General features: G+C 57.4%; 53 protein-coding genes and 5 pseudogenes (2 of these 58 running past the window's edge). 27 read left to right on the forward strand and 31 right to left on the reverse strand.

Features of this window, described 5'->3' with window-relative positions; translation table 11 throughout:
* A protein-coding gene (locus VJ109_RS18290; protein WP_324761203.1) for an extracellular solute-binding protein crosses the window boundary here: on the reverse strand, positions 1-1,179 show its 5' portion. It extends 318 nt beyond the left edge of the window; the window shows 1,179 of its 1,497 coding nt (coding positions 1-1,179); it begins with the start codon at positions 1,177-1,179; its stop codon lies beyond the left edge, outside the window.
* A gap of 96 nt (positions 1,180-1,275) precedes the next feature.
* Between VJ109_RS18290 and VJ109_RS18295 the strand changes: the two genes are divergently transcribed.
* The gene (locus VJ109_RS18295) at positions 1,276-3,294 is read left to right on the forward strand and encodes a DUF7997 domain-containing protein (protein WP_324761204.1); all 2,019 of its coding nucleotides are present in this window, start codon (positions 1,276-1,278) and stop codon (positions 3,292-3,294) included.
* A 67-nt stretch (positions 3,295-3,361) separates the two neighbouring features.
* Positions 3,362-4,417, forward strand: coding sequence for a TrmB family transcriptional regulator (locus tag VJ109_RS18300; protein WP_324761205.1), 1,056 nt, complete (start codon positions 3,362-3,364; stop codon positions 4,415-4,417).
* Between the two features lie 243 nt (positions 4,418-4,660).
* On the opposite strand, the gene VJ109_RS18305 is transcribed toward VJ109_RS18300, so the two are convergent.
* Entirely contained in the window at positions 4,661-4,828 is a 168-nt protein-coding gene (locus tag VJ109_RS18305) for a hypothetical protein (RefSeq protein WP_324761206.1), read from the reverse strand.
* On the opposite strand from VJ109_RS18305, the gene VJ109_RS18310 reads away from it, so the two are divergent.
* On the forward strand, positions 4,809-5,021 hold the full coding sequence (locus VJ109_RS18310; RefSeq protein WP_324761207.1) for a hypothetical protein: 213 nt from the start codon (positions 4,809-4,811) through the stop codon (positions 5,019-5,021). The two genes, VJ109_RS18305 and VJ109_RS18310, sit on opposite strands and share 20 nt — an antisense overlap.
* Before the next feature lie 106 nt (positions 5,022-5,127).
* Here the strand turns inward: VJ109_RS18310 and VJ109_RS18315 are convergent, their stop codons facing one another.
* From VJ109_RS18315 to VJ109_RS18325, 3 genes are all read right to left on the reverse strand, one after another.
* Positions 5,128-5,892 carry an Lrp/AsnC family transcriptional regulator gene (locus tag VJ109_RS18315; protein ID WP_324761208.1) on the reverse strand — a complete coding sequence of 255 codons (765 nt, stop codon included), beginning with the start codon at positions 5,890-5,892 and terminating at the stop codon, positions 5,128-5,130.
* 71 nt (positions 5,893-5,963) lie between these two features.
* The gene (locus tag VJ109_RS18320; protein ID WP_324761209.1) at positions 5,964-8,294 is read right to left on the reverse strand and encodes an amino acid permease; all 2,331 of its coding nucleotides are present in this window, start codon (positions 8,292-8,294) and stop codon (positions 5,964-5,966) included.
* Positions 8,287-8,718, reverse strand: coding sequence for a universal stress protein (locus VJ109_RS18325; RefSeq protein WP_324761210.1), 432 nt, complete (start codon positions 8,716-8,718; stop codon positions 8,287-8,289). The genes VJ109_RS18320 and VJ109_RS18325 overlap by 8 nt, the downstream gene beginning before the upstream one ends.
* 210 nt (positions 8,719-8,928) lie before the next feature.
* Here VJ109_RS18325 and VJ109_RS18330 point away from each other — a divergent pair, with 210 nt between their 5' ends.
* From VJ109_RS18330 to VJ109_RS18360, 7 genes are all read left to right on the forward strand, one after another.
* The gene (locus VJ109_RS18330; RefSeq protein ID WP_324761211.1) at positions 8,929-9,801 is read left to right on the forward strand and encodes a universal stress protein; all 873 of its coding nucleotides are present in this window, start codon (positions 8,929-8,931) and stop codon (positions 9,799-9,801) included.
* A 284-nt stretch (positions 9,802-10,085) separates the two neighbouring features.
* Positions 10,086-10,220 (forward strand): hypothetical protein, encoded by a 135-nt coding sequence (locus VJ109_RS18335; RefSeq protein ID WP_324761212.1) that lies wholly within the window; start codon positions 10,086-10,088, stop codon positions 10,218-10,220.
* Between the two features lie 535 nt (positions 10,221-10,755).
* Positions 10,756-11,001 carry a UPF0175 family protein gene (locus VJ109_RS18340; protein WP_324761245.1) on the forward strand — a complete coding sequence of 82 codons (246 nt, stop codon included), beginning with the start codon at positions 10,756-10,758 and terminating at the stop codon, positions 10,999-11,001.
* Positions 10,991-11,479, forward strand: coding sequence for a PIN domain-containing protein (locus VJ109_RS18345; protein ID WP_324761213.1), 489 nt, complete (start codon positions 10,991-10,993; stop codon positions 11,477-11,479). Before VJ109_RS18340 ends, VJ109_RS18345 begins: the two co-directional genes overlap by 11 nt.
* A gap of 985 nt (positions 11,480-12,464) precedes the next feature.
* Positions 12,465-12,587, forward strand: a complete 123-nt coding sequence (locus VJ109_RS18350; RefSeq protein WP_284011697.1) for a hypothetical protein — start codon at positions 12,465-12,467, stop codon at positions 12,585-12,587.
* Between the two features lie 156 nt (positions 12,588-12,743).
* The gene (locus tag VJ109_RS18355; RefSeq protein ID WP_324761214.1) at positions 12,744-13,262 is read left to right on the forward strand and encodes a hypothetical protein; all 519 of its coding nucleotides are present in this window, start codon (positions 12,744-12,746) and stop codon (positions 13,260-13,262) included.
* A gap of 702 nt (positions 13,263-13,964) precedes the next feature.
* Positions 13,965-14,492 carry a winged helix-turn-helix domain-containing protein gene (locus tag VJ109_RS18360; protein WP_324761215.1) on the forward strand — a complete coding sequence of 176 codons (528 nt, stop codon included), beginning with the start codon at positions 13,965-13,967 and terminating at the stop codon, positions 14,490-14,492.
* A gap of 28 nt (positions 14,493-14,520) precedes the next feature.
* On the opposite strand, the gene VJ109_RS18365 is transcribed toward VJ109_RS18360, so the two are convergent.
* The 6 genes and pseudogenes from VJ109_RS18365 to VJ109_RS18390 form a co-directional block, all read right to left on the reverse strand.
* Positions 14,521-16,155, reverse strand: a complete 1,635-nt coding sequence (locus VJ109_RS18365; protein ID WP_324761246.1) for a long-chain fatty acid--CoA ligase — start codon at positions 16,153-16,155, stop codon at positions 14,521-14,523.
* 2 nt (positions 16,156-16,157) lie between these two features.
* The gene (locus VJ109_RS18370; protein ID WP_324761216.1) at positions 16,158-16,679 is read right to left on the reverse strand and encodes a Zn-ribbon domain-containing OB-fold protein; all 522 of its coding nucleotides are present in this window, start codon (positions 16,677-16,679) and stop codon (positions 16,158-16,160) included.
* Positions 16,676-17,869, reverse strand: a complete 1,194-nt coding sequence (locus VJ109_RS18375) for a thiolase C-terminal domain-containing protein (protein ID WP_324761217.1) — start codon at positions 17,867-17,869, stop codon at positions 16,676-16,678. The genes VJ109_RS18370 and VJ109_RS18375 overlap by 4 nt, the downstream gene beginning before the upstream one ends.
* Positions 17,869-19,809 carry a 3-hydroxyacyl-CoA dehydrogenase/enoyl-CoA hydratase family protein gene (locus VJ109_RS18380; RefSeq protein ID WP_324761218.1) on the reverse strand — a complete coding sequence of 647 codons (1,941 nt, stop codon included), beginning with the start codon at positions 19,807-19,809 and terminating at the stop codon, positions 17,869-17,871. Before VJ109_RS18380 ends, VJ109_RS18375 begins: the two co-directional genes overlap by 1 nt.
* Before the next feature lie 264 nt (positions 19,810-20,073).
* Positions 20,074-21,300 (reverse strand): substrate-binding domain-containing protein, encoded by a 1,227-nt coding sequence (locus VJ109_RS18385; RefSeq protein WP_324761219.1) that lies wholly within the window; start codon positions 21,298-21,300, stop codon positions 20,074-20,076.
* Between the two features lie 414 nt (positions 21,301-21,714).
* Positions 21,715-22,095 (reverse strand): annotated as a pseudogene (locus VJ109_RS18390) (transposase domain-containing protein); the annotation flags it as partial.
* Between the two features lie 330 nt (positions 22,096-22,425).
* On the opposite strand from VJ109_RS18390, the gene VJ109_RS18395 reads away from it, so the two are divergent.
* The 4 genes and pseudogenes from VJ109_RS18395 to VJ109_RS19665 form a co-directional block, all read left to right on the forward strand.
* A complete protein-coding gene (locus VJ109_RS18395; protein WP_324761220.1) occupies positions 22,426-22,581 on the forward strand; it encodes a hypothetical protein in 156 nt (51 codons plus the stop codon).
* Positions 22,582-22,724: 143 nt separating this feature from the next.
* Entirely contained in the window at positions 22,725-23,390 is a 666-nt protein-coding gene (locus VJ109_RS18400) for an RNA polymerase subunit sigma-70 (RefSeq protein ID WP_324761221.1), read from the forward strand.
* A 591-nt stretch (positions 23,391-23,981) separates the two neighbouring features.
* On the forward strand, positions 23,982-24,521 hold the full coding sequence (locus VJ109_RS18405) for a hypothetical protein (protein ID WP_324761223.1): 540 nt from the start codon (positions 23,982-23,984) through the stop codon (positions 24,519-24,521).
* Between the two features lie 35 nt (positions 24,522-24,556).
* Positions 24,557-24,634: pseudogene (locus tag VJ109_RS19665) on the forward strand (HVO_A0114 family putative DNA-binding protein); the annotation flags it as partial.
* 2 nt (positions 24,635-24,636) lie between these two features.
* Here the strand turns inward: VJ109_RS19665 and VJ109_RS18410 are convergent.
* The 5 genes from VJ109_RS18410 to VJ109_RS18430 all read right to left on the reverse strand — a co-directional run bounded on the left by VJ109_RS18410 (position 24,637) and on the right by VJ109_RS18430 (position 28,240).
* Complete coding sequence (locus VJ109_RS18410) at positions 24,637-25,116, reverse strand: toxin-antitoxin system TumE family protein (protein ID WP_324761224.1); 480 nt, start codon at positions 25,114-25,116, stop codon at positions 24,637-24,639.
* Positions 25,116-25,688 (reverse strand): winged helix-turn-helix domain-containing protein, encoded by a 573-nt coding sequence (locus VJ109_RS18415; RefSeq protein WP_324761225.1) that lies wholly within the window; start codon positions 25,686-25,688, stop codon positions 25,116-25,118. The genes VJ109_RS18410 and VJ109_RS18415 overlap by 1 nt, the downstream gene beginning before the upstream one ends.
* A 95-nt stretch (positions 25,689-25,783) precedes the next feature.
* Positions 25,784-26,623, reverse strand: coding sequence for a hypothetical protein (locus VJ109_RS18420; RefSeq protein WP_324761226.1), 840 nt, complete (start codon positions 26,621-26,623; stop codon positions 25,784-25,786).
* Positions 26,624-26,742: 119 nt separating this feature from the next.
* Positions 26,743-27,531, reverse strand: coding sequence for a hypothetical protein (locus VJ109_RS18425; RefSeq protein ID WP_324761227.1), 789 nt, complete (start codon positions 27,529-27,531; stop codon positions 26,743-26,745).
* Complete coding sequence (locus VJ109_RS18430; protein WP_324761229.1) at positions 27,518-28,240, reverse strand: AN1-type zinc finger protein; 723 nt, start codon at positions 28,238-28,240, stop codon at positions 27,518-27,520. Before VJ109_RS18430 ends, VJ109_RS18425 begins: the two co-directional genes overlap by 14 nt.
* 627 nt (positions 28,241-28,867) lie before the next feature.
* On the opposite strand from VJ109_RS18430, the pseudogene VJ109_RS18435 reads away from it, so the two are divergent.
* Positions 28,868-29,044, forward strand: a pseudogene (locus VJ109_RS18435) (transposase); the annotation flags it as partial.
* Between the two features lie 85 nt (positions 29,045-29,129).
* On the opposite strand, the pseudogene VJ109_RS18440 reads toward VJ109_RS18435, so the two are convergent.
* A pseudogene (locus tag VJ109_RS18440) lies at positions 29,130-29,402 on the reverse strand (site-specific integrase); the annotation flags it as partial.
* A 133-nt stretch (positions 29,403-29,535) separates the two neighbouring features.
* On the opposite strand from VJ109_RS18440, the gene VJ109_RS18445 reads away from it, so the two are divergent.
* On the forward strand, positions 29,536-30,717 hold the full coding sequence (locus VJ109_RS18445; protein ID WP_324761230.1) for an ABC transporter substrate-binding protein: 1,182 nt from the start codon (positions 29,536-29,538) through the stop codon (positions 30,715-30,717).
* A 66-nt stretch (positions 30,718-30,783) separates the two neighbouring features.
* Here the strand turns inward: VJ109_RS18445 and VJ109_RS18450 are convergent, their stop codons facing one another.
* The 3 genes from VJ109_RS18450 to VJ109_RS19670 all read right to left on the reverse strand — a co-directional run bounded on the left by VJ109_RS18450 (position 30,784) and on the right by VJ109_RS19670 (position 32,306).
* A complete protein-coding gene (locus VJ109_RS18450; protein ID WP_324761231.1) occupies positions 30,784-31,311 on the reverse strand; it encodes a PIN domain-containing protein in 528 nt (175 codons plus the stop codon).
* Positions 31,308-31,844 (reverse strand): DUF7437 domain-containing protein, encoded by a 537-nt coding sequence (locus VJ109_RS18455; protein ID WP_324761232.1) that lies wholly within the window; start codon positions 31,842-31,844, stop codon positions 31,308-31,310. The genes VJ109_RS18450 and VJ109_RS18455 overlap by 4 nt, the downstream gene beginning before the upstream one ends.
* A 234-nt stretch (positions 31,845-32,078) precedes the next feature.
* Complete coding sequence (locus VJ109_RS19670; protein WP_491745824.1) at positions 32,079-32,306, reverse strand: DUF8154 family protein; 228 nt, start codon at positions 32,304-32,306, stop codon at positions 32,079-32,081.
* A gap of 705 nt (positions 32,307-33,011) precedes the next feature.
* Here VJ109_RS19670 and VJ109_RS18460 point away from each other — a divergent pair.
* A complete protein-coding gene (locus VJ109_RS18460) occupies positions 33,012-33,773 on the forward strand; it encodes an IclR family transcriptional regulator (RefSeq protein ID WP_324761233.1) in 762 nt (253 codons plus the stop codon).
* Positions 33,774-33,819: 46 nt separating this feature from the next.
* Here VJ109_RS18460 and VJ109_RS18465 read toward each other — a convergent pair whose 3' ends face one another.
* Entirely contained in the window at positions 33,820-34,584 is a 765-nt protein-coding gene (locus VJ109_RS18465) for a cyclase family protein (RefSeq protein WP_324761234.1), read from the reverse strand.
* Positions 34,585-34,683: 99 nt separating this feature from the next.
* Between VJ109_RS18465 and VJ109_RS18470 the strand changes: the two genes are divergently transcribed.
* The 4 genes from VJ109_RS18470 (at position 34,684) to VJ109_RS18485 (ending at position 39,274) form a co-directional block, all read left to right on the forward strand.
* Positions 34,684-35,646, forward strand: a complete 963-nt coding sequence (locus VJ109_RS18470; protein WP_324761235.1) for an amidohydrolase family protein — start codon at positions 34,684-34,686, stop codon at positions 35,644-35,646.
* Between the two features lie 75 nt (positions 35,647-35,721).
* On the forward strand, positions 35,722-37,227 hold the full coding sequence (locus VJ109_RS18475) for an aldehyde dehydrogenase family protein (RefSeq protein ID WP_324761236.1): 1,506 nt from the start codon (positions 35,722-35,724) through the stop codon (positions 37,225-37,227).
* 96 nt (positions 37,228-37,323) lie between these two features.
* Entirely contained in the window at positions 37,324-38,265 is a 942-nt protein-coding gene (locus tag VJ109_RS18480; RefSeq protein ID WP_324761237.1) for an amidohydrolase family protein, read from the forward strand.
* A gap of 49 nt (positions 38,266-38,314) precedes the next feature.
* A complete protein-coding gene (locus VJ109_RS18485) occupies positions 38,315-39,274 on the forward strand; it encodes a quinone oxidoreductase family protein (RefSeq protein WP_324761238.1) in 960 nt (319 codons plus the stop codon).
* 72 nt (positions 39,275-39,346) lie between these two features.
* Here the strand turns inward: VJ109_RS18485 and VJ109_RS18490 are convergent, their stop codons facing one another.
* The 4 genes from VJ109_RS18490 to VJ109_RS18505 all read right to left on the reverse strand — a co-directional run bounded on the left by VJ109_RS18490 (position 39,347) and on the right by VJ109_RS18505 (position 43,556).
* Positions 39,347-40,180, reverse strand: a complete 834-nt coding sequence (locus tag VJ109_RS18490) for an ABC transporter ATP-binding protein (protein ID WP_324761239.1) — start codon at positions 40,178-40,180, stop codon at positions 39,347-39,349.
* A 6-nt stretch (positions 40,181-40,186) separates the two neighbouring features.
* Positions 40,187-41,017 (reverse strand): ABC transporter permease, encoded by an 831-nt coding sequence (locus tag VJ109_RS18495; RefSeq protein ID WP_324760861.1) that lies wholly within the window; start codon positions 41,015-41,017, stop codon positions 40,187-40,189.
* Entirely contained in the window at positions 41,017-42,168 is a 1,152-nt protein-coding gene (locus tag VJ109_RS18500; protein WP_324760862.1) for an ABC transporter substrate-binding protein, read from the reverse strand. The genes VJ109_RS18495 and VJ109_RS18500 overlap by 1 nt, the downstream gene beginning before the upstream one ends.
* Before the next feature lie 107 nt (positions 42,169-42,275).
* Complete coding sequence (locus VJ109_RS18505) at positions 42,276-43,556, reverse strand: alpha/beta hydrolase family protein (protein ID WP_324760863.1); 1,281 nt, start codon at positions 43,554-43,556, stop codon at positions 42,276-42,278.
* A gap of 230 nt (positions 43,557-43,786) precedes the next feature.
* Between VJ109_RS18505 and VJ109_RS18510 the strand changes: the two genes are divergently transcribed.
* Together VJ109_RS18510 and VJ109_RS18515 are read left to right on the forward strand one after the other, a co-directional pair.
* Complete coding sequence (locus VJ109_RS18510; RefSeq protein WP_324760864.1) at positions 43,787-45,013, forward strand: M24 family metallopeptidase; 1,227 nt, start codon at positions 43,787-43,789, stop codon at positions 45,011-45,013.
* Positions 45,014-45,424: 411 nt separating this feature from the next.
* Positions 45,425-46,567, forward strand: coding sequence for an amidohydrolase family protein (locus VJ109_RS18515; protein ID WP_324760865.1), 1,143 nt, complete (start codon positions 45,425-45,427; stop codon positions 46,565-46,567).
* A gap of 51 nt (positions 46,568-46,618) precedes the next feature.
* Here the strand turns inward: VJ109_RS18515 and VJ109_RS18520 are convergent, their stop codons facing one another.
* Positions 46,619-47,449, reverse strand: a complete 831-nt coding sequence (locus VJ109_RS18520; protein ID WP_324760866.1) for an aspartate dehydrogenase — start codon at positions 47,447-47,449, stop codon at positions 46,619-46,621.
* 111 nt (positions 47,450-47,560) lie between these two features.
* Between VJ109_RS18520 and VJ109_RS18525 the strand changes: the two genes are divergently transcribed.
* Complete coding sequence (locus tag VJ109_RS18525) at positions 47,561-48,535, forward strand: substrate-binding domain-containing protein (RefSeq protein WP_324760867.1); 975 nt, start codon at positions 47,561-47,563, stop codon at positions 48,533-48,535.
* Positions 48,536-48,628: 93 nt separating this feature from the next.
* The gene (locus VJ109_RS18530) at positions 48,629-49,876 is read left to right on the forward strand and encodes an amidohydrolase family protein (protein WP_324760868.1); all 1,248 of its coding nucleotides are present in this window, start codon (positions 48,629-48,631) and stop codon (positions 49,874-49,876) included.
* 674 nt (positions 49,877-50,550) lie between these two features.
* On the opposite strand, the pseudogene VJ109_RS18535 reads toward VJ109_RS18530, so the two are convergent.
* The 3 genes and pseudogenes from VJ109_RS18535 to VJ109_RS18545 all read right to left on the reverse strand — a co-directional run.
* A pseudogene (locus VJ109_RS18535) lies at positions 50,551-51,657 on the reverse strand (transposase); the annotation flags it as partial.
* Positions 51,658-51,849: 192 nt separating this feature from the next.
* Positions 51,850-53,016 carry an ISH3 family transposase gene (locus VJ109_RS18540; protein ID WP_324760869.1) on the reverse strand — a complete coding sequence of 389 codons (1,167 nt, stop codon included), beginning with the start codon at positions 53,014-53,016 and terminating at the stop codon, positions 51,850-51,852.
* A 92-nt stretch (positions 53,017-53,108) separates the two neighbouring features.
* The gene (locus tag VJ109_RS18545; RefSeq protein WP_324760870.1) at positions 53,109-53,549 is read right to left on the reverse strand and encodes a hypothetical protein; all 441 of its coding nucleotides are present in this window, start codon (positions 53,547-53,549) and stop codon (positions 53,109-53,111) included.
* A 366-nt stretch (positions 53,550-53,915) separates the two neighbouring features.
* Here VJ109_RS18545 and VJ109_RS18550 point away from each other — a divergent pair, with 366 nt between their 5' ends.
* Both VJ109_RS18550 and VJ109_RS18555 read left to right on the forward strand, forming a co-directional pair.
* Positions 53,916-55,097, forward strand: coding sequence for an ISH3 family transposase (locus tag VJ109_RS18550; protein WP_324760871.1), 1,182 nt, complete (start codon positions 53,916-53,918; stop codon positions 55,095-55,097).
* A 349-nt stretch (positions 55,098-55,446) separates the two neighbouring features.
* Complete coding sequence (locus tag VJ109_RS18555; RefSeq protein ID WP_324760872.1) at positions 55,447-56,097, forward strand: class I SAM-dependent methyltransferase; 651 nt, start codon at positions 55,447-55,449, stop codon at positions 56,095-56,097.
* A 4-nt stretch (positions 56,098-56,101) separates the two neighbouring features.
* On the opposite strand, the gene VJ109_RS18560 is transcribed toward VJ109_RS18555, so the two are convergent.
* Positions 56,102-56,662 carry a class I SAM-dependent methyltransferase gene (locus VJ109_RS18560; RefSeq protein ID WP_324760873.1) on the reverse strand — a complete coding sequence of 187 codons (561 nt, stop codon included), beginning with the start codon at positions 56,660-56,662 and terminating at the stop codon, positions 56,102-56,104.
* Positions 56,662-56,762 carry the final stretch of a DUF302 domain-containing protein gene (locus tag VJ109_RS18565; protein ID WP_324760874.1) on the reverse strand. The gene runs 340 nt beyond the window's last position, so 101 of the gene's 441 nt are visible here — the last part of the coding sequence; its start codon lies beyond the right edge, outside the window — the gene reads right to left on this strand; its stop codon occupies positions 56,662-56,664. Before VJ109_RS18565 ends, VJ109_RS18560 begins: the two co-directional genes overlap by 1 nt.

Here is a 56,762-nt window from a genome sequence, read left to right on the forward strand (position 1 = left end):
ATCGAGCTTCTCGCTGTAAGGGTTGACAGTAATGTGCCAACCACCCAGTGCGGACGTCGTCCCTCCAGTACCCGGCAACTCCGCGTTGCTTTCCGAGACCGCGTAGGGAATCGGCATCGTTCCAAGGTCGTCGCCGAACTCCGAGGCGGCCTGATTGATGGCGTATGGCCAGTTCCGGTGGAAGAGCGCGTTCCCGTCGAGGAACGGGGCAAGCGATCCGTCCTCGATCCACCCGAGGATCTCCGTCGGGGTGAACCCGCCGCCGTACCCTTGGAGTTTGTCGAAGTCCTCGTCGTGAACGAACTTCCGCATCATGTTCAGCGAGTCGATGACCGGCTGGGAATCGACGGTGACGGGCCGGTCGCCGACCGGGCCAAAGAGGTTCTCGCGACCGCCGAAGTAGGCGCCACCCCATGAAGACAGGACTTCGTTGAACGTACAGCAGGCAGTTCCCTCGTAGATATCCCACTGGGTCGTAAAGCCGTACTCGACATCCGTCGCGTCAACCGTGTCCGCCGCGACGTTCGACCACTCCTTCCAGGTCATCGGCTCTGTGGCCCAATTCTCCGACTCGGGGCTGTAGCCCGCTTGCTCGACGAGGTCCTTTCGGTACAGCATCGTCGGGTAATCAGGGTAGAGTGGCACCCCGAAGAGGTCGCCACTCGACGGGTCAATAGCTGTCTCGGTGAAGCCACTGAAATACTCCTCGTCGATCGTCGAGAGCATCTCCTCGGTCAGGAGCTCCGAGAGGTTGGCAAGTTGGCCCCGCTGGATGAAGATGTTCACCCACCCGTTGTCCATCATGAACAGGTCTGGTTTGGTCTCCTGTGAGCTCAGAAGCCGGTTGTAGTTGGCCCGCCGCTTGCCGCTATCGGGTTGGCCCTGTTCGAACTCGATTTGGATATCGTCTGAAAGCCCACCCTCGTCATGAAGTGCGTCACGAACCTGATCAGCGTGGTCTTGGACCACCGTCGCGTCGAACCCCCACGTGACGGTCGTTGATCCGCTGCTCCCGGCATCACCGGCCTGTGTTCCGTTGTCGTTCGCGTTGCCATCACCATCGTTCGAGGAACTCGCACAGCCTGCGAGACCAGCAATCCCCGAGACGCCAACTCCCGTGACGAACCGTCGCCGCGAGATGCTGCTTCGCTTTCCATCCGTCTTCGAGTATTCTGACATTGTCCGCTTTGTCAATCAAAATACGCACACTTATAGTTTAGGGAATTGAGTTGAGATATCAAAAGAATTTTATCTGCAGTCCGCCGCACCTCTGGTATGGGACTCCGACGGTCACTTGATGACTACAAGCAAAACAGAGACACAGAGGACCGATTTCCTGGTGAGCGGCGCACGCAATTGGGACAGTTTACTGGATCGGAACAGCGACTCGTCCACGTTAGTCCGGATGGGTCACTGCGAGACTATTCGTATCCGCTCTCCGGGCTCCACGGAATCTCTGCATCCCGGTTCGGTGTTCAGGTCGACGGGAGAGTCACATGGTTTGATGCCAACGACGGAGCAACACAGACAGCCGAAGGAGCTTCGTTCGTCGAGACGACTCATAGTTTCGAGCGGTTTGATATCGTACAGCGTGATTTCACCGACACCCTCTCACACGTAACCGTATTCGAACTCCGAGGTGAGGCCCCTGATCGACTCGAAATCGTCGGATTCGTCGAATTCACCCCGGAGGGACAGGAAGGGCGAATCGGACAGTTGATTCACGACGGCGAGACTGTGGAACTGTATCATAACAGAGAACACGACTATCTCGGCGCGTCGACGGAACTGGAAGTTACACCACAGGTGTTAGAGACGTTCGACGAGATTCTGGCCGACGAACCACAGTCGTTCCCACGAGAGGGTGCTGCCGAGAGCTACGAGGGAAGCCGTCTTACCGGGGGTGTGAGTTTCCGTGCCGAACTCGAAAACGGACGGACGACCATCGTCACGACACTGTCGGATGTCGAAGCACAACCACGGTCGGCCGGCCTCGAACAGGTCGGTAACCAGATACAGCATTATAGCTCCTCGAATTCGTTTACTGCCAAACAACGATCAGAACCGCTTACCGATGATACGAACCGGCTTGTCGAAACGGATCTAACTGTCCTCGACCTCCTTTCGGCGCCGACGGGTGCTCGGATAGCAGGTCCCGATTTCGATCCACATTACCAGTACTCCGGCGGGTACGGGTACACCTGGTTTCGGGACGACGGAGAGATCTCGACGTTCCTGTTGGAGGCTGGCGAGAGACTTGGCCTCGATCTGGCGGAACGACACCGGAAGAGCGCCCAGTTGTATCTCCGGACGCAACTGGCTGATGGGCGGTGGCCCCACCGTGTGTGGCCAATGAATGGCCGCCTGGCACCTGGATGGGCAAACGGCCACCTCGAGGGATCTGAAACGCAATATCAAGCTGACCAGACAGCGAGTGTCCTTATCTTCCTCGCGAACTACCTCTCTTCACACCACGGGTCACTCCCTGAAGACACGATTCGAGATATCGAAACGGCCTTGGAGTTGGGGATAGAAGGGATGGACCTCTCGCTGGAGGCGGATGGGTTACCGACTGAATGCGAAAACGCATGGGAGAATATGAACGGTCGGTTTACTCATACAGCTGCGAAATTTCTGCATGCCTACAGCGCAATTGCGACCACACCACTGAATACGTCGGTTCGAGACCACGCTACGACGCAGGCTAAACACATTTATAATGCCCTCGAAACGATGTGGTGTCCCGGTCGGGGCATCTACGGGCTTCGACTGGATGAAGGCGAACTGGACGTACGAGTCGACAGTACCACGTTCTCGTTGATCGACGCACATCTAGCCTACGAAGACGTAGATGATGTCAGTGAGGAGCGACGCCGTCGGCTTGGCACTCACCTCGGAACAGCGTTTGACTGTCTTTGGACGGAGACAGATAGCATTCAGGGATTAGTGCGGTTCGAAGACGATACGTGGCGGCGACGCGATCAGTCGAGTGAGAAAGTGTGGACCGTCTCGACTGGTTGGGGCGCGTATGCCGCTGAAAAGGCTATCCGACTGGGAATCTCGGATCACAGATTTGACCCTACTGTGTGGTCAGACAGACTGTTCACTGAGATCGACCTCTCTGGGTCGCTTTGTCTCCGCTCTGGATACCTGCCCGAACAGTTCTTTGACTCTGGTGAGCCAGACAGCGCAACGCCACTTGGCTGGTCTCACGCGATCCGCCTCGCAACGTATGCGGCACGGAGTACCCGGGAAGCGAAAGCCGAATCGGGGCACACGTCAAGTAACCACTGACGAGTCATTAGCGCCACAGCCGTGTCGATACTAACCTTTATCTCCGGTATCTGCCCAACGATTGGATATGGTGGAGGACGACATTGTCGACGAACTCACTCGCTTCGGTCTCTCGGAGAAGGAAGCACTCGCTTACGTCGCAGTCCTCCAGAACGGCTCGACAACGATGCGTGTGGTCTCTGAAGAGACGGATATCTCGAAGAGTTACGCGTACGATATCGTCGGAAAACTAGAGGACCGTGACCTCATCGAAATCGACGATCACGTCCAACCGACACAGCTACGGGCGATCCCGCCCTCGGAAGGTATTGAAAACCTTGTTTCGCAGTTGCACAGCATCGAGACACAATTAGAGGACCTTTTCGATTCAGAGAGCTACGAACAACAAAAGTTCAGTATCATCAAATCACGTCGAACGATACTCACGCAACTCGTCGATCTAATCGATTCCGCGACCGACGAAATCGTGCTCGCCCTTCCGGCCTCGGTGCTCTGTCGGGTTGAGGACTCCCTTCGGGACGCACAGGAACGTGGCGTCTTCTGTATGCTGTTGGTGACTGAATATGATGAGGAGGTCGAAATTAGCGATTCGATAGCAAACGTGGTACAGACGTGGGACGCACCTGCACCAGTCACTCTCACTATCGACCGATCAGATGGCATCGTCTCGTCAGCCGATGCCGTATTGAACTCGAACTCGGACGAGTACGCGATATACCATGCGGAAGAACAGATCGTCTCCTCGTTGTTCGACTCGTTTATCGCGAACTACTGGCTGATGGGAGAGCAGCGACACGCTGCACAGAAGGGATCGCTGCCGGCAACGTTCACCAGTTTCCGTCCTGCGGTGTTCGAAGCGGCGCTGTACTTGACGGATGAACAGCCACTTACTGCTGAAATAGAGGTTCGGCCGACACAAAGTGACGACTCCTTCGAGATAGTTGAGGGAACCATCGTGGAGGTGAAACAGAGCATCGTGCGGCCATTCTCGAACGAGTTCCCGACACAGGAATCGTTCGTCGTCGAAACGCCGGACGGTACGTTCACCGTTGGGGGTGCCAAGGCGTTTATCGAGGACTTCGAAGCACGGAACATCACGTTGAAACGAGAGCCTGATAGGTGAGTATTCCGGCACCAACGAACTGAAAAGTACAGTTTATCGAATTTACAGGATGAGGAGACGCTTCGCGTATCGATCTCCTTGACCCTACTGCGGCCAATTAGGCAGCCAGCTGGTAAACGCTTACAGCAATTTTCTTACCCCCCCAGGGGGGCGAGGGACGCTCCACAGAGAGCGTTTCGTCACAGCCATATATGGTGACGACTCTCCAGATCGTGTTGCACAGCAGTTCCAGCCAACAAGTAGCTAGACCCCGAGGCCATCATCGAGTTCGGTGATGTCGACGCGGAGTTTCGCCAGTTCGTCGCCGAAACGCTCGAGACATCCGAGTTTCTCAGTACCGAGGTGCTCGGTGGCGACGATCCTGTCTTGGTCGTCAAAGAGGTCGATCGCGATGGCTGACGATCGACTCATTCTCGTCGTTAAGGGCGTCGGTCCTGCCGACTTCCCCGTCCACGAGACCGATCCGAACAAGCGCGACGAGGCGGTCGCCCTCGCGGACGATATCTTCGAGGTGCTCCAGGAGGACTACGACAAGGACGTCGACGGTGTCGTCCCCGTGGTCAATCCCGACGCCCACGAGCAGTTGCAGAAAACCGAGCGCTAGCTGCGAGGCTCGTACTGAAGCAGGGAACCACTGGTATCTATCTCAGGGCTGGCAGATCGGGCTGTGCAAGATACAGGGCGCGTATCTCGCACAGCAAATGTTCTATTTAGGAGGGCTTGATCGGCTGGTTCGTCTCACCGAACGCATCCAGTGTCGTCTCGGGCACCCCATCCCGAGCAAACACGGAAATGAGGTCCCCGGAACGAATCACTGTGTCTCCTTTCGGGGTAATCATCTCGTCACCGCGTTCGATTGCGATAACGAGAACCTCTTCGCCGAGTAATGACTGCTCGTTCGCATCACGAAGTGTCGTATCCACGATTGGGGCGTCCGTGCTGACCGTCACGTCAACAACTTCTGCACCGCCGGAGAGCGACACCATGTCAGTCATCGCCCCCTGTTTGCTCGCACCGTCTGGCCCGAACGGTTCGTACGGCGTAAAGTACTCGTCCTGAATCAGGTCCTCATCTTCGATTTCCAGGCCGAGCTTGCTGAGCTGATGTGCAATCCGCGTGAGGTCACTCATTTCTTCACCCACGGCCTTGACTTGAAGGTTGCCACGCCCTGTCCGGAGCTCTCGGACGTTGACGACACCGGGTACCGTGAGCGCCTTTTTGCCGGGATTCTCTCGCTCACTTGCAGAGGTGTTACAGACGAATAGGTTGGTCATACGGCTCTCACACCGTTCGTAGTCGATATCCGCGTGATATCCCTTGATAATTCCCGCCTCTTCGAGCTGGTCGATGCGGTTGCGAATCGTCCCCGGAGATACGTCCATCTCCTCCGCGACCATCGGGGCCGAGATGTTCCGTGCGTCCTGCTGGAGCGCATGGATGATGCGCTTGTCAATTTCGTCGAGTCGCCGACTCATACGAGAACTAACAGGGGGAGTGTCAATCCCTTTTTCGCCTGTGCTTCGTCGATAGTCGAGCTGCCGGTAGGCTACGATTCGAGACGGCGAGCGATGGCTTCGCGGACCGACATTGCGGATTCTTCAGGACCCCGGGCCATGACCACGGTTCCGTCAGCCTGTTCGCCGATCCTCTCGGGGAGCGATCCGAACACAGCCTGTGACACTGCACCGGAGCGCGTCGCGCCCACACAGATGGTATCGTACTGCGAGGTCGCATCGAGAATCGTCCCTTCGATATCTTCAGCCACATCGATGCGGGTGTCGTACTCCACCTCTTCGGTACCGGCGCGTTCGACGAAGTCCTCGATGAGCGCCTGACCGCGTTCCTCAGGTGAGAGTCCGTCCTCATCGTCACCCGGATCTTGAATATTGAACAGCGTCAGGGACGTGTCTTCACCGGCTGCCTTGACGAATTCTGCAGCTCGACGGGCAGCGACAGGAGCGTGTGGCCCCTCGCCAGCGAGGACCATGATGTCTCCCGTTGCGCGCCCGTCCTCAGGGCCGAGTTTCACGAGCGTCGCATCACACGATGCACGGCCGATGACGGGGTCAATGGTCGAACCCAAGACGTGTTCCCGTCGGCTCCGCTTGCCTTTCCAGCCGAGCAAGACGTGGTCTGCGTCTTCCTCCTCGATGACGTCTAGAATCGCTGACCCGGCGTTGCGGCCAACGATAGCGCGTGTCCGCAACCCGACGTCGAGGTCGTCGGCGATGTCCCGGGCCGAGTCAAGCAGCTCCTGCTGTCGCTCGACGCGGGTTTCCTCGAAAGTGAGGTCCTGTGCCAGCGAGGTCTGCTGTGGGACCTCGATGATGTTGACCGCAATGACTTCGGCCTCTTCGCTGTCGTGGGCGTGTGCACTGGCCGCAGCCATCCGAAGGAGATCGCGTTCCGTTGCGGGGTTGGCCACTGGCACGACGACCCGGTATCGACCCTGTCCATCGGCAACTTTCGTCGGTTCTGGTGCGATTGCTTCGCCCACCAAGCTCTGGCTGAGCGCCCGGTCGCGCGCATACAGGGCATACCAGATTACACCGAAGACAACGATGACACCGCCGATAGCCTGCACGATGGGGTTCATCTGGAGCAGAATGGCGATACTGGCGACGAACCCGAGAATCGGGACGACCGGGTACAGCACGCTCGGAATCTGGAACGCGGGGTCGTATGCCTCGGGGTTGGCACGTCGCAGGACGATGACCGCGACGTGGACGAGCGCGTAGGTGACGAGATACATGAAACTCGCTACCTCGGCGAGCGTCCCGATACCGACGCCGATTGCAATGAGCATGAGTGTGATGATCCCGGTCGCAGAGATTGCGCGGTAGGGCGTCCGGAACCGGTCGTGGACCTCGTTGAGCCAGTTGATGAGAATCTTGTCACGACCCATGGCGAAGTTCACGCGGGCTGCCGAGAGGATACTCGCGTTCGCGCTTGACACCGTCGCCAGGACCGCACCGACGATCATGAGCAACGCCCCGGCCGAGCTAGCAGCGTCCGGAGTAACCGTGAGGAGTGGTAGCCAAGAGAGCCAGGATGCGACCTGTCTAAATATCTCTGTCGCCACGTCCGCGACGGGAATCTGGGAACTGGCGAGCGCCTCGATCGAAAGCGTCCCCGTCGAGACGAACATCACGCCGACGTACATCAGCGTCGGCGTCACGACCGCGGCGATCATCGCCAGCGGCAGGTTCCGGCTCGGGTTCTTGATCTCCTCGGCGCTGGTCGCAATTACCTCGAAGCCGATGAAGGTCACGTAGACGGTTCCGATGGTTGCCGCGACGGCCGGCCAGCCGTTGGGGTTGAAATCCCCGATAGTCGGCCCATCGACGATTCCGATGCCGAGGAAAGCGACGATGAGACCGACCAGTGTGAGGACGATGACATTCTGGAGTGCCCCGGTCTCCTTGACACCATAATAGTTGACACCGGTCAGCAGCGCCGCCATGACGAGTGCGGCGACGGTAATCCCGATCTGGCCCCACCCGGCCAGGAAGCCGACGTATTGGCCGAGACCGGGTAGCAAGTACTGACCGAACCCAATCATGTAGAAGGCACTGGCGAAGGTCAGCCCGGCCCACATTCCCCACCCGACGATGCTCCCGAAGAAGGGGCCGAGCGCCCGGTTGACGTAGTAGTAGCTCCCACCGGCTTTGGGCATTCCAGTGGCCAGCTCCGACAGGGAGATCGCAGCGAGCAGGGAAACCAACCCGCCGGCGAAAAAGGATATCATACTGGCTGGTCCCGCCTGTTCGGCGGCGATACTCGGAAGGACGAAGATGCCGGCACCGATCATCGTCCCGAGGCCGATTGTGTACGCTTCTAGGAAGCCGAGGTCGCGTGCGAGTTCCTGGTCAGTCATGGTCTGGGAGTGTGATAACGGGCAGGTCGCTCTCCGAGACGAGTGACAGCGCTACGTCGCCGGTCAGCAGGCGGAGCCACCGACTGCCACCACGTGGCGTGAAGACGATGGCGCTCGCGTCGATCTCGTGTGCCGTTTCGATAATCGTTTCTGCAACGTCAGTCCCGTAGCGGATCTCGGTCGTGACGGTGATACCGGAGTCCGCAAGCGCGCCACGGGCGCTATCGAATATCTCGTGAGCGTATTCCTCACGCTGTTCGACTGACGCCTTGTCCGGTGCACCACCGGCCTTCTCGATCACGTTGAGAACGGTCACGCCGCCACCGCTGGATTCCAGGTACGGTTGGATAGCCCGCATCGTCGCGTTTGCGTCCTCCGGTGAGGCCACCGGCACCAACGCATGGGTGAACAACGACACGGACATGTCACACTCTCCCTAATTCGGTGCCACCGAATCGAGTATGATTTCCTCCAGTAGCTGTGCTCCGAACCATACTCCATACTCCACGGGACTGGTTTATCAATTGTTTGTCCTCACGCTTACCAATTCCCTGTATAGGGAATATATATTCTTCTAGTTACGGAATCAGAAACAATACTGTAGATTTATTACGCATAGACTATCAGTAGTGGCATGGCTCACGCTGAAACGAGTCGCCAGGAGTTTCTGGAACGGTCCGAGACTCCTGATTCTCCACCACGTATTCTGTATCCGATTTTCAGTTCCCACGATAACTTCACGTTCGAGACTGCATTGAATATCGCAGAAGGCGTTGGGGGAGAACTAATCGTACTGGACCTACTTACGGACGAGAGCCTCCAGAGTACAGAAACAACTCTCGTCGGTCGAAAACTACTGAAAGCCAATCTAGACGAGAACCACAGGGCCGAGACACACCTGATTATCGAGGAAACAAGCAGTCCACTCACAACAGCAATCAAAGTAGCGCAGCAACGGGATATCCAGCTTGTCGTCCTTGATGAACACACGCCCGAACTGTTTGGAGAGGGGCTTCGTGGCGACGCGGCCGACCGGATGCGAAAACACACATCGTGTGATGTGGTTTCAGTCACATACCCACGCGCAAGTTCAGGAATCGCATCGGTACTCGTCCCCATCGCCGAGGGGAAACACTCTGGCCTCGGCGTCGTCGTCGGGGGCGCTCTTGGGGCAGGCGCGAACGTGCCCGTTGACCTCTTACACGTGTCCGAAGAGAAAACCGATGCTGAAGTCTCACGGGTTTCGGAACTGTTCGAAACGGCTCGGGAACCCCTCCCTGAATCGGTCGAACTGGATACGTGGCACCTCGAAGCACCCGACGTCGCCGAGGCAATTATCAACGAGTCAGCACACTACGACGTGACCGTAATAGGAAAACCGACCCAAAGCCGCCTCCGGGAGTTCGTTTCAGGTTCGATCACCGCAACCGTGACAGAAGAGTCGGAAAACGCCGTCCTTACAGTACAGCGAAACGGTGATTACGGATTCGGCTTCGAACAGGAATAGCGGAAGCACGGGTGGGGACGGTGTTTCAAGCTCGATTCCACGACCCTGATCACCTCAAGGCGAGCTTTTTGAGCGTCGAATTCACCGAAGTCAATCTGGTAGACAGGGATGGTCCAACGGTTCTCCAAGCTGTGAAGTGAACCAAGACCTGTGTGCTGAATCCATCCTTTGTATCTTGCACGCCAACCGGTAGCAGTATCAGTAGGCTGATTGTTGTACCATCAGCTTAGGCAAGAGCCAGCCGCGATTTTGTGTACCCCTGTGGGGTGAGGGGTTTTCCCGATATGAGCACTGAACAGCAGTCCGTCGACGAACAGCCGCCAGAACACACCACCGACGACATCGACATCGAGGCCGAACACCAGGCGGCGCAGGCAACCGGCGAGGTCTTCGAGGGCCGACGGCGGGGAGGTCGGTAAGATGACCTGCCCGGACTGCGAGCGTCCATACCCGTCGACGGCCTGTGTCTCAAAGCGCTACCAGATCGACGGAGCGAGCTACGATCCGATCCCGTGGGGCGAGGAAGCTCAGTTCCGAACCTACGAACAGCAGGTCACCAAACTCGAAACGGAGGTCCTCTCCGGGGGCCGGGGCTGTCTCTCGAAAGCCGATGTCCGCCAGCGACTCAAGCGGTTCGCCGCGACCACTGACCCAGAGGCGTGGAACAACCGCTCTTGTCCCGCCTGTGGCGTTGAGCAAGGCGAGCACCATCACCATCTCTGTGACTACGAGGAGTGTCCAGTCTGTGGGGGACAGCCCCTGATCTGTCCCTGTGAGATCGGCATCGAGGTCCAGACCACGAGCAGACCCAGGCCGACGCCAGCAGCCATGGACGCCTGGCCGGGCTCCTGGGCCAACTCAGGTAGTTACTCCTTGGTCTGTAACTATCATTGGTCTGTAGGACAACCGTCCAGCGGCCAAACACTCAATACTCGTGTCATCAAACGGGTACACATGGCTACAATAGAAATTGACGAGGAGGTGTACGAGGCATTACGGCTGCCTGAACATGAGCGGTCACAAGCTATGAAAGAAGAATTAGCGGTCTCGCTGTATGCTCGCGATGTTCTTTCGTTCGGGAAGGCTCGCACTCTCGCAGAGCTCTCCACCCGAGAGTTCCAAGCACTGCTTGGTGAGCGCGAAATTCCGCGTCACTACACCGAAACCGAACTCGCTGAAGACCTCGAATATGCCGAATAGTGAGGTTGTCGTCTCGGACACCTCACCGCTTCTCAATCTTGCTCTCATTGATCGACTTGACCTGCTCATATCACAGTTCTCAAGACTCACGATTCCAATACAGGTGTGGGACGAACTTACTGACGGAGACGCAGGGCTAGACGCGCTCCGGGACCTCCGCGATACAGAGTTCCTCACGGTGGCCGAAGTGGAGCGATCTGACCTGTTCACTGAGATTTTCCGCGAACTGGACCTCGGTGAAACAGCCGCGATCTGCTATGCCATTGAGCAGGATGCTGATCTCATCCTTCTTGATGAGAAAGATGGCCGTCAAGTCGCCCGCAGACATGACTTGAGCGTGACTGGTGTCATCGGTATCCTCCTTCGGGCGGCCAACAAAGATGATCTGGAACTACAGCAGGAACTGGACGCTCTTCGTGAGGCTGGGTTTTGGATTTCTGATGAGCTTTATTCCAAGATTCTTTCCAAGGGGGAGTAGCGCTACTGGCCTCTCACTGACTGTATAATGTCGTCGGTTTGTCATACACTCGTCAGATTTCCTTCTTCTCTCAACGCTATTGGGTGGGGAGGACCTTCAGCAAATGATGTGGAAAAGCCAGGCCGGTGATGCCCACCCGACCGGCGTGCCTCTGACAGTTCGCAGCGACGCTGCACTAACGCTATTGGCTGCGCTGACATAAGCGGGAGAGTTACATCGATGTCAGTGGAGTGACCTGCCACAATGGCCTCTGGACGTGCGGTGTATTCCCCCGCTGCCAGATGGGGGCGGGTCCCAATTGGACGGTACCCCTTCGTACTGGCGCCCAGGGACCGCAGCCCGATTCGTATCACTGGGCAGTCTCGGAATACGCTTTGTGGCAGTCGTTTTTATGAAGAGGCCCCAGCCAGGCTCCTAGAATCGCCCGCCTGGCGTGGCTTTGTGCGTCCCCAGCGGATGAGAGACATGAGCACGAACACCTGCCCACGCGAGGAGTGCAACGCCGAGATCACTGAGTCCGAACGGGTCGCCTACGTCGACGGTGAGTATCCAGAGACCGCGACTGTCGGCCGCTACGCGGCGACGTGCGCGAACGGCCATCTCGAGTCGAGGATGTCCCCGAATCGCTCTGAGACCCGCTGTCGGGCGACCCTGGGGGCAACCGACGGTCGCCCGGCAGACACGGTTCTCGTGGCAGATGGTCGCAATGTCGATTTTTGTCTCCCTGGAGGGTATCGGGTTTCTCATCATGAGCACTGGTTCCCGATTCGCCGAGGAACAGTATCCTGAACTGACCAGCCCGGGTCGAAGCTCATCATCGACATGCACAGGCAGCCAGCGAGTCCTTCCAGAGCCACCGATACGGGTGGCGGGGCTGCCTATCCAGCACAGTATACCAGCTCCACGGCGCTATAGAGTCCTTGTGCCTAGTACTGAATCGTACGAAAGTTATAACTGAGGCAGGGAGCTACTCCGAAGTACAAAGATGACGCTGGAGAATATCCCATCGGTCGAAGAACTGGCCGAAACAACAGGCCAGTCGACGGAGCAGCTCTTGAAAGACCGAGAGGCAGCGTCGGAGATGGCTTGCGGTTCGACTGACGAGTAGGGCGGTGTTTTGATGTCGGATTCCGGTTCGACAAACCCGATCGACCAATTACTGGGCCATACGTCGGGACCAGCTGAACCAGTGACGAGCAGGGACCTTACCCGGGCTCGATCGTCTGCATATATTGTTCACGGCAATTTCAATGAGCTTGCCGGTATGTGCGACGATATCTCGACGACTGGTCTGATCGAAGTCCCAGTAGATGCCGACACAACCGACGTTCAGAACGAGGTGTACCGCCGTGTACACAACTATGTCTCGTCGTTATATTCATACAACGAACAGATCCGCCAGATCCTGAATAAACGCCTCAACCGACATATCGGTAAGGGATATTTTTTGCCTGCTCGCGAGAATAAGGCCGCCCCGGCATATGTTCGTCGAGGTACATTCCTCTGGGGACTCCGGAACGACTTCCAGCACGGCGACTACTGGTGTCTCTCTGTTGAGTTCGAACGATCTGGGGAAGAAAACGACCTCTACCATCTGTACTTCCGGAAGCGAGATTTCGAGGCGACACCGAAAGGGAACTTGGATGACTCGGGCGACTATCTCGCCCATGCCCCAGACCACGATCAGACATATCCACTCCCGTATATCGGTGACTTTCACCGCAATCTCTTCACCGAGTTCGAAACTGGATTTGAAGAGTGGTGTTCTCGAAACCGTGCATGATACCCAGACTGCACTGGCGTTGGCAGTCGGTCGCTCTCACGTGAGGCAGACAGCCGGGCGAAGCGACCCGGCTCTCGGATGGAAACCGGCGTGGGGCTGGCAGCCAGGAGGAGCGGCCGAGAGCAGGGCGTGTGTCGGCGTGGGACTGACGGGCCGGGCTGGGAAGGTCGGCTGGGTGGGTGTCGCCTGCTGGCCGGCTGTCTATCTGTCGCCGGCGCCGATTGAGTGGGCATGGTCGGTATGTGGGTGGTCGGATGTCTCGGCTGGGTTGGTAGGAACGGGGCCGGAACCGCTGGCACGATGGGATCTCCTGGTACTGCTGGGTCCGTCGGCACTCCTGGGGACGGGACAATCCTCACTCGTGGTGCTGGTGGAACTGTCGGGACTACTGCTACAGTGAGGTCCTCCAGAACGACGTTGACGAGCAAGTCCGACCAGCGCATCTTGAAAGCCCCACGCCGCTGGCGGTCGCTGACCTGACCAGGGCAAGCGCCAGCGGCGTGCCCCCTTTCAAGGGGACGAAAACGCTACTCGTCGTTCTGCTCGGGGAAGGAAGAGAGTGCACAGAACCCGTCGTACCGGGAAAAATGTCAATTCTTGACGACCCGACGAAATCACGCCGTGTTCGGCGATTCCACGGATCTACCAAACGTTGTTCTCCAAATCCTGAATCTTAACATTGTTACTCGGATAGACGTGTATATGGCACACGACACACCGTCGTACGAATTCAAGGACCGTGACGTCTACATCCTCCGGGAACTCGCGAAAAACCCCAGGATATCTTCCCGAGATATCGCTGACATTCTCGAAGACGAGTACGATATTGATGTCTCCTATGTCACTGTTAACGAGTCTATCCGGAACATGCGAGAGGCGGGTGTGTACCGTGAAGCCATCCTTCCCAACGAGGAGTATTTCATATTCGAACTGTTCGAATTCAAGTTCAATCCTGAGTACTTCGCGGACACATGGCGCGAAACGATGGAGCACATCCGCGACGACGAACACACGCTCATGTACTTCCTGTCGGATGGCGAGTACCAGTGGAAGTCCATCATGCTGTTCCCGACACGCGAACACGGTGAGCGTTGGCTCCACGAGTTCTACAAGAACCACGGCAAGACGGTGCTGAACGTCCGCACAAGCGTGATGACGAACATCCTTGAGTTCGGCGCCAGTCCCGGCCTCTTCGATTATCTCGACGGCGATAAGGATTATCGGTTCTAGCGTCGTCACGCGGCACTCCGACGCCGCGCTACTCCTCAACAGGCAGCGACCCGTACTCCTCCTCGAAGCGCTCGATGAGGCGTTTCTTGTTGTACTTTCCGGTGGTCGTCTTCGGAACCTCGTCGATGAACTCGAAGTGGTCCGGTAGCCACCACTTTGGGAACTCCGTGAGCAAGTAATCGCGGAGGCCGTCGGCAGTCACGTCGTCCGCTGCGACGACGTACGCGACCGGGCGCTCTTGCCACTTGTCGTGGGGGACGCCGATGACAGTGGCTTCCTCAAGGTCGTCGTGGCCGATAATCGTGTTCTCCAGTTCGATGCTGGAGATCCACTCGCCGCCGCTCTTGATGACATCGTCGAGGCGGTCGACCACGTCGAGGTTACCGTACTCGTCGATGGTGGCGACGTCACCGCTCTGGAACCACCCGTCCTGTGTGAACGATGCCATCGTTGCGTCCGGACGCTGGTAGTACTCGCCGGCGAGCCACGGTGCCCGCGCCTGCACTTCGCCGGGCGTCTCGCCGTCGTGAGGCACCGGCTGACCGCTCTCGTCGCGGAGCCGAATCTGGACGCCCGGTGCCGGTATGCCCGCTTTCATCCGAAGGCGGTCCCGTTCCTCCTCGGGCAGTTCCTGCATTTCTGTCGTCATCAGGGTGTTCGCAAGGTGGGGCGAAGCCTCCGTCATCCCGTACCCTTGCCCGATGGGCGCGTCGTAGACTTCGTCGAACTTCCGGATGAGCGACTCCGGCGGGGAACTCCCGCCAATGAGCACGTCCTGAAGCGAGTCCAGCGCGTCTGGTCCGAGGTCGCCGGCTTCCTCGATGAGGCGGTCGACCTCCATCCAGACGGTGGGAACTGCGGCCGCGACGGTGGCTGCTTCCTCGGTTATGCAGGAGATGAGTTCGTCCGGATCGGTCCGCTGGCCCGGTAGCACGATTTTCGCGCCCGTAAAGGTCGTAGTGTACGGGAGCCCCCAGCCGTTGACGTGAAACATCGGCACCACTGGCATCACGGTGTCGGTCTCGCTGATGCCGAACACGTCGGCGTGGCTGTGCATCAGTGTGTGTAGGAACTGGCCACGATGCGTGTATTGGACGCCCTTTGGCAGACCGGTGGTACCGGACGTGTAGCAGAGCGCGCTCTCGGTGTCCTCGTCGATAGTGGGCCAATCGTAGTCGGTGTCGTAGCCGGCGATGAACGACTCGTAGTCGGTGACTGGTTCCAGCGACGTATCCGGCACGTCGTTTCGGTCGCCGAGAATGACGTACTGCTCGACGGTGTCGAGGTCGTCCGCGATGGGTTCGAGCACGTCCAAGAACTGCGGGTCGACGAACATCAGTCGGTCTTCGGCCTCCTCGATAATTTCGACGAGGTGGTGTTCCGGTAGTCGGTGGTTCACCATGTGAATACTGCGTGCGCTACAGGACGGTCCGAAGTAGAGCTCGTAGTGGCGGTAGTGGTTGACCGCCATCACGCCCGAACGGTCGCCGGGCGCCATGCCGTAGTCGTCCAGTGCATGCGCGAGCTGACTGATGCGCTCATAGGCGTCGCCGTACGTGTAGCGGTGCGTGCTACCGTCCGGGAGCGCGGTGACGATCTCCTTGTGGTCGAAGAGATCGCGGGCGCGTTCCAAGAACTTCGTTATCGTGAGGTCGTAGTCCATTGTCATGCTGTGGCACCCTGTGGCGTGAATCGATAAAACACCCTGTTCTGGTCAGTCGGGCCGTCGATGTCCACGACTTGCAGCGTGACGGGGTCGCCTATAGCGAGGTCCTCGTAGTCGACGTCGTCGATGCGGGCCGATAACTGGATGTCAACGCCGTCCAAGTCGACGACGCCCGTGACGAACGGCGTGTCCATCCCGAGTGGGCCGCTCCCCCGAACGGCGGAGAACGCGAACAACGTGCCGCTGTGGGGCAGCGAGACGTATTCGAGATAGTCACTCGTACACTCCGGACACACGACGCGCGGCGGGAAGTGGAGCTCGCCGCAGTCCTGACACTCCGTCGTAGATAGTGACCCTTCGCGGAGGCGGTCGTAGAACTCGTGAATCCTTGTGTGGTCGGCGTCCTGCAGGTCGTAGAAGTCCATCAGACGCGGCATCTCGATAGTGTCCGGGACTGAGACCGTCTTTCGTGGCGGTCCATTATCGGTGCGTGCGTCGGTGTGGTCGGTGTCGTCAGTCATTGAGGATCTCTCGCGAGTGTCATCACGCTGTGAACGCTGCCGCTACCGCTGAGGTTGTGGATGAGTCCGGTCTCCGGGCTGTCCGGCACTTGGCGGGCGGATTCGACCTTGCCGGCGAACTGCTTGTATACTTCCAGCGCCTGTGAGACGCCAGTCGCACCGAGCGGGTGACCACAGCCCAAGAGCCCGCCACGGGGGTTGACGGCGATGTCGCCGTCGAGTTCGCTGCGGCCGTCTTCGATGAACTGGCCACCCTCGCCTTTCTCCACCCAGCCGAGGTCTTCGTACTCGATGATCTCGCTGATGGAAAAGCAGTCGTGAATCTCCGCGACATCTAGTTCGGTCACTGGATCATCGATGCCGGCTTGGTCGTATGCTTCCTCTGCAGCGACGGTGGCCTGCGGCCACGCGGACATCGACGGCAAGTTGTTGATGGAGTTGCTCGCCATGCAGGACTGGCCGCTGCCCGTGACGTATGCCGCAGTATCTGTGATTTCGCGCGCCTTCTCCTCGCTGACGAGTAGCAGGCCGGCGGCACCATCCGTGATGCCGCTGCAGTCCAGCAGGCACAGCGGCGGCGCTATCTGATAGGAGTCCAGCACGTCGTCGATGCTGACTTCCTGCCGGAACTGAGCGTAGGGGTTGTTCGCGGCGTGGCGCTTGTTTTTCACACTCACCTGGGCGAGCTGCTCCCGGGTGGTGCCGTACTCGCGCATGTGGCGCTGGGCGAACATCGAGAAGAACGACGGTGCGTTCAGGCCGTTTACGCCGTCGAACTCGCGGTCGAGCACGTTTGTCATGCTCGCTTGTGTCTCTTCGACGTAGTCATCACCGAGGTTCATCTTCTCAACGCCAAGCACGAGTGCAACGTCCAACTGGCCGCAAGCAATGGCGAGCCACGCGTACCGGAGTGCCGCCTGCCCGCTTGCGCACGCCAGCTCGGTGCGCGAGATCATCTTCGTGACGTCGATACCGAGCAGTTCCGAGGCCAGCGGGGCGATATGGCTCTGGAAGGCGAACCGCTCGGGCTGCACCGCGCCGACAAACAGTCCTTCGACATCGTTGGGTGTGATACCGTCGACGTCGTCGAAGGCAGCTTTTCCAGCCTCCTGCACGAGGTCTTTCCACGTCGCCTCGCGTTGTCCCCAGTCAGCGTGACCGCCGCCAACGACTGCAGCAGTCCGCGTCATCACTCGAACTCCGGTTCGCGGTCGTCCCTAAACGCTGTCACGCCCTCGACCATATCGTCCGTCGTCGTCAGCAAGCCGAAGCCCTGACTCTCGATGTCCAACCCTGTGTCGAGGCTGGCATCCTGGCCGTCGTCGATGACGCGCTTGGCGACCTTCAGCGCGGTCCTCGGACCGTTTGCAAGGTCGTCGACGAACGTTGAGACCGTCTCCTCGAACTCGGACTCCGGGACGGCGCGATTGAGGAGTCCCCAGTCCTCGGCACGCTCGGCGGAGATCTGTTCGCCGCGGAAGACGAGTTCCTTCGCACGCCCTTCGCCGACGATGCGCATGAGTCGCTGAGTGCCGCCGCCACCCGGTATCAATCCGAGGTTGATCTCCGGCGAGCCGAACACGGAGTCCTCGGTGGCGAGGCGGAGGTCACAGGCCAGGGCGATTTCGAAACCGGCACCGAGACAAAAGCCATCGATGCGGGCAACGGTCGGGCGTTCGAACTCGTCGATAGCGCGGATAGTCTCGTCGACATCCATCAACTCGGTGGGTTCGGATGTCATGAAGCCAGTGATGTCTGCACCGGAACTGAACGCGTCCCCGTCGGCACCGGAGAACACGACGCAGGACACCTCGTCGGTGTCGGCGTTCGCGAGAGCGGCCTCGACCTCGCCAAACATCGTCTCGGAGAACGCGTTCAGCCGCTCCGGACGGTCGAACTCGATTTCAAGGACGCCGCGGTCGTCCAGCGACTTGTTGATGTATTGGGAGAGACCGTCGCCGCGGTAATTGTGGAATCCCTCACCGGCGTCGACGCCGGTCTTTCCCTCCTCGACGAGTTCAACGAGGTAGTCGTCGGGTGCGAATCGTTGGGCGCCCGTCTCCTCGTGGAGCTTCCGGAGTTTGTCGAGGACGTTGTCGAGGCCGAGTTGGTCGCCGAGTCGACAGACGCCTTCCGGGAAGCGCGCGCCTAATCTGCTTCCGAGGTCAATATCGTCTGGTGTTGCCACATCGTTTCCGACGAGGCGTGCGGCCTCATTGATCATCCGGGCCTCCACACGGAGTGTATCGAAGTTCCCGCCATCGCTCGGTTCGTAGTCGGGACCATCCGCCTCCCAGTCATAGAACCCTTGGCCGGTCTTCTTTCCGAGGTCGTCGGCCTCGACCTTCTCAGCGATAGTCGGCGGAGAATCGAGGTCGGTGTCCTCGCGGAAGTGGTACGCGATATCGATACCAGTGTAGTCCGCGAGTTCGAACGGCCCCATCGGATAGCCACGTGTGTACACCATTGCTGCGTCCGCTTGGCGGACATCGGCGCTGCCGTCCGCGAGCATCCACGCGCCCTCCTCGATGAACGGCAGCATGACGTTGTTCACGATGAACCCGTGGATATCTCGCTTGACGTCGATAGCGCGTTTCTCGAGGTCAGCAACGAACCCATGAACGGCAGCCAGCGTCTGTTCGCTGGTGTGTTGGCCGTGGACGACCTCAACGAGGTCCATCTTCACGGGCGGATTGAAGAAGTGCGCGCCGACGACCTGTTCGGGACGTTCGGTCGCAGCTCCGATTTCGGTGATACTCAGGCCGGACGTGTTCGACGCCAAGATGGCGTGGTCGGGCGCGTGTTCGTCGACTTCGGCAAACGTCTCGCGCTTCAAATCGAGATTTTCCGGGATTGCCTCAATGACCAAGTCCGCGTCGGCCACGGCGGCTTCGAGGTCCGTCTCGCCGGAGATACGGGCGCGTACGTCATCGGCTGACTCGTCGAGTTTGCCCTTCTCTTCGAGTTTGCCGAGGCTCCACTCGACCTGTTCGAGGCCTTCCTCGATGAGGTCGTATTCGATGTCTCGAAGTACCACTTCGTAGCTCGCAATGGCGGCAAGTTCAGCGATACTGTGTCCCATGCTTCCCGCACCGAGTACGGCCACATTATCTATGTCATTCCTTCTCATCGTTGAAACACGAAGTAACCATAGAACTTAAAACATTGGTTACGATGTTTGGAATTGTATCCTTTTAGCTTAACTAAAAATTCTAAATAGACAGAAGAGTTACCGAGCACGACAACTGGAACTCACCGATATGCTTGCGGGAGCATCCAAATGTACTCGTCTATGGAGCAACCCCCCAGTGTGCGTGGTAAGACCGTTGGATTCGCCCCCCGTGCCCACGAATGGCACCACATTCTGTCTGGTCGGCGCAGTAAATTCTGGCTGTCACTCGATGGGGAACTGAAGCTCGGCTGCCTGCTCGGTTTGCGGGTAGACGAGGCGCTGCTCGCCGTTCCACCACTGCGCGCTCGCGGCTGAGAGTTGGCCCTGCATAGGCATCCCGTACTGATCGAAGCCGAAGTCGCCGATGACGGTATTGAATTCCGTCGTATCAAGTGAGGACCGAACGCTTTCGGGGTCGGTGTTCTCGGCGGCAGCCAGCGCCTGCTCAGTGGTTTGCGCGAGATTGTAGCCGACGCCGACCATCACGCGCGGCGTCTCGCCGTCATTCCGGTCGGCGTACGCGTTCAGGAACTCTTCGTTGCCGTTACCGGTCATCCCGGGTGCCCAGCCCGGGCACATTGTGATGTAGTTCCCTTGTTCACCGAGCGCCGACCACCACGCCTGTGGGTCCGAGGCACGTACGAACTCGATGAAATCAGGCATGTATCCAGAGTTGTTCAGTTGGTTCATTGCGGTAATGCCGTCCGGCGGCTGCGGGCACGCGACGAGCGCTTCAACTCCTGCATTGTCGGTCCGTGAAATAAGTGTCGAGAAGTCCTCATTACCGGGGTTGTACGTTTCCCGCATCACGATGTCGTAGCCCGCGTTCGAGAGATTTCTGTCCCAAGCGTCGGCCATCTCGGCACCCCAGCCGGAGTTCTCCTCCCAGATACCGACCGTCTGTGGACGCTCGTTCTCCGGAATGAATTCGAGCATCCCTTTGGTCGCGCGCGTGACATCGCGTGTTTTCGGAAACGGCGTATACGTCCACTCTTTCTCTCCGGAGACAAGCGGCTCTTGGTAGCAGGTAGCAACTGCGAGGAACGGCACTCCTTCGTTCTCAGCGTACGCCGATCCTGCCATGACGAGTGGACTGGAGAAACTCCCCCAGATCATGTCCACCTCATTGTTGCTAGTGATTTGTTGGAGTTGCTGTTGGAGCACCGTCGGGTCGCTTTCATCGTCCCTAACGAGGATTTCGACCTCCTTGTCGACGTTGTCGCGCTCGTTGACTTTCTCCAGTCCGAGCTCGTAGCCGGTGGCCATCTCTTTGCCAACCGAGGCCAGCCGTCCGGTTTCCGGGACGGCGGCCGCGATAGTGACTGTGTCCGAGCCGCCGTCACCGTTTAACGCGATGCAGCCGGCGAGACTACTGAGACCGGTTGCGCCAGCTGCGCCGGCAACTTTTAGAAACGACCGTCGACCGTGTTCACTGTCAAATGTGCCCATACATCCTACCTATACAAACATGATGTTAAGCTTTGCTGTTGATATAGGATTGAATGTGAATCAATTCTAGATATTAGCTTTATGCTGTTTGGGTAGCGTTGCGAATTAGGATACTGATTGGATACTCCCCGAAGAAAAAACGAACCCGGTGTGCTGACGGAGTAGCTATATTGTTACTGAATGCATCGTTGATTCGTGCTCTCGGACTGATTACGACGCCAACGAATCGGTCCGGAATCAGCTCTTGCTGAAAACCCGATCGACCCGGTGAAGAAAATGCATATCTGACTTACAATTAGTTCTAATATTATTTATTACAGTTCGGAAAATATTACATCAGTGCAAATATGACCTTCATGATATATAATATCAATGAACTCAAGCGTCGGGCCTTTCTTGCTATCGCGGCCGCCACAGTTCGCGTAGGAAAATTTCCGTGAGAGCGGTCGTAATTGTCGCAAACAACCGGATGTGAAGCAGTTCGTTCGACTGTAGATTGGCGGCGGCATACAGCCAGAACTGCTGATCGTTGATGCGAATCACCGTTTCGTCGAGCGCGACCTGATTCGGGGGTTTCCCGGGTTCAGGCTGTAAATCGCCCTTCTGAACCCAATCATGGATGGCTTTTCGACTGTATTGGACACCCATACAATCGAGTAATTCGACGGTATTCGACAGCGAGAGTCCCGCAACGTGCGATGGAATACCCATCGCTCCCTCGAATGTCCGCTCGCGCTCCACAAAGCCCAAATCAATCCACTCTCTATGACTGCTGGGGCGGGCGATTTCTGCCATGAACCAGCAAGAAATTCTCCAGCCTCACTTTTGGTACTTAAATAAACACTACCGTTTACAAACACCTGCCTGCGCGAGGGGTGCAGCGACGAGATCACTGAGTCCGAACGGGTCGCCTGCGGCGACGGTGAGTATCCAGAGACCGCGACTGTCGGCCGGTACACGGCGACATGTGCGAACGGCCACCTCGATTGAGGACGTCTCCGAGTCGTTTTGAGGCCCGCTGTCGGACGACCGTCGGTTGCCCCCGGGTTGCCCGGCAGACACGCGACTCCTGCCCGCTGATCGCGACGGCGATTTTCTGTGTCCCCAGAGGGTGAGGGACACTCGATGCCAGACCTGCCAGAGTCCTGTCCAGTCGAAGAGTGCAACGCTGAAATCGTCGACAGCGAGATCGCCACGGTCGGGACGCTCGACTCGCGAGCTCGCGATCCACGAACCGAGCGGGTCGTCACCTGCGCGGAGGGCCACCAGCGGGTCGTCTAGGCCCGCTGGTCCGTTCTCGGGGGAGGTTTCGATATCGTGAGCTGGAGCATTCGCTTTCCGGAGCGTCCCAGAGGTTATCTCAGGACTCCTCAATAACAAAATATTTTACTGTTGCATATATTTGTGCAACCATAGGGAAAGTGATGTTCGAGCCCTGCAATGAAAAAGCGCTCAAGACACTCCTTGCAATCGAGTCCGGTGACTCAATCTCGGAAGTCGCTCGTAAAATCGATGAGAACCGGGAGACGATTCGCCGTGTCGTCAATTCACTCGAAGAAGGGGACTACGTGGAATATGACCAGGGGCTTTCCGTTGTCTCCCCAGCTGTCCGTGAGGCGGCACTCTCGTTTTTGGCCGCATCGGCAGCGGTGTCTCCACCGTCGATTCCAGAGGCGTACGTCCTTCCGCACTTCGCTGGTCTGGACTTCGCATACACCTCAATTGATGCCGTCTACGTCTGGACGCGTGGGGGATATCAGGTCGCTCGCGAACCTGCAGACTACCCGCTGTTCATCGCTGTTGATGAGTCTGATCTTGAGAAGTGGGAGCGGTTCTTCGATCGATTCGGAATCCCGATCGGACAGGAGCGTCAACTATCCGAGGAGGTTGATGGACCGATTCAGTACGTTTTGGAAGCTCGTGAGACAGTCAAGGCCGACTCCGTCGACGGTCATCCGGTCATCTCGATAGATGATACGCTTTCGTTCGCGCGGGATCACTACGCGACGTTCCAGCCGGCGCTCGATATGCTTGACCGGATGTACGACGATGTCGAAACTACTGCTGACTATCGAAGGGATTCTTTCTGAAGATCACGCGTATCAGACGACTATATTGGCGTTGGCAGTCGGCCGCTCTCAGGGTGGGGCAGACAGCCGGGCGAAGTGGGGCGACTCTCCGATGGAACCCAGCGTGGGGCTGGCGGGCGGGCGCAGCGGCCAAGAGCAGGGCGTGTGTCGGCGTGGGACTGACGGGCGGGGTGGACTGCTGGTTGGCTGGGTGTCGACTGCTGGCCGAGCAGCCGCCGCTGGGCGGCTATCTGCTGTCGCCGGGGCCGATTGGGTTGGTGTGGTCGGTGTAGAGGGGAATGGGTGTCGCGGCTGGAATAGTCTCGACGGGATCAGACCTGCTGACACAACTCGCTTCCGTGATACTGCTAGGTCTGGGAGTTGACGTGTTCACGAGACTGTACGCTTAAGTACGATCGGCCAGTACACGATATTACGAAGGTGAGTTTCCATGGCTGCTGATAAGGAAGACAGTGGGAGTCCGCTTGAGAAGTTCTTGAGTGGGCCGGCTCTCGATCCGGAAACTCTCGGTGAACCACCGCTTCAGGATGGCGAAGATCCGTTACTCACGCGCGACCGTGTCGAACTTGAGTCTGACGAGGAGTAGGTGTGGTGGATATCGATACGGAGTTTTCACTCGACGACAGTCTTGTTTTCCCTGACGACCTCGGGACCGCTATCGTCTTTCTGGATAAAGAGGCGTTGCTTGCTCGACTGACTGCTGACCATCGTTCCGCACGTAAACAGGCTGTAGTCGACCGATTCTTCGAAATTTCCGGCAATCGGGCTTACTACGTTACAGATGCATACGTCGTTGCGGAGGTTATCTCCGCATTCCGGTCCAACCGTGGTGCACACGAGGCACTTGATCTGTACGAAGATATCAAAGAGTCTGACCTAGTTGTCCAACACGGGTCTGACTCCTGGGAGTCGGCCAATCTGACTGCAAGTCCACGAGCGGTACTCGATGCGGCGGCAGCGTTTCTTGATCAGTATCCAAAGCACGATGTCTCGCTTCAGGAAGCGATATTGATACTGCAGGCAAAACGTGGCGATGATTATTTGTTCTCGTTTGATGGACCCATTCGAAAATTGGCCCGAGCATGCGGCCTTTCGGTTTACCCTGTCACTGAGGAAATCTACTTAGAATGACACGCATGCACGAATCAACGCCACCGCTACATCCGATGGAACGCGAACAGCTTCGGGCTGCGTTGACGCTTGTCGTGACAGTCAACTCGTCCGATGAGTTCCACGACAACGTCAACTAGAGCGGATTGTTCGCGGTATTCAAGTTTGCAAGCGACTCAGTCTCGTAGGCTCGTCGCCACAATTGGTGGACAGCCCGAGCAACCAGCGCGGGCTCAACCACCTCGATGCAGGATCTAGCGGCTGTGTGTGCTGGTGCATCCGGCGGTGGGTGGAAATGGCGCTCGGGTGAATGCGGGTTCGGATGTCTATCGAAACGCCACTGTCTGTCCGCAGAATCGCTATAGTGGAATCGGTACGCACCGGATCGAAACCAGGTGATATCGAGTCGGCATGTCTCAGCCGTCCCGATCCCAGCGCGAAACTGGAGCTGGAGTTCCTGGGGCTGTAGGACGTTGTCGAAACTGGCGTCATCAACGAGGGGCTCGTCTCGTTGAAACACGCTTCTGATCGCCCGCATGATCGGTACATCTGGTGGCCCAACGTCACCGGTCAGTTCCCCAGCTGGAATCCCAATCGACTGGTTACCACCGGGCATCAGTCTGCTGAGATATCGTCCGATGAATCGGCAAACGCTCCGCTGCCGGTGTGTTCTCCGGTCACGTCAGGATCGAAATCATACAGTGCAAGCGCAGCCTGGGCCACGTCGAGATTCTCTTCGAGCGCCCGCCAGCGGGAAATCTCGTCCCATCCATCGTCATCTGGGCCAAGCTCAAGGGCGAGATCGTCTGGATCAGTCACGCCGTAGTCGTCCTGATACGACTGGATTTGTGTTTTGAGATCCTGAATTCCATCGACCAGTTCGGCCCGAGAGAGCGTCGTATGGAGTTCTTTGATTCGTTGCATTGCCATCGATTCAGCCGAGCGTTTGAACCGCGTCCCCTGCCCGGTAGTTTCGGTGCTGGCCAGACCGCTCTCTGCAAGTGTTGTCAGGTGCTTCCGTGCGCTTGGCTCGCTCACCTGTGCTCGCTCGGCGATCTCGCCTGCGTACTGGAACGAGGTTGTCGCGACGAGCACCTCTCGGACTCGCTCGAATGGGGTCGTTTCTGTGACCCACTCCTCGACGACGGCGTCGTTTAGATCACCAGTCCAGCGTGGGTCAGAGGGCATGAGTGTCCTATCCTACGGACGATAGTGTAAAAATAGTTGTGGGGTGATAAGCTATATTTTCTCGTTGGGTATCGGCGTGCGATGTCACGCAGTTGCTATCCCGGTGAAGCTCCGGAAAAGTGCTCTCGTGCTCGCTGTTGAAACCAACTTTTGAACTTCGCATACTTTTCATGCTGATAGATGCGTGCTGCAGACGTCCGCCAAAGAACTCCATGTCGTGAAAAGTAGAGCCCAATCTCGGTGAATGCGGGCATGTGATCGAGTTCATCGTGAGCGATGTCGGCTAGCACAGCGTACCCGACGAGCTGTCGCCAATAATCCGGTTTCAGTGTGGCCTCCTTGACCGTCTTGATGTCGATGAGGGTACTTCCAAGAACGATATCCCCGTCTGCGCCACCAACCAATTTCGACGCAGACCCAAACTCGGGATTCAGCAAGACAGTTTCTGCCCCTGAAAACTCCTCTTCGGGAATGGCCTCATATAACCGTCTGAGATCGTCAATATCGCCGTCCAACGCTTGTCCAAAGTCATCTGCAACCCGTCCAGATCGATAAATCCCGTCCAACCGGGCGAGATCAAGCGTTGCACCCAACAAGTCGTCTGTCATTACCCCCGTGTCAAGATACTCGCGATGGAGACGTTGAGCATCAGCCAGTAGCGTTGCAAGGGACTTTTCTGTGGAGTCCACTGTCATTCCATCCAGTTCCGCCAACGCCAACCCCTGGTTTGCAACCCATGGTCGAGAGTCCACGCCATACATTCGCTCTAGCTTGAATCGGAGAATGTAGTCGAATGCAGTCCCGATAAGCCCGTAGTTCGTTGTTTGTGGATCGGCAACCCGCTCCGCTTTGATTTCCAGAGTAGGTTTTTCGAAAGTTTGATCGAGGAGGATACGGAGCTCACTATCGCCTTTGAGAAAACTTGTTAGACTCATTAACTTCTTTTTCAGAACTCTCGAATATATTGCTAGTGGCTGGTTCTGTTGAAACACTCAGGCACTGATAGGGTTCAGTGGGCCTGCTGAATACAGGGCGCGTATTCAGCACGATCGGATTAATCAGCGAGCCATAGAATCATCGTAAGTAGGTACCCAATCGTGTATCCGACGCCACCGGCGGCGAAAACCGTAATTTCGGCTACCAAATTCGCGAGATTTGTCACTTCGGCACCTGCCAAAATTAAGATCGTTCCGTACAGCAACACTGAATTGATATTCGCATTGATCTTCGAAACTTTCCATGTAAGCCCCAGAAGCGAGACAAGAAATGTAGCGAGCGTCCAAGTAACGATAAGCAATCGGGAAAGCGGGAGTGACAGAGAAGTAAAAATCAGGGTGCCGATAGCAGCGTACGACCCGATAATTCCGATTAGTAATAAAATCAATCGACGAGCCGCTTTCTGTTTCAGTGATGTATTTCCAGGAAACCCCCAGTCATCAGTGATATTCTTAATACGTTCAATTATTCCCAGGTTATTTGATCGGTCTGTGCTTGAAGAACCGCCAGACAGTGTCCAGTTTTCGTTTGCGTAGACGATTTTCTGATAAAGGGCAATAGCCCCAGCCCCTTCAATCATCTTTGCAGCGAAAATGAACACTGCCGTGTAAACGAAAGGATACCGAATAAAAAATGTTGGTAATTTCAATAGGTTTGTCACCGCCCAAACGTAGAGGAGTCCGATCGTCCCCCATAGAATGTAATCCTTACCAGAGATTCCCTCCGCAACGAGATGTCTTATACTTAATTTTGCAAGCCCCAGAGAAGTTACGAACAATCCTAAGAAGATGGAACTTGGCCCAATCCAGCCGGGTACGTAATCAATTATCCACTCAATTTGTATCATTGTCGTAATACTGTGAGAATTCGACGACGATCACACTGGTCAGAATACCGAGCACAAAAATCGGAGCAGATAGGACGGCGAAGTTTTGTGTAATTCCCGACGACAGGAAGGGTACGATGATTTCGGTCCCGAACAGGCGCAGTCCGAAAACACCGATCAATATTATTGGAAGCGATGGGATTCCGATAGCTACCAACAGCACGATATACGTATTCCTCATTTGCGTGGAATTCGGTCCTCTCTCCGTGAGTTGCGTTACAATTACTGTACTAGCTGTGGCGAGAGGAACGATAACATACGCTTCATACTGAATGACTGTGATAGTATTCATTAGCGTCTCCGGTGTTTCGGCAAATAGAGTGCCGTATGAGGCGACTGCAGTCGGCGCCGACGCAGATAACCCCCCAGTCGGAACAGACGGGAAAAGCATCGGTAAGAGTCGAGCAGCTACTGCCGAAAGTACGAAGATAATGACTGTCCCCATCCGTCTATCTATATCTACTGCAAATATCGCATTCGTCCCATCATCGCCAGGCTTGGTTGTGGTTCCATTGCTAGAATCAAACACAGCGCCTGAAGACGACGATATTGACTGACAGTTATGATCTTCGGGTAGTCTGTGGTCAGTACAAAATGTGCCACCACAGTCACTACATTTGTATGGCAAATCTTCATCAGCATGACAAAAATCACACTGAGTCACAAACACGATTCACTCTGTCAATGTATTAAATGTAGTCCAGACCGTTGCCGATTCAGCAATGACGTTTTATTGCTTTTTTTTATCATCGATATTTATTGAGGATAGTTGGCTCCGAGTCGCATGTGGGACCAGCTATATTTACTGTTGGTAGCAGGCGTAGGGCTGGCAGGCGGGAACAGCGGCCGAGAATAGGGCGTGTGTCGGCGTGAGACCGACGGGCGGGTGGTTGGGTGGGTGTGGCCTGCTGGCCGCGCAGCAGCCGATGGGGGGATGTCCGTCTGTCGTCGGCGCCGGTTGGGTGGGTGTGGTCGGTGTCGGGGCGGATTGGTCTCTCGACTGGGATGGCCTCGACAGGACCAGGCCTGCTGGCACGATTGGCTCTCCTGGCACTGTTGGATCCGTCAGGACTCCTGGTGACAGGACCTCCAGGACGGCGTCGACGAGCGAGTCCGACCAGCACTCCTTGAAAGCCCCACGCCGCTGGCGGTCGCTGACCCGACCACGGCAAGCGCCAGCGGTGTGCCCCTTTCAGTCCCACCCGACCGTAACAGCACCGCTCCAGCACAGCAGTAGTCGACGCGCATGTCGAGTCGCGCGCGTTTCGGAACGAGGAACCCGCTTGGCCTGCGCTCCCTCGCCTTCGTCACGCTTCCACCATACTCACCGGAATTAAATCCGGTCGAGGAGTGCTGGAGACAGCTTCAAACCGCTCTGAGCAACCGCTTTTTCGACTCACTCGACGAACTGACAACGGCGATCGACACCGCTCTCCAACAACTTTCGGTACCCGAGGTACGCAATTACTTCTAACTAGTACTATATTTTCCGGGTGCTTTGTGGACGTGCTGGAACACTCGAAAGAGGGGGTAGAATCGTGGACCCACAAGAGGGCTACTCACTCATCATCGAAGACGTCGGAGTTGTCCCGGGCAAGCTCGCTGGCTTCGATGTGGGAGTACATCTGGCTCGTGGTTGGGGGATCGGCATGTCGAAGCGTCTGCTGTGCGGCCGCTGCTCCCCGTTCACGGTAGAGTTTCTCCCCGACGCCGCGACGAGCGCCATGCAGCGTGAGGTACTCACCATCGTCGACGTCGAGATCCGGGATGTCTGCTTCTGTACTCCACCACTTCAGCAGCGATCGGACTCCGGAGGTTGTCAGTGATGGTGGTACGAGAATGGCTCGGGGCTCGTTGTTCCCGAACAATGGCTTACCGATGTTCCCGTGCTGTAGGGCCCCTTCTGTATTTTGGTCGGCCTAAAAACCAGAATGCTTTTTTTGGTTTTAGGCTAACCTAAATAGTATGGCGGGCGATCCGACTGACTATGAGGCACCGACGCGGCGTGAGTATGTGAAGTATAGCGGGGCAGTCGTTGGCGGGGGACTGCTCGCCGGTTGTACGGGTCAGTCTAATAACGAGTCGACTCCGACTGAAACGGAGGCCGACGAGTCAACCACGACAGCAACGCCTGTAGAGGGGAGCTACACGGTATCGATGGCGCCTGCTGGGGAGGTCACCTTCGATAGCGTTCCCGAAACGTGGGCGACTTACTACCCGGGCTATGCGGATATGGGCGTCGCCCTTGGGCTGAGCGATGGCCTTACCGGTGTCGGGCAGCCTGCGGAGTATTACACCGAGTTCCATAACGCTGTTCCTGGTGTCTCGGTCGATTCGGGTTCGTTGACAGCGTTGTGGGCAGATGGAATCGATAAGGAAATCTTCTACGAGCTGGACAACGATGTGCATCTCATCAGTCCAGAGAATATGAAGCAGTCGTTCGAGTGGACCGAGGACGACCTGGCCGAAATCACAGAGAACGTTGGCCCGTTTATTGGCAACCGGATCTATCGTCGGTCCGATGGATGGCATAATCACCGCTACTACACGATGTATGATGCATTCGAGAAGGTCGCCCAGATGTTCCAGAAGGAGGACCAGTATCAGACATTCAAACAATTCCACGACGAGTTCATTGCTGACATCCAATCCCAACTCCCGGCGAAAAGCGACCGACCGAGTGTCCTACTCACCTACGCGGGATCAGAGGAACCGGAGACGTTCTCACCGTATCGGCTCGACGATAAGGGGACAAACAAGAAACAGTGGCACGATCTCGGGGTTAGCGATGCACTTGCCAACACGAGTGTGAAGCAACTCAGTGCTGAAAACCGGAGTGAACTCGACTACGAGAACATGCTCACGATTGATCCGGACGTACTGCTGATCCGGGGCCATCAGGAGAAGTCTCCCGAGGAGTTCGAAGAAACAGTACTTTCCTACATGAGTGACCATCCAGTTGCCAGCGAACTCATGGCTGTCCAAAATGAGGATGTGTATCGTGGTGGCCTGCTGTGGGTGGGGCCAATTCAGAATCTCTTCCTCACTGAACAGGCCGCCAAACAGGTGTATCCTGACCAGTTCGGCGACGTAACCAGCGATCGACAGCTGTTCGACCGTGAGCGCGTCGGTGAGATCATCCGCTAGAAGCTTTTGTGATTGTCACGTGGCTCTTCCCCGTATTGGTGGAGATTCAATCAGCTCAGATTGTGGTTATCGAAATTCGTCAGCGGTGAGCGGTTCGAGATATTGAACGTTGACATATCGGAAGTCGATACGATCATTGAAGCCATATTGTGGTAGGAGCGCTTCTGCAGCCTGGCCCGCTGGTTTGTCGGTCGTCAAGAGCACAACGTTGTCGGCTTCTTCGGTGTCGAGCAACTGCGCAGCAAGCCCAACAAGCGCCGTATCTGCTTTCTCGATATTGTCCTCGTCGCGGTCAGTCTCGTTGGCAATGAACCGGCGTGTTTCGTCCATCACCGTCGACACGACTGGTTTGGTATAGTCAAGTTCTTCGGCGACGACAATCCATCCCTCCTCGAACCCATCTGGATAGGGAATATTTCCTGAATGGTACGCATCCGCTGCTGGATCACCACCGAGTTCCTCATAGACGCGTTGCGGGATACGCAATGTGCTACCGGCCTGTCGAACTGCCCGACGAAGCCGCTGGAATTTGTCCTTGTCCGGCCCACCACAGCGAACGAAAACACCGGTATCGGCGACATAGGCCGTCGTCATGCAGCTGTGTCGGCGTACTCAGTGGCAACTGGTTCCAGTGCCTGGAGGATGATCTCTGCCTCAAGCGGCGAGAGATCGAGTTCCCTGGCTGCAATGCGGTGGTTGACCGTTCCATCAACGTATTCGGAGGCGTATTCGAGAGCGACGGCAAGCCCGTCGAGGCCATGTCGTTCGATGTAGATGTCGATGTCTTCGTCCTCCTCGCGGCGAGCGACAGCTGCGATCAGTTCCGGTGTGATAGTCTGGGTTTCCCCGTTCGTCGAGAGTGTAAGTGCGATGGGCTCAGCGTCGTATTCGTATGGGCGTTGATCACGGGTTTTCTCGACCAAGCCAGCAGTTTCGAGGTTCTGGACATAGTCGTAGGCAGTTCCTTGTGGGATATCGAGCTCGTCGATGATCTTTGACACAGTGACTGGGCCCTGTTGTATAACATGAGCGTACAACCTAGCAAGTGCTGGCGTTTCAAGAAGGTCAGCGACAGTCTGAAGCTGCTGTATCGGTGGTCGCCCTGACCTGGGTGGTGATTGCGCCATCTTAGTTTTGGATTATCCACAATTCGTAATAAGGGTTCCGACGACCACGCAAAACTTGAACTGGACCTTTCATTCGAATCGTACAGCCCCTCATTGATTCAACCTAGGAATACGGTGTCCTGAGCCGGTTGCTGCTATCGTAGCTCCTAGAAGCGGTGGCTCTCCTCTAATCCTTAGCACATCAGTGCGTGGTGGGTAGAGATTGCCAGAAACTGCTCACACCCCTACAGACAGTCAGTCACAGAAACAGACTCCACCCTCTCGAATCTGATCTACCACGAATTGATGGACAGCAGTGGCGAGTCCGGTCATTGCTCTTGCTTGTTCTTTGGTTGGCCGACCGCCGCCGTAGTAACTTTCTGTCCGGTTTTCGCTATAGAGGTCTTTCATTTCCTCTGCAGTCTGTTTCTCGAAGAGCCCAACTTGATGGGCGCGCTGGTAACTGAACAGGTGGATCTGAATATACTTCCATTATTGAATGGCAGTTCAATTAATATATTCGCGGATTCTCAGGATATAAGATCAAATAGCGGGACAATATTGCACCTCTTCCTTATATTTATAAAGCATTCTCAAATAAGTAATATACAGCACTTAGTTATATATTTTGTCCACATAATTAACGATTCTGAGTCCAAATTTGGTCCGATTGCGTCTAACAATCTCAAAGTACTGGGTATATGAACGTGTTCAACGTATATAGCACAAGGTGACAAGAGTATCTACATCTGCTTGGTTTAACGCTGGTGGCGACTTGTTTATTCTGTCGGTGACCACATCTGAGCAATCAACTTCGACGGTTGGAAATGTGAGTGAACGTTTGGTTCCACATAACGGTCGTACACGCGTTATTGTATGGATGGATTAGATCTTATTTAATTGTTAGAATACCATTCTCTCAAGTGGTACAGGTAAAATCCCGATCTACCGCTTCCACCCAACCGGTCTGTGGACATTGGAGAGACAACGCCCTCATTTTTGTCCGATGTGAGCGGACGGTCTGCTCATACAGGTCTCAACGAACTCAGCGCTCACAAGCCCTCAAATCACTGAAATCCAACGCTTGAGTTGATATCTGCTTGTTCTACGAAAATTCGACTGAATAAATCCTATTCGTCGTCCACTACTGTCGGACAGGTTTTTATTCCTGGCTTGCGAAGGTATCCCATGGAAAATGGAACCAAACCCGTTGGAACGTTGGTGACGGCGTTCGATATCATCGATGAGTTAAAAGAATCGGGAGGGATGAGCGTCTCCGAGCTTGCGACCCAGTTGGACAAGCCCCGGAGCACGGTACACAGCCACCTGGCGACTCTCGAGAATCTCTCGTATCTCACCAGCGACGAAGGTGAGTACCGTCTCGGTCTCCGCTTTCTCGGTGTCGGGGAGAACGCGAGAAAGCGGATGAGAATCTACGAGGTCGTCTCACCGGAGGTTGAACGACTTGCCGAGGACACGGGAGAACTCGCTACGGCGGTCGTCGAGGAGCACGGAATGGGGGTCTTCCTGTGCCGGAACAGGGGGGAAGACGCCGTCAACTTGGACAGCCACGACGGCTACAGGGTTCATCTCCACACCACCGCGGTCGGGAAGGCAATCCTCGCACACTTGGATGAGGAGCGGATCGAAGGCATCCTCGACGAACACGGCCTCGTCCAGAACACGGAGAACACAGTTACCGACCGTGAGGAACTATTCGAGGAACTTGCGACGATTCGCGAAGAGGGCGTCGCCTTCGACAGGGAGGAACGTCTCCGGGGGCTCAACTGTGTCGCGGCACCGATCCTTAGAAACGACGGAACAGTTATTGGCTCGATCAGCCTCGCGGGACCGACGAGCCGGTTCCGTGGTGACCTGTTCGAGACCGAATACCCGGAATTGGTCAAAAGCGCTGCCAACATCGTCGAACTCGATATCGAGTACAAGTAAGACGCGACTGGTCGCTTCCGTACAGAAGAGCGAAACCGAGCGGACGTTACTCCTGAGTAAAGGCAACGCAGCGACTCACCGAGGATTCACCCCCACGGAACCGCCATGGGAACGTTCCGATCTGACACCGCTGGCCCAGTAACTCGTCGGGAACAATGGCGTTTTCGACGTGAACGATTCCTTCAGGGAACAGTTCGGTATGCATCAACTGGTAGTTCTCCGGGGGGAACACCTCGTCCAGATCGTCCACCCCGAGGTGGTCACGAGCTTGGGCGGCTAATTCGGGACGGACATCGCGTATCACCGTGTTCATCGGGTGGTCGGCGCTGCCACAGTCGAGGATCAGATATTCGAGGTCCATCTCGCGGACCCACTCGGCGAACTCCAAGTTTGGGCCGGGATGTTTGCAGAAGAACTTGTGTGGGTCGGCGTTTTCCCGATGCCACGCGTACTGCTGGTAGCCTGTGTGGATGAACAGGATATCTCCTTCCCGGACGTCCGCGGCGTTCGCAACCATCTCGCTGGTGTACACGTCGTAATCACCGACCTGGTCGGAGATGTCTGCCACGACAGCGTCGCCGACGAGTTCGTCGAGGGGCATCGATTCGATGTCGCGGCCGTTACCGACGAAATGTTTCTCGCCGTCGAGATGGGTCCCTGTGTGGTTCATGAACTCGATTTTCTGGCCGTTGACCGTCTCGGTGTCCAGGCTCTTGTCGTACCACACTTTCGGGTTGTCGTAAGTCGGCCAGGCCGGCGTGTCCGCACACCACGGCTGGGTCAGATCGTGCATCTCGTAGTCGTCGAGCATCGCGTGAATCGTTGTCGTCCGTCATATAAATCAATGCCTCTCGACCGAACACTTGCCACGCGACTCATGATTTATTACGCTCAAGCGAGGGGCATCAGTATGGCAGCAGTTATCGATGCCTTCGGGCATATCATGCCACAGTCCGTGTACCACGAGTTACGAACGGCGCATCCCACGGATGCGATCGAAGCGCACGATGAGGCGTACTTCTACGACATCGACCAGCGACTCGCCGATCTAGACGAGTACAACATCGACAAGCAGGTGTTGACGCTTGCTTCGCCGCCGTCCTGGCTCGGTATCGACCCCCAAGAGGCATTGCCCATCGTCAAACATGCGAACAACGAGATCCGGCGTATCGCAGACGAGCATCCGGATCGGTTCGTGCCGGTTGCGACGCTCCCTTTCCTCACAGGCGAGTATCTCGACGAACTTGATCGGTGTATCGACGACTTGGGGATGGCAGGCGTCCAGATATTTTCGAATATCGACGGGAGACCGCTTGACGACGAGGCTTTCCTTCCGTTCTTTGAAGCGGCAGATAGCAAGGGTATTCCATTGTGGATGCACCCGCAACTTGCTGACTACGGCGTCACGGGCGACTCACTGTTCTACGACAAGGTATTTGGTTGGCTTCTCGATACCAGCGTCGCCCTCTCGCGACTGGTGTTCAGTGGCGTGATGGAAAAATGTCCAGACCTGAACCTTATCGCCCATCATATGTGTGCGATGGTTCCTCACTTCGCGGCACGCATAGAGACGTTCTACCAAGCACGAGAGTTCTACCCGCATGCGGACTGGGCAGATCTCTCGCAGCCCGTCGAGGAGTATTTCAAACGATTTTATGGAGACACTGTGCTCAACGGGTCCGTAGCTGCGCTCGAGACTGGCTACGACTTCTTCGGCGCTGACCATCTTCTGTACGGATCGGACTACCCCTACGGCCCTGACCACGGTCGCAAGTGGCTTGGCGATACCGAGAGCGTCCGCCAGATGGACCTAACAGATGATGAACTGGAAGGCATCCTCGGCGGTAACATGGAACGGCTCATCTCCGCGTAGCGTTTGCCCAACCTGTCTCCCGTCCTAGGTTCAGACACGCGAAATTATTTGTACATCTGAGTAAAACACTCTGTTATGTCTGATGAGGTGCGATCCAGAGACAGTATGATCTACGAACAGGACCTGTTCATCGACGGCGAGTTCGTCGAGAGTGAGAGCGGCGGCCGTTTCGACGTGGAAAACCCCGCGAACCGTGAGGTCGTCGGCTCCGTTCCGGACGGCACCGCAGCGGATGTCGACCGCGCTGTCGAGGTGGCGCGCGAGACCTACGAAGACGTATGGAGGCACGTTAGTGCGCGCGAGCGCGGAGCGTACCTCCTTGATGTTGCTGAGGCCATCGAGGAGCGCTACGACGAGTTCGTTGAACTCGAAACCAGGGAGAACGGGAAACCCCTCGAACAGTCGCGCTCAGACGTCCACGAAGCCAAAGAGGGGTTTCGGTACTACGGCGGCGCCGCGGACAAGAACCACGGCGACACCATTCCAGAGAAGAACGGACTGTTCGACTACAACGTCCGTGAACCGTACGGTGTCGTCGGTTCCATCATCCCGTGGAACTGGCCGCCGATGCACACCTCTGATTTTACCGCTGCACCGCTGGCAACGGGGAACACGGTCGTTCTGAAGCCCGCACCCGAGGCGCCCCTTTCCTCGCTCAAGATGGCCGAAATTTGGCAGGACATTTTGCCCGACGGGGTCGTCAACGTCGTGACCGGGGCGACCGAACCGGGTGTCCGGCTTACGAGCCATCCCGAGGTCGGCAAGATCGGCTTCACCGGTCACACGGACACTGGGACGAAAGTGATGGAGGCCGCCGCCGAGTCGATCACGGACGTGATGCTCGAACTCGGGGGAAAAAACCCGAACATCGTTCTCCCCGACGCCGACATCGACGCGGCCGTCAAGGGGACAACGGACGGCCTGTTCACGAACACCGGCCAGGCCTGTGCGGGCTGTGAACGTCTGCTCCTCCACGAGGATGTCCGCGACGAATTCCTCGAGAAATTCATCACGGTGACCGACGACATGACCATCGGTCCGGGGATGGACCCGGAGACCGACCTCGGACCGCTCGCCAACGAGAAGCAGTTCGAGAAGATCACTGAATACATCGAAGTCGGGAAGGAGGAGGGTGCGACGGTCCTGTACGAGGGGACCGTCCCCGACGATACTGAGGACGGCTACTACGTCCCGCCGGTGCTGTTCGGCGAGGTAACGCCGGAAATGCGAATCTGGAACGAAGAAGTGTTCGGCCCCGTGATGTCGGTGGCGACCTTCGACTCCATCGAGGAAGCGATCGATCTGGCGAACGACTCGCAGTACGGCCTGAGCGCCGCCATCTGGTCGACAAACATGGAAGTGGCAAATCGGATGGCCCGCCGCATCGAAGCCGGTATCGTGTACATCAACAACTACAACAACGGCACCTTCCTCGGAACGCCATTCGGCGGCTTCGGCAAGAGTGGCACCGGTCGAAAGCTTGGGTTCGAAGAGACCCTGCACGAGTTCACTCAGAACAAGACGATCCGCACATCGATCGCTGATGACGAACGGGGTGACCTCGATGCTTACTACGAATGAGGTGACTTCGATGAACCGTCTCTGTTCAATCGGTGCTCAGTGGTGTTCAAGTTCCATGCGACGATTCTATTGGTGGACCGGAGGTCGGATCGAGGGATGACGGTCGACTTTGGGGCGCATCTGTTTCCAAGAGAAACGTATCCCGACGCCTTCGTGGGGACCGATATCGAGTCACTACTCGGTAACCGACTCTCCGACGCGGACGAACTCTTAGAAATATACGAGCGTGCTGGCATCGACCAGGCCGTACTGTCTCAACCGTATTTTATGGGATCGGGTGATGCTGCAGAGACAGCTGCATCGAACGACGCGCTTCTCGACGTTGTCGCCGACACTGACCGACTCCACGGCCTCGCAGCGATTCCGACACAGGCTGGCGGTGAAGCGGCCGCCGCAGAACTCGAGCGTGCGCTGGACGCTGGCTTCAACGGCGGCGCATTGGAGACGACTTCCGGTGGCATCGGTCTGGATGACGAGGAGTTAGCGCCCGTGTTCGAAGTCGCCGACCGCACCGGTGCGCCGCTCCTGGTTCACCCGAAACTCGACGAGTCACTTCACCCGGACGCACTCAACGACGACTACCTACTCAATGCGACGTTCGGTCGCGAGGCCGCTCTCGCAGCGAGTATCTCTCATGTCATCCACACGGGCGTACTCGACAGGTTCCCTGGGTTGCAACTCGTCTATCATCACCTCGGCGGGAATATTGCGACGATGGTGGGGCGTATCCGCCTGCAACTCGATGAAGGCAGATGGCCCGGTCAGGACCGGGTCAAGACCATCGAAGAGTTCGAGGCACAGCTCCGCGAACGCATCTACGTGGACACCGCGGGTTTTTTCGGCGACCGAATGGCGCTCGAGGCCGCCCTGGACCTGTTCCCGGCTTCGAACGTGCTCTTCGGCACTGACTACCCATACGAGCCACGTTCGGCCAGGGAACTGTCTGAACTCGTGATGTCGGTCAGCGACGTGACAACTACCGATCAGGAAGCGGCCGTCCTCGCGGAGAACGCCCGTGCACTTCTCGTGAACACGTAGATGCATCTCTCCACCAACAATTAAATCCGCCCTGGTGCTCTTTCGACGTATGCGCGCAGTTCGGTATCATGAACGAGGGGACCTGTCAGTTCTCAACGTCGAAGACCGTCCAGTACCGGCGCCTGACCACGGGACCGTTCGCGTCGCCGTCGTTGCTATTGGCGTCAACCCTATTGACGCTCAAATCAGGAACGGGACTGTTTCGGGGGATAAACTACCTACCATTCCAGGCTCGGATTTCGCCGGTGTCGTCGACGCTGTCGGATCCGGGGTCTCGCGGTTCGACATCGGTGACCGGATCTTCGGGACCGGGATGGATACCGATCCGCGCGGTACGTATACGGAGTACGCCGTGGTACCGACAGACCAGTGCTATCACCTCCCAGCGGGGACGACATTTCAGACCGGTGCCGCCATCGCCCACGTCGGTGTGACCGCGTGGCGAGCCCTCTTCGATCACGCTTCGCTCTCGCCCGGACATACGTGTCTGATCCACGGCGGGAGCGGCGGTGTCGGGCACGTCGCCGTCCAGCTAGCAGCCGCTGCCGGTGTGGAGGTGATCGCGACCGCGGGCCGAGACAGCGCCCGAGAGCGAGTCAGGGAACTCGGTGCGACGCACGTGTTCGATTACGAGCGGGACGACCTGCGAACCGCGATTAATGAGAGGGTACCTGGCGGGGTCGACGTGGTGCTCGACCACATGACCGACCGGTACCTCGACCTCGATATCGCCGTCACCAGCTTCGATGCCGACATCGTCTGTCTCGGTGGCCCATCCGGTAAGATATCGGACGGTCAGGATGCCCGTGACCGCGACGTGTCCCTTCACTTCGTGAGCATGTACAACACACCCGATATATCGCGCGTACTGGAGCCACTGGCAGACCTGCTCGAAAGCGGTCGTCTCTCAGTCGACATCGCTCATCTGTTCGCGCTTGAGGAGGCCGCAACGGCCCAACGAACGGTCGTCGAGGACTCGTTCGTCGGGAAAGTCGTGCTCCACGTCTGAGGGGGTGGGCCGTCGTAACTTCTTCCGTCCTCGATCGGAAAATGAATCAAAAAAAGAGCCGTACGGCGGTCGTTACACGTCGAACTCGATGATCTTGTCTGTCAGTGCATCCTCGTATTCGTGGAATGCCTCGGATTGACGGGTGTTCTCATCACGAGGCCGCGGGATGTCGATATCGACGATCTCATCGACCTCGCCTGGATGTGAGTTCAGGATAACAACCTTGTCCGAGAGCCAAACGGCCTCAGCGATGTGATGGGTGACAAAAACCGTCGTCTTCTGAACCGACTGGTGGATGTCCAGGAGGCGCTTGTTCATCTTTCGGCGTGTGAGTTCGTCAAGCGCGGCGAACGGTTCGTCCATCAGGAACGTCATCGGGTCGAAAATAAAGCCGCGAGCGAGTGCGACGCGCTGGCGCATCCCGCCGCTCAGTTCGGCCGGCATACTGTGCTCGAATCCGTCGAGCCCGACCTGTGTGAGCACCTCCCGCGCCTCCTCCCGGAACTGCTCCTTGTCGATGTCCTTGCCTTCAATCTGCAGGGGTAAGAGGACGTTATCGATGACCGACCGCCAGGGAAGTAACACGTCCTCTTGGAAGTAGAAGGCGAGTTCGCGTTCCTTGCGGGCGGCCGTCGCAGGTTCGCCGTTGATCTGAACCTCCCCGACCGTCGGTTCGACGAGGTCGCCGATGCACTTCAGCAGTGTCGTCTTCCCGCATCCACTCGGACCGATGATCGAGACGAACTCGTTGGGTTCGATCTCAAGGTCAATATCCTCAATGGCGATGACTTCATCAGCTTCTCCTTCGTTGTACACCTTGGTCAGTCCGTCGACAGTGATATTTGCGCCTTCAGCGCTCGTCTGACGGCGGTTGGACGCTTGCACCTGTGATGTGTCGTTAGCCATGTGTGTTTACCTCGTTGCTCCCGCGTCACCAGTCTGTTTCCAGTCTAGGAACAGCCGTTCAGTAACAGTCAACAATGCGAACCAAGCCGTTCCAAAGAGGCCGATAAGGATGATCGAACGGAATAACAGGATGGTATCGATCTGATTGTTGGCGACGACAATCAGGTATCCGAGGCCCTGATCGGCGGCGAGCCACTCCCCGACAACCGCGCCGATCATGCTCAGTGCGACGGTGATCTTCAGCGACGAGAAGATGTACGGCATCGCGTTGTAGATCTTCACATGCCTGAAGACCTGCCATCGCGAGGCGTCCAGCGAGTGCATCAGTTCTTCTGTGAGCTGGTCGGTTGAATTAAAGCCCGCAATGCTGTTGACGAGCGTCGGGAAGAACGTCGTGATCGTCGCGGTGGCCAGGATCGGCCAGACGTTCAGTCCCATCCAGAGGATCAACAACGGCGCGAACGCGATGACTGGAATCGAACGTAGGGCGATGAGGTACGGATAGAACGAAATCCGTAAGCCCCGCGATTCAGCCATCACGAGACCGAGGGTGACCCCGATGATGTTCCCGACGACCCAGCCGAAGAAGGCCTCGAAGATCGTCGCTTGCGCGTGAGGAGCGAAGAAGCTCATCTCCGCCGCGAACCCGTCGAGAATCTGGAACGGTGTTGGAAGGATGTACAGCGGTAGGTCAAACAGTTCAACGATGCCGGTCCACGCAATAATCCCGACCACGGAGAATACGAGCGGGTACAAGATCTGTTCGCGTTCGATCTTTTGCGCACTTTCCCGTAACCGCTCGAGCGATGACTCCGGGGATTCCTCGTGGATAGCCATTACCAGATCAGTTCTCCGTTATCGTCGTACACTTCGTTGATCAATTCGTTGTTGACGAGTTCGTCCTGATCCACCATCGCTGGCTCACTGATGTTCCCGATGTTAGCGAGCAGTTGCTGGGCGTTACCGACGTACTCAGGGTTGTTGTAGCCGGCGCCGTAGGTATCCCAAGAGTCGATGGGGCGGAACTCAAGGAACTTCTCGAAACAGAGGCGCTGGACTTCCATTGGATCTGCCCCCTCGATATGGACATCACTGAGATCGTAGCTGTTCAGCACCTCTACGATCATCTCCGCGATCTCGTCTTTGTTGTTCGGGTCGAGGACATCGTTGAGCCCTTTTGCGTGGGCCCTCGTGTACTCGACCAGCGCGGGACGGTTGTTCTCAAGCGTCGACGTTGACGTGAGGGCGGCGTTCCCCGACACGTCGATGAAGTCCATCATATTGATCGTGTTGAACTCCGCTCCGGTCACTTCGAGTGAGGCAAAGTCCGCATTCGTTGGATACAACGTCATCACGTCGACGTTGTCGGCCAGCAGGTTGTTGACCGCGTACCCGATGAATGCCTCCTCTATGTTACCCCGCTGGGATTCGCTGAGTTGGTTACCGAATATCTCGTCCGTGTAGGCCTGGACGTCAGGGGCGTTCTGCAGGCCGAGAGTATTCCCGGGAATGTCACCGACCGAGGTGATATTCTTCTCCGATAATGACGCGAACGTCTGGGGCGTGTTGCCGATAGTGGTCAACACGGTCTCGACCGGGACACCGCGTGCTTTTCCGGTTACCGTGGAAATGTGATTGTCGACGATGACATCGAACTCGTCGCTCGTGAGCACCTGCATCGGATTCAGCCCGAACGAGTACTCGATGTTTACGTTGAGACCGACTTCCTCAAAGTACCCGAGGCGGTCCGCGGCAAGCACGGGTGAGTAAACCATCTCAGGCTGGTACGTCAGCAGGATGTTGAAATCCGTCTTCGAGAGGTTCCCACCAGTCGTCGTCTGGGTTGCCTCCGTTGAACTACCATCGGTCGGCGTTTCACCGCCGTCATCGGTCGAACTCTCTCCGCCACCGGAGCATCCGGCCGCGAGTCCGGTCGTAACAACGGCACTCGACTGTAGGAACTGTCTTCGCGTGGGTTTGCGTCCCATGGATCGAAGTAACTCTCTTCCTTAATAAAGTTACTTTTCGGATCAACTTTCGCCATCCGTCTGATCTCTTCCCAAGAACCTGGCTGGACGATCGAATTTATGTGCTATTACCCACTGTCTGTGTAATTCTCGGTATCCAGGAAGTCAAATCCGGCCGAGGGGATCTCTGATGTCGTCGGATAGTCGGGAATCAGCACCGCTTCGGCGTAGTCGTCGTCTATGCCTTCCTGCCAGATCTGTTCGAACCAGTCGGCAATGTCACATCGAACGTCCACTGTCGCGCGACCGATGCCATGGAACTCGTTCTCGTACAGTTGGAGCCGCTTGGGTCCGGGCAGTTTCTCGTAGAATCGCCTGGCCTGTTCGCGTGACTGGAGTTCGTCGTACTCTCCGTGGGCGATGAACGTCGGAGCATTGATCCCGTCCTCCAGTCCGTGGAGCGTCATGTCCCGTACGTGTTCGTCGAACGCCGCTTCGTCTTCGAACCCGGCCATGTACATGAACCGTTTCTTGAAGAACGGCTGGGCTTGCTCAAAGATCATGTCCTTCGAGTACCAACTGCCCATGTAGCACGCGAGTGCCGCGACCCGATCGTCCTCGTAGACGATGCGGGGCGCCCAGTAGGAACCCATACTGATGCCCCAGACGCCGATCCGGTCCTCGTCGACCTCCGGGCGGTCGACGAGCCAGTCGATCGCCGCAGACCCGGCCTTCTGGTACCGTTCAAGCGTGTCGGCGCAGATCCCGCGAAGCCGAGCTTCGCCCTGGCCGGGGCCGTCAATCGTTAGGACGTTCATCCCACGTGCGACGAGCCGGTTGTTTCGCGGATTCGTGTTCTCTTCTTTGACCATGTCCATCCCGGGGACGTGGAGGACGGTCGGCGCGGGTTCGTCTCCGCATCGATGGAACACGGCTGGCAGCGTCTCCTCGTGGAACGGCAACTCGATCTCGACGCGCTCCATCTCGTAGGTCGGGTTGAGTTCGACGACCTTCTCGAACACGTCAAGTCCCTTGCCATGCCAGTCCTGTTTGTCGGGATCGTCCGCGTTGAGTAGCCCCCACGAGGCGCGGAAATAACACAGTGACGCGCGGTGGTAGTACTCGTGAGCGGAATTGAGCATCCCCTGGTCCTCCTTGTTGTCAGCGACATCGGCGAGGTGATCACCGAGTTTCACGAGGTTATCCAGCGCCATGCGCATCGTCTTGGCCCCGTCGAAGGCTCGTTTTAGATCGGATATCTTGTACCCACACTCTATCCATGACGGACTCGTCTCAGGGAAGAAGTCGTCTAGGTCGCCGCCGTAGAGGAACTTCTCGTGGACCCACTGTTCCCGACGCCTGGAGTAGTCGTTCTCCCAGTTCTCGTCAGGGGATCGTCGATCGCTCATCGATCCCTCCTCAGGGGGACGCTCGATTCGGTCGCTTCCGGTACAGCGACTGTCGGTCGGCGGACAAGCATATTCCAAGGAGACAGAATAGAGATATAAACGTTCGCAAATATCAAACTGAATATGTTAATTACATATTGTTTATCGAAGTCTCGTTTCGGGATACCTTCCCGTCTAACTGACACCGCCTGGGAACAATCTTTAAGTTCGGAGAAAATGTCGGGGTTGCTATGGTCGACAATGATCGCACCAGCCAATACCCGCGGTTTTCGGTCTCGGAGTATGAACGGCGATACGAGGCCGTCCGCGAGATGCTTGACGAGGCAGGTATCGATGCTCTCGTCATATACGGCAACTCGAAATCAGGCTGTAGTAACATCAACTACCTCGCGAACTACCTCGGTCAGTTCCACAACTATCTCGTCGTCTTTGCCGACCCAACCGAGGACTCGACGCTGTTTGTAGGACTAACGAACCACGTCCAGTACGCTGACGAGGTGTCGATCGTCGACGATGTCCGCTGGGGCGAGTTCCCTGCAATGGAGACGATTGTGGACCGCGTGGGAGGCACTGCGGCCGCGGAGGGGACTATCGGTATCGTCGGTATTAGCCCCCGTTTCGGGGTAACCATCCCCCATGCTCACTACGAGACGCTCGATAGGGAACTCGACGCCGAACTCGTCGACGCCACGGGGGTCTATGGGGAGATCCAGCTGACGAAGAGCGAGGAGGAACTGGAGCGACTGTGCCGCGCCGCCAAGCACACCGACGACGCGATGCGAGCCCTTGCCGAGGGCGTCGAACCCGGGATGCACGAGTACGAGCTCCGGCACGTCGCGCAGTCGGGGTACCTTCCGGAAGGTGGCTCTCCCGGCATCTCCTTCGTCTCGACAGCGTCGATGCACGACCCTGGCCCCGGCGAGTGTTACCCGTGGAAAGACGAACCGGCGGAGCGCCGCATCGAGGCCGGCGACGTCATCACGTCGGAGATCAGCGCCTCCTACTGGGGCTACGAAGGGCAGCTCCACCGGCCGATCGCGGTAGAGGAGCCTCCGACAGATCAGTACTGGGAGGTTTTCGACATCGTAAGCGAGACCCACGACCGGCTCTTGGATGCGCTCGAGCCGGGCGCGACGGCCCGGGACATCGTTGACGCTACCGCACCGATCACCGAGGCTGGCTACACCGCTCCGGATGCTATCCTCCACGGCTACGGCACCTCGCTCCACCCGCCGTGGATCGGAACCGTCGACTCGAACTACTGGCCGAACCGCGAAGACCCGCACTTGGTCCCGGATGGCGAGTTCACTTTCGAGGAGGAGATGGTCGTGGTCATCCAACCCAACGCCGTGACGCCCGACGACCGGTACGGTCTCCAGTTCGGGTCGACGGTCCATATCACCGATTCGGGCGCTGAACTGCTGACGGAATATCCCCTGGAGTTCGTGCAGGCTTGATTCCCAACGGACGGTTTGCGCCGAAAATCTTGCGGGAGCGCTTGCCGCAATAGTATTATTATCCTGTAGTGTATCGATAAGCGGCATCCCACCGGCGCAACCCCGTGCATCGTACTGTTTTCTGCTGGTACACGCTGTCGATGAACATATCTCGTCGGCGAGTTCATATTCACTCTCGCAGCGTCAGTCGCTGCTGAGTTCGTCTTGCCTCACGTGACGATTGGCACGACGCAGGAAAACTGTTCCAGTGTGCATACTCTAACATTACCGACGGGATGCCGTGATTTTCACGTGGTGTCACTGGGTTGGAAGAGCCGGTATTATTATCGTTCGTCCCCGACTCGTATTCGCCGTCGAAGGGCTGTTCCGTCACTGACCGGACATCACGGGGCGGCATAGTGGAGAGATCAGATGTCAGGAATGCTCATTCGGAACCTTGGGTGTATCGTTACCGGGAATCTCGACAACCCCGTCAGGAACGTTGAGTCCGTCTACGTCGAGGACGGCCTCCTCGCGGAGGTCGGGTCGACCACGACGACCGCCGACACAGTGATCGATGCGAACGGGCTGGCGCTGACACCGGGGTTCGTCGACGGCCACACGCACCCGCTGCTGGGTGGGTTCACGCCCCGACAGAACGCCCTTGGCTGGTGTGAGAGTTACCTCCACGGGGGCGTCACGTCGATGGTATCGGCCGGCGAGTGTCACGTTCCCGGTCGGCCGACCGACCCGGAAGGACTGAAAGCCCTCGCTGTTCTCACCGGCCGGTCCTACGACGCACACCGTCCCGGAGGTGTGAAGGTCAACGCGGGGACGCTCCTACTGGACGACGACATGACTGAGGCCGACATCGAGGACGCGAGCCAGGCTGGCATCGAACGGATGAAGATTCTCTTCGCACTCAATGACGTCGACCGCGCCCGCGACCTAGTCCAGTGGGGCCGCGAGCGCGACATCACTTCGATGATGCACTGCGGGGGGAGCAGTCTCCCGGGTACCGACAACATCACCGCCGCGATGTTCGAACATATCAGGCCCGATATCGCGGCCCACTTCAACGGTGGCCCCACCCCGCTTCCCGACGAAGGGATAGACCGGCTCATCGAGGGGACCGACATGGTACTCGAGTTGATCGTCGGTGGGAACCAGTCGGTCGCGGTCGATGTCCTCGAGCGAATGTCCGAGCGCGATGAACTCTCGCGGATGCAGATCGGAACCGACACGCCGACCGGAACCGGCGTGATTTCGTGTGGCATGCTGCTGGAGATGTCCATACTGGCCGGCATGACGGACGTGCCGGCCGAAAAGATCGTCGCCCTCGCCACCGGGCAGGTCGCCGATCACCACGACCTCGGAACGGGTGTCGTCGCGGAGGGGCTGCCGGCAGACCTCTGTCTACTCGACGCGCCGATGGGTAGTCAGGCCGACGACGCAATGGGTGCGCTCGACCACGGGGAGTACGCTGCCGTCGACAAGGTGTTCGTCGACGGGGAGCTGCTCGTCGACGGGAGCCGGAACGCGCCGCCGGCGAAACGTCCCGCGATTGTGGAGTGAGCCCCGTTCGTGTCGGGCCCCAGAGACGCCCGACCGGTGTGGCGACGCTTCTCAGGTCCCGACGACCAGCGGCTCCGTCCGCCGCTTGAGCGACGCGATAGCGGATAGCGCGGCGATGTAACTCGTCTTCGGGTTGTCGGGGTGTGGGACAGTGTGGAAAGTCATCTCCATCGACCCGGCCCCACCATCGGCCTCGATGACGTGGACGTTGTCCCGTTCGTCCGGATCGGCGTATATTTTCACGACCGTCTCAGCCGCGCCGAGTCCCGCCAGGCTCAGCGCCATCGCGACGTTGATGTTCGCCGGAAACGCTGGTGCGGCCTCCCGGGCGGAGCCCTCGAACACCAGCCGTTTTTCCGTGACCGTGTCGAGATCGATCTCCGACTGTTCGACGTGTGGCGCGCCGGCGAGTCCCTCGGGTGGTTTGACGGTCGTAAACACGACCTCGTCGAGTTCGCCGTTGACCGCTGCCCCCTTGATGGCATCGACGCCGGCCAACGCGCCCGAAGGGACTTCAAATCGGGCGTCGTTGGCACGAGCGGTCTCGATGATCTCGTCGTGGAGGTCGGTGTCGGCGAGCGCCCCGACACTTAACACCAGCAGGTCCGTCCCGGTCTCGAGCAGTTGAACGGCGAACTCGGCGACGGCGCTGTGGCCCGCACACTCAAGGACAACGTCACACTCCGCCGACAGCGCCAGCGGGTCACCACACCGGAGGCCGGCATCAAGCCCGTCAGTCGCCGCCAGCGCTCGGTCGACTCGCTCCGGGTTTCGGTCGTAGACGCCGCCGATCTTCGAATCCGGGACCGCTCCGGACGCCACCGCGGTCATTACCTCTCGCCCGATTGTTCCACATCCGAAAATACCGATGCGCTGTCTCATGCCCAGAGGACACAGAGCCGCCAAAAAAATCTTTTCACGGACGCAGTTCCGAATCCAGGCGTGGCTGACCCGAAGGGTTTTGTTATCCGGGTCGAAACGGCACTCCTGTCGATGACGACCGAGTCCCTCTCGTTTGCCTGTGATCTGAACCTGCTGACCTGGCCGGTCTACGATGGAGTCGTTGAACCGAACGAGATAGAGTTGAACTTCCTGGCGATGGACGACATCGTCGCTGTCTTCAACCGTATGATCCGCAACCAGGAGTTCGACTGTTCCGAGATGTCGATGTCGTCGTATCTGATGGCCTGTGACCGGGGGGAACCCGCGTTCACCGCGATCCCAGTGTTCCCGTCGCGAGTGTTCCGCCACGGGTTCATCTTCGTCGATGGCGACAGCGATATCTCCGAGCCGGCCGACCTCGTCGGTGCCGACGTGGGGGTTCCGAGTTACACGATGACTGCGGCGCTGTGGGCGCGTGGTATCCTCCAGCATGAGTACGACCTCCATCCCGGGGACGTGACCTGGCACCAGGCCAGCCCCCAGGGGACGGCCGACGACGACCCGCTCGCGTTCGACTACCCCGAGGGGGTCACGGTCGAACAGAAACCGGACGGGATGACACTGTCCGGGTTGCTGGCCGACGGGCGACTTGACGCGCTCGTCTCTCCGAAGATACCCGAGGCCTACGACACTGGCGGGGTTCGACGGCTCTTCCCTGACTACCGGGCGGTTGAGGCCGACTATTACGAGCGGACGGGTCACTTCCCGATCATGCACACCATCGTCGTCCGGGACGATGTCCTCGCCGCGGACCCGTGGATCGCGACGGAATTAACTGACCTCTTCCAGCGAGCAAAAGATTACGTCTTCGAGGAGTTGCGTGAGACCGGGCAGCGACGGGTCTCGATTCCCTGGATCTACCACCACCTCGAAGCGGTTAGGGCGCGGATGGGAGGCGATTTCTGGACTTATGGTGTCGAAGAGAACGAGGAAACGCTCGACCGGATGACCCAGTTCGCCCATGAACAGGGGTTCACATCGGAGCAACTCGCCGTCGAGGACCTCTTCGCGTCCGGGACGTACTGATAGTACCTACGGGAGTGGTTTACTTCTGCAGGCGATAGAGTCGTTGAGTGAACTGACCCTCTATTTTAAATAGCCCGCCTTTTTGGCTGTTGTATGCAGTACGATTTACTCGTCGAAAATGCTCAGATACTGACCACTCAGGAACCGGTGAGCGTCGGAGTCGTTGATGGACAGATATCACGGATTGGCACGAATCTCGCCGACGGGAAGCGGACCATCGACGCGGGCGGTGGTCTCGTCGCTGGTGGATTCGTCGATTGTCACGTTCACCTGGACAAGGCGCTTATAGCGGACTCGCTGCCTGCAAACGAGTCAGGCACTCTTGAAGAGGCAATTGATAACATCCATACAGAAAAGGCAAACTACACCGTCGCAGACGTCCGCGATCGGGCAGAACGGGCTATTGAGATGCACGTCAGGAACGGCTGTACCCGTATCCGAACGCACGTCGATGTCGATACTATCGGCGGTTTGACGCCGCTTCGCGGTGTGCTTGAGGCGCGTGAAGCATGGGCTGATGTAGCAGATGTTCAAGTGGTCGCGTTCCCCCAAGAAGGGATTGTTCGGGACCCGGGAACCGACGACCTACTAAAGGAGGCACTCACCGAAGGTGCAGACGCAGTCGGTGGGATGCCGGACAACGAACGCACCGAGAGCGACATGCAAACACACGTCGACTACTGTCTCGAACTGGCTCAGCGCAACGGGGTGCCGATTGATATGCATGTCGACGAAACCGACGATCCGGCGGCAAGATCGCTCGAATATCTCGCCGCGCGGGTCATCGAGGAGGGGTTCGATGATAGTGTGACGGCTGGTCATACATGCGCGCTCGCCGCGTACGACGAATCGCATGCGAATCGTGTGGTTGAATTACTCAAGGAAGCTGATATCCAGATGGTTACTAACCCTCCAACCAACCTCCTGTTGCAGGGCCGTCACGACCAGCACCCGAAACGGCGGGGAATCACCCGTGTTCATGATCTTCTTGAAGCAGGACTGACCGTCGCAGCGGGCCAGGACTGTATCCAGGACGGGTTCTACCCATACGGACGCGCAAGTATGATCGAAACAGCGCTCATAACTGCTCACGCCGCACATCTTCAGACACCAGCAGAGCGGTCGGTAGCCTGGAGTACGGTGACCGACAGCGCTGCCGATATCATCGGTGCTGAACACGGTATCCGCGAAGGACTCCCCGCAACATTCAACGTGTACACGCCGTCGGTTACGTCCCCAACTGAGGCACTTCGTGTCGGTGATCCTCCTCGACATGTCGTCCACGAGGGTCGGGTAGTCGCGGAGAACACAAGTTCCTCGACGCTACACTCTGATCGCTGAATTAGGACGGCAGACAGATTCCTTGCCGATTTCATTCAGGAAGAAACCGATCCTTGGAATGAACATCTCGGTTACTCACCGCTACCGCAGCTGGAGCAGTTGATCGAAGACGCACAGAAGATTATCGGCAACGACAGAACATCCACGAGACGCTTGCTACCGCTAAATCGAGGTGCACATCTTGGTCGAATAATCGATCCACTCCCTGACGATTCGCTTGAAGTTCACAGCGTAGTTCTACCTTTCCCGCTGTGAACTCAACGAGGGCGTCCTCCCGTCGGGGAGACCTGGGTTGTTCTCTGACATCGGGTGGGCTGACCCAAGGGCGGCGACCCACTCCAACCCACAGCACATTATCGCGGTAATGTGTAGTGTATGGGCCACAGCACAGATTGCCAGTCTAAAGCCTTCTACACCGCCTATACCGCAATACGCAGAATTATAAACTGTATAGTGCTATAGGAATTTGTGAGAGATTGGTAGTCCCAGAGTTTCGGAGGATAGCCTAGTTTTCGCTAAATCACCCGCCAGTATGTAATTCTACTCGACGTTTTACCAATGGATTGAACGCTTTTGGAGGCGGCTATCGAAAGAGTGTGGGATAGTAACAGAATTCTGGGAGTGCTGGACAGTGTTGCCACTCCGGGAGGGCAGTCCAGGCGGGATTCAGTCGGTTAGTCGGGTGGAATCTGCGCTGAGACCACGATCTCAACGCATTCACCCGCAGTCAGCACTGGTGCGTAGTCCATCGGGCCATCAACATCCGCTTTCAGCAGGAAATCGGTGAGGCGCCAGATATTGTACAGCAACACGGCGAATACGAAGTAGAACAGCCGCACCCGGTAGTCCTTCGAGGAGGTTTTCGCGAGGAAGTCGTTCTTGATCGATTTGTACTCGTTTTCGATCTGCCAGCGCCGACTGTATCGTCGACAGACCGTCTCTGCCTCACCTGGTCCAACTCGAAGATTGGTCGCGAAGACAGCTGTGCCATCGCCTTTTGTCGACGGTACGTACAGGAACCGAATCTGGTGGTTCCCAGCTTCGACGTGGACGGACGCTGACTCCACGGCAACCTCCTGTTCGTCCTCTTCCATCTGCTCCATTACTTCCCGCTCGGTGCTGTTGATTCGTTTTGGGATCAGGTAGTTCACGCCGAGGTTCGACAACGATTGAAAAACGCGCTGTGAGTCGAATTCGCGGTCGCACAGTACCGTCTCAATGGGGACGTGGTCCTGTGCCCGCTTCACCAGGCGGCGGACGACACGATGAATCTTGTTCGATGGATTCTGATCCCACTCAGAGCTCTCCTTAATCGGCTCCACACCCAGGACCAATGGGATGTTCTGCCCGATGATCGACAGCGTCGCGAATTTGAACGCCCGCCTCTCCTGGTCTTTCGTGCCGCTGACCATCGACATGCCCTCGACGTCGCCGTAGTACGGGATGGTCGTGATGTCGATCGCAGCCGTCACGGGTCGACGGAACGATGCTTCAGACTCAATGACCGAGAGCAGCCGGTCGGTCGCCGCGTCGAACCCTTCTGTCAACATCTCAGGGTCGAACTGTTTGACTGCTCTGAGGTGCGTATCGCCGTGAGGACTCCTGTTCGGGCCGTGTCGGTACTGGAAGCGGTTCGCGCCTTGTGGCGTGCCACAGCCGACCATCCCCATGAACGATTGTAACTCGAAGAATTGGATGTCGTCGTAGGTGGCATTCGTGGCACGACCGGAGTCGAATCCGTCGAAGCCGTGGTCCCGAGCGAGCCGGGTCGTCCGCTGGATCTGTTCGGCAGTGAATTCCAGTACCTCACAAATCATCGTCACTTGACCTGACTTGAGTCACCTGTTCTGTTGGGATGAGTCGTCGATAGTGGTCAAAGCACGCTAATCGAAGGCCGAGCTGCCGCTGTCGGCGGCGATCAGCCGCCGACGCGGCAGCGTTGCCACTCACGAGTCAGTGTCCTCGGTCAGTGATTACCGATGGAACCGGTCGTCAGGTGGCCGATTGGCGGGGACGGCCCGACGCACCGCGAGGGCCGTCCACGCTGCCCGACACAGCATATTGATGAACTCCTCAAACGACCATTTCCAGAGGCGACGCCCGCCACGGCGGGGCGTCGCCACATACTCCCAATGGAGATACCGCCACACATTCTGCAAGAGTAGACTAACCACGACGTACAGTAGCCGTACAACCGGATTCTGCGTCGTGGTCGTCACGATACTTTGTTCGGAGAGTCGGTAGCTGGCCTCAATACCGAAGCGTTTCGCGTAGTGGTATCGAGCATCTCGTGGTGTTTGAATGAACGGCGCGTCAGCGGCGTAGCCGTGACGCGCCACTCCGTGTTCGTCATATCGTCCGTTTTGGTAGGTACAGTCGATGTAGACGGGAAACTCGACGGTCCAGCTGTGACCGTCGAGTTTCCCTGTCAGGTCGTGTTGGATGACACGACTCCATCCTTCCGAGAGTTCCTGCTTGATTGTCTTTCCCCACCGGACGATCGGCATCACGTAGGCGTAGTTGTGGGCTTGAAGCAGCGTGAGACACTTGCTATCGTAGAATTCTCGGTCAAGATAGACGGCCTTGACGCTGAGGTCAAGGCCGTCAAGGAGACCAAGAAACTCGGCAAGGACACTGCTGGCGGTGTCGCCGTCAACGAGACGGCGCACCGCCAGCGTGTATCGCTTATTCTTCACACGCGCGTAGAGTGTCGCATAGGCGTGGAACGCGGTGGTTCCACGCTTCGCTTCTGAGTGATAGAGACCATCTGTTTCGTCCTCATCACCGTAGTAGGGCCGCAGGTGGAGGTCTGCGATGACCTCCACCTGCTCAGGAAGAACCTCTAGAACGTCCTTTTGCAGGAGTGCGTTCCCGACTTGTTCAACCGACGGTAGGTCGAACTTCTCGCGGAGGTGGTACAGAATCGTGTTTTGGTGGGGAGAATCTTCACTGGTCTCGCAGAGTTCAGATATCGAGGTCCCGTCGGCGCAAGCGCCGACGAGGACCTCGTAGACGTCCTCAGCGTCGATTTCAGCATTAGCCCCAAGACCGAGATCAACTTCCTCGTCGAACGTGTTGACGAGGAAGTTAAGGAGCTGGTCCTCGTGGATTTCACCGTCTGCTTGCCGGGTTTTAGACACACCTTCAGCAAGCAGACCTCTCAACTAACCGGCTTTGTGAAGTACTGAATTCCTCGTTTGAGCCGGCCCCGTCTGGATCGTCCGGGAACGCACTATGGCATTGGTCTGGTTACGATCTCGGCTTTCGGTCGGGCTTCAGGCACGTGGATGTCGCGGTCGTGGATCTCTTTGACGACGTAGTGTGCAGCTGTGGTGACGAACCTTCTGGTGGGGCCGTCGAAGCGGTTGCGCCAGGTCCGGGAGAGCACCGATTCGTCGGGGATTTTTTCAAGGCCAAACACGCTGGCAAGTTCAGGATACTTGGTTAGTCCGCGGTAGCTCTCTCCTGTGAGTTCTCGATAAATAAACAAGCGGACCATCGCCTCGAAGGGATAGGGGGCCGGATGCCATTCGGGATAGCCGTCATTGAGTAAATCGGACGGATCATCCAGCATTCGAAGGGCGGTACAAAATGATTGCCCGCTTTCGAGTGCTGCTCTGAGTTCCACCCCGACGATGTACGCATCGGTCAACAATCGTTCCTGACCAGTCATAATCACCATCCAACAAGCCAATCAGACAAGCGACGTGCTTCCAGTCCCACAGCGAACACAATAGTCACTGTTGGACTGGTCAATACAGTGAACACAGGTACGATTAAGCCGTCTATCTATATCGGGCCTATCATAGTTCTATTGCTGAATCTAGAGGGTATATTCAGAGGACCACTGACAATTTTCCAGGTTCTTAGTCGTAGATCGACTGTCCCGTGTTTTGCGTAGTAAGCAGACAGGGAATCTCTTTGAAACGAGTTAATCCCTCATGTGCCAAATCGGACCAGTTGCTTCCACAGTCGGTAGTTCCCATCGAGTCAGCGGATAGTTACAACTGACGAGGTTACGTTCGCAGAAAGCGTCTGGATGGGTGTTGTGGAATTTCTCTACCACCCAGACACTGTTCTTACGGCCTCTGACCTTGAAACCTTAGCGCTTAATCTACTCGCAGCGATTCCGATCCCTGGAGTCGAAGGCTGCGGCTTCGACTCCGGGATCATCCGTCAAACGCTGCTGCAAGCTGCTGTCGATCAGAAGTCCATCAAAGCCGTCACAGATACCACTCGTGGAAGCTACTCCGACGATTACACCCTCAAACAACTGCACACCGTTCCAGCAGATGACCTTGAAGCCGCCGTCAACGACATCTTCGCTCAACAGGCGGCGATGATCCTCGGCCCCGGTCCGAGGATCATCTGCCTCGACTTCGTCGATATCCATTACCACGGTTGTCCTCACACTGACGGTGGCGAACTCTGCCACACGAAACCCCGCGATGGCACCAGCAAGTGCCATCGCTACCTCGCTGGATTCGTCCTCTGTCGAGCTAAACCACTCGTCATCGCCGTCACGCCCGTCCGTGGAGACGAACCAACAAGCGACGCGGTCGAGCGACTGCTCGACCACGTCGCGGCCCTACCGTTCACCGTGGCTGGACTTCTCGCCGACCGCGGCTTCTACAACGGTGCATCAATCGAGCGACTGGATGCCGTGGCACCAGTCGCTCTTCCGATCGTCCGCCGTGGGAAGCAGATGGCCGAGAAACTGGACACGACGGTCTCCTACTGGACGGAGTACGTGATGTACAAGGGAAGCGAGCGGGAACTGCGCTTCCCGCTCGCGGTCTGTGTCTCCTACCAACAAGGCAACCGAGGCAAACACGGGTTGCTCGTGCGGGCCTACGTGGCGTGCGATCTGACCGATCGCACGCCGAAGGAAGTTGAAGCTCTCTACCAGAAACGATCAGCCATCGAGACAGCGTTTCGGACGATGCGTGAAGCGCGTGCGCGAACGAGTACAACTAATCCAGCCGTTCGGTTGTTGTTCATCCTCGTGAGCTTCCTGCTACGGAACCTCTGGGCGATTGTCCGATGGGGCGTGCTCGCCACGCCGCGACGCGGCGGGCGAGCACTACCCGTCTGGTTCCGCTTCGAGGTGTTCCGGGAGTGGGTTGATCACGCTCTTGACGACACCTTGAGCCGGAAGTGGGAAGCACCAACCAACGGTGTCGGAATCCCGGCGACCTACAGCGAGCTGGACGCGGGCTGAAGCTGCCCGCGTCCAGCGGCAGACCTGTACATGAGCGACAGCTTCGCCTCTTGTCTGGGCTGACGGCGCTCTCACTGGCGTGAGACCGCCGTCTTTGTTCGACTCATTGAATCGGTCGCTCTGATCTCGTTCAGTTCCTTCCAGAAATCGAGTCAGCAATCAGGAACGATGGGAACTACCGACAGTCGATTGGTCCAATTCTGCGGACCAGTTCTCACACTTCGTGACGCTTGCAATGTTCCCCCAATTACTGATAAACCAGATTTAATCGTTATCTCGACACAAATGAGAGCAATCACTGGGCCTCCAAGAGGCGGGTGTTTTCTACTTGTGCCACGTTCATACGATCATGACTACAGACGCGAGTAGCCAGGAACCGTCGCATCCGTTCTTTGCAGCGGTCTATGATCCTGCGACGGCGCTTATAGAGCGGACTCTTTTGCGCCCCCACCGTGAATATCTCGTTGCCAATCTTGAGGGCGCTGTCCTTGATCTTGGGGCTGGTACCGGCGCGATGTTTCCATATTTTGCGGCTGTCGAGAGCGACGTGACGACGTTTCACGCCATCGAACCTGATCCACATATGCGGCGACAGGCCGAGGAACAAGCACGAACTCACTCCTTAGATATCACCATCGACGACTCACCAGCCGAGTCGCTTCCATATCGTGATGACACGTTTGACGTCGTCATTGCATCGATGGTATTCTGTACGATCCCCGACGTTGAGAGGGCGTTGAGTGAGGTGTCACGGGTACTCAAGCCGGGCGGTGAGTTCCGATTCTTCGAACACGTCGCCGATGATGGCTGGCGTGGGCGTGTGCAGGGGTTGCTCGCACCACTCTGGAAACGGCTAGCCGGGGGCTGTCATCTGACGCGCCAAACTGCGTCGCGATTCGCAGCTGATTCAACATTCGATATCGTGGAGGTTGAACGTCTACATCTCGGCGTAACACCGATCCGGCCGTTCGTCCGAGGAGTCCTTCGAAAACGGGCGTAGTCTCCTATCTGAGCTCACCGATAAGGAGGAACGTCTCCTGCCGGATGGCAGTATGCTCGATGTGAAATCCAGCTTCGCGGAGGTCGTTCGCTGTTTCCGCACCACTGAATCGCTCATCAAGTGGAGGCCCGTGGTCTCCACTTCCTGTTGCCGCCCAATCGACGATAATCAATCGACCGGCGTCCGTTAGCACGCGAGTGATCTCGGCCAGCGCCTCTTCCCCAGCGAACTCGTGGTACGTCATCGTCGAGAATGCTGCGTCGAGGCTATTCGTATCGAGCGGGAGATCATCGACGCCACTCGTCACGAGTTCGACGTTCTCGGGGACGCCTTTTTCCCGGTAGTAATCGTGCATCGCGTCCTGGATGTCGACGGCGTACACGTGGTCGACAGCCGGCGCGACATCGTCGGTGTAGAACCCGGTCCCGCTGCCGAAGTCCGCTACGGTCTCGTCGCCATCCGGTGATAGTGCCCAGAGCAACTCTTCCGCTGAGAGAAAGCGGTACCGTTGCTGTGCATCCTCAAGTTTGTCGGCGCGATCGGCATCGAACGTATGATACCCCATTAGAGGTTCGCGAATGCCTCGTCGACGAGTTCGCCGGTGTCGGCGACGATATCCGCCATCTCCTCGTTGTCGGGGGCCATCCCAACGAGGCGGGCGATGC

This window comes from Haloarcula montana (genome assembly GCF_035666295.1).
In the GTDB taxonomy this organism is placed as follows: domain Archaea; phylum Halobacteriota; class Halobacteria; order Halobacteriales; family Haloarculaceae; genus Haloarcula; species Haloarcula montana.

What these genes read in the sequence shown, in the direction of transcription:
- VJ109_RS18425 (WP_324761227.1), bottom strand. Translation starts at nt 27,531, where the DNA reads ATGATACAAATTGAGTGGATAATTGATTACGTACCCGGCTGGATTGGG.
- VJ109_RS18480 (WP_324761237.1), top strand. Translation starts at nt 37,324, where the DNA reads ATGACGGTCGACTTTGGGGCGCATCTGTTTCCAAGAGAAACGTATCCC.
- VJ109_RS18415 (WP_324761225.1), bottom strand. Translation starts at nt 25,688, where the DNA reads ATGCCCTCTGACCCACGCTGGACTGGTGATCTAAACGACGCCGTCGTC.
- VJ109_RS18560 (WP_324760873.1), bottom strand. Translation starts at nt 56,662, where the DNA reads ATGGGGTATCATACGTTCGATGCCGATCGCGCCGACAAACTTGAGGAT.
- VJ109_RS18460 (WP_324761233.1), top strand. Translation starts at nt 33,012, where the DNA reads ATGGAAAATGGAACCAAACCCGTTGGAACGTTGGTGACGGCGTTCGAT.
- VJ109_RS18335 (WP_324761212.1), top strand. Translation starts at nt 10,086, where the DNA reads ATGAGCACTGAACAGCAGTCCGTCGACGAACAGCCGCCAGAACACACC.
- VJ109_RS18475 (WP_324761236.1), top strand. Translation starts at nt 35,722, where the DNA reads ATGTCTGATGAGGTGCGATCCAGAGACAGTATGATCTACGAACAGGAC.
- VJ109_RS18375 (WP_324761217.1), bottom strand. Translation starts at nt 17,869, where the DNA reads ATGACGCGGACTGCTGCAGTCGTTGGCGGCGGTCACGCTGACTGGGGA.
- VJ109_RS18500 (WP_324760862.1), bottom strand. Translation starts at nt 42,168, where the DNA reads ATGGGACGCAAACCCACGCGAAGACAGTTCCTACAGTCGAGTGCCGTT.
- VJ109_RS18385 (WP_324761219.1), bottom strand. Translation starts at nt 21,300, where the DNA reads ATGGGCACATTTGACAGTGAACACGGTCGACGGTCGTTTCTAAAAGTT.
- VJ109_RS18485 (WP_324761238.1), top strand. Translation starts at nt 38,315, where the DNA reads ATGCGCGCAGTTCGGTATCATGAACGAGGGGACCTGTCAGTTCTCAAC.
- VJ109_RS18510 (WP_324760864.1), top strand. Translation starts at nt 43,787, where the DNA reads ATGGTCGACAATGATCGCACCAGCCAATACCCGCGGTTTTCGGTCTCG.
- VJ109_RS18295 (WP_324761204.1), top strand. Translation starts at nt 1,276, where the DNA reads ATGGGACTCCGACGGTCACTTGATGACTACAAGCAAAACAGAGACACA.
- VJ109_RS18360 (WP_324761215.1), top strand. Translation starts at nt 13,965, where the DNA reads ATGGCACACGACACACCGTCGTACGAATTCAAGGACCGTGACGTCTAC.
- VJ109_RS18315 (WP_324761208.1), bottom strand. Translation starts at nt 5,892, where the DNA reads ATGAGTCGGCGACTCGACGAAATTGACAAGCGCATCATCCATGCGCTC.
- VJ109_RS18380 (WP_324761218.1), bottom strand. Translation starts at nt 19,809, where the DNA reads ATGAGAAGGAATGACATAGATAATGTGGCCGTACTCGGTGCGGGAAGC.
- VJ109_RS18450 (WP_324761231.1), bottom strand. Translation starts at nt 31,311, where the DNA reads ATGACGACGGCCTATGTCGCCGATACCGGTGTTTTCGTTCGCTGTGGT.
- VJ109_RS18345 (WP_324761213.1), top strand. Translation starts at nt 10,991, where the DNA reads ATGCCGAATAGTGAGGTTGTCGTCTCGGACACCTCACCGCTTCTCAAT.
- VJ109_RS18470 (WP_324761235.1), top strand. Translation starts at nt 34,684, where the DNA reads ATGGCAGCAGTTATCGATGCCTTCGGGCATATCATGCCACAGTCCGTG.
- VJ109_RS18455 (WP_324761232.1), bottom strand. Translation starts at nt 31,844, where the DNA reads ATGGCGCAATCACCACCCAGGTCAGGGCGACCACCGATACAGCAGCTT.
- VJ109_RS18305 (WP_324761206.1), bottom strand. Translation starts at nt 4,828, where the DNA reads ATGAGTCGATCGTCAGCCATCGCGATCGACCTCTTTGACGACCAAGAC.
- VJ109_RS18330 (WP_324761211.1), top strand. Translation starts at nt 8,929, where the DNA reads ATGGCTCACGCTGAAACGAGTCGCCAGGAGTTTCTGGAACGGTCCGAG.
- VJ109_RS18350 (WP_284011697.1), top strand. Translation starts at nt 12,465, where the DNA reads ATGACGCTGGAGAATATCCCATCGGTCGAAGAACTGGCCGAAACAACA.
- VJ109_RS18545 (WP_324760870.1), bottom strand. Translation starts at nt 53,549, where the DNA reads ATGACTGGTCAGGAACGATTGTTGACCGATGCGTACATCGTCGGGGTG.
- VJ109_RS18520 (WP_324760866.1), bottom strand. Translation starts at nt 47,449, where the DNA reads ATGAGACAGCGCATCGGTATTTTCGGATGTGGAACAATCGGGCGAGAG.
- VJ109_RS18490 (WP_324761239.1), bottom strand. Translation starts at nt 40,180, where the DNA reads ATGGCTAACGACACATCACAGGTGCAAGCGTCCAACCGCCGTCAGACG.
- VJ109_RS18355 (WP_324761214.1), top strand. Translation starts at nt 12,744, where the DNA reads ATGTGCGACGATATCTCGACGACTGGTCTGATCGAAGTCCCAGTAGAT.
- VJ109_RS18495 (WP_324760861.1), bottom strand. Translation starts at nt 41,017, where the DNA reads ATGGCTATCCACGAGGAATCCCCGGAGTCATCGCTCGAGCGGTTACGG.
- VJ109_RS18320 (WP_324761209.1), bottom strand. Translation starts at nt 8,294, where the DNA reads ATGACTGACCAGGAACTCGCACGCGACCTCGGCTTCCTAGAAGCGTAC.
- VJ109_RS18550 (WP_324760871.1), top strand. Translation starts at nt 53,916, where the DNA reads ATGGGTGTTGTGGAATTTCTCTACCACCCAGACACTGTTCTTACGGCC.
- VJ109_RS18410 (WP_324761224.1), bottom strand. Translation starts at nt 25,116, where the DNA reads ATGCCCGGTGGTAACCAGTCGATTGGGATTCCAGCTGGGGAACTGACC.
- VJ109_RS18370 (WP_324761216.1), bottom strand. Translation starts at nt 16,679, where the DNA reads ATGACTGACGACACCGACCACACCGACGCACGCACCGATAATGGACCG.
- VJ109_RS18325 (WP_324761210.1), bottom strand. Translation starts at nt 8,718, where the DNA reads ATGTCCGTGTCGTTGTTCACCCATGCGTTGGTGCCGGTGGCCTCACCG.
- VJ109_RS18365 (WP_324761246.1), bottom strand. Translation starts at nt 16,155, where the DNA reads ATGGACTACGACCTCACGATAACGAAGTTCTTGGAACGCGCCCGCGAT.
- VJ109_RS18505 (WP_324760863.1), bottom strand. Translation starts at nt 43,556, where the DNA reads ATGAGCGATCGACGATCCCCTGACGAGAACTGGGAGAACGACTACTCC.
- VJ109_RS18400 (WP_324761221.1), top strand. Translation starts at nt 22,725, where the DNA reads ATGTTCGAGCCCTGCAATGAAAAAGCGCTCAAGACACTCCTTGCAATC.
- VJ109_RS18310 (WP_324761207.1), top strand. Translation starts at nt 4,809, where the DNA reads ATGGCTGACGATCGACTCATTCTCGTCGTTAAGGGCGTCGGTCCTGCC.
- VJ109_RS18465 (WP_324761234.1), bottom strand. Translation starts at nt 34,584, where the DNA reads ATGCTCGACGACTACGAGATGCACGATCTGACCCAGCCGTGGTGTGCG.
- VJ109_RS18420 (WP_324761226.1), bottom strand. Translation starts at nt 26,623, where the DNA reads ATGAGTCTAACAAGTTTTCTCAAAGGCGATAGTGAGCTCCGTATCCTC.
- VJ109_RS18555 (WP_324760872.1), top strand. Translation starts at nt 55,447, where the DNA reads ATGACTACAGACGCGAGTAGCCAGGAACCGTCGCATCCGTTCTTTGCA.
- VJ109_RS18525 (WP_324760867.1), top strand. Translation starts at nt 47,561, where the DNA reads ATGACGACCGAGTCCCTCTCGTTTGCCTGTGATCTGAACCTGCTGACC.
- VJ109_RS18530 (WP_324760868.1), top strand. Translation starts at nt 48,629, where the DNA reads ATGCAGTACGATTTACTCGTCGAAAATGCTCAGATACTGACCACTCAG.
- VJ109_RS18300 (WP_324761205.1), top strand. Translation starts at nt 3,362, where the DNA reads ATGGTGGAGGACGACATTGTCGACGAACTCACTCGCTTCGGTCTCTCG.
- VJ109_RS18515 (WP_324760865.1), top strand. Translation starts at nt 45,425, where the DNA reads ATGTCAGGAATGCTCATTCGGAACCTTGGGTGTATCGTTACCGGGAAT.
- VJ109_RS18395 (WP_324761220.1), top strand. Translation starts at nt 22,426, where the DNA reads ATGCCAGACCTGCCAGAGTCCTGTCCAGTCGAAGAGTGCAACGCTGAA.
- VJ109_RS18340 (WP_324761245.1), top strand. Translation starts at nt 10,756, where the DNA reads ATGGCTACAATAGAAATTGACGAGGAGGTGTACGAGGCATTACGGCTG.
- VJ109_RS18445 (WP_324761230.1), top strand. Translation starts at nt 29,536, where the DNA reads ATGGCGGGCGATCCGACTGACTATGAGGCACCGACGCGGCGTGAGTAT.